This window comes from Bdellovibrionales bacterium, from assembly GCA_018266295.1.
Lineage (GTDB): Bacteria > Bdellovibrionota > Bdellovibrionia > Bdellovibrionales > Bdellovibrionaceae > JACMRP01.
The window spans coordinates 1-57671 of sequence record JAFEAQ010000019.1 but is presented as its reverse complement, the minus strand read 5'-3'; the positions used below and the strand labels follow the sequence as shown (position 1 = coordinate 57671).

The following is a 57671-nucleotide window of genomic DNA, read 5'->3' as shown; positions in this document are numbered from 1 at the left end:
GCAACGTTCAGAATCCAAAACAACTGTTGGACCCAAATCGACCACTTTGTGTTTCTTTTGCTTCTTCTCAGCCATTTCTGGATCGTATTTACCGAATTCCATGTACTGATCTTGAAGACCGCACTCACCGGCTTGGTCACAGATCGGGCAATCGAGAGGATGATTGATCAAGTGGAAATCAAGACCCCACTTGGTCGCATCCTTCACCTTTTGAGAGGTGTTATTGATCTTCATGCCTTCAGTGATTGTCGTGTTACAAGCGATCTGAACACGTGGATTTCCTTCGATCTCCACCATGCAAAGACGGCACACACCCGCGACACTCAGGCCTGGGTGATAGCAATAGTGGGCAATCGAGTCCTTGTTCTTATACATGGCCTCGATAATCGTTGTGCCTTCTTTTACTTCTACTTCTTTACCATTAATGGTGCATTTCGGCATACGTCGTACCCTTTACTTTAGAGCGTCCTTCACGAACATAGAATTCAAATTCGTCACGGAACTTAGAAACAAAGCTCAATACTGGCAAAGCTGCTGCATCTGAAAGAGCGCAGATCGTGCGGCCCTTCATATTGTCAGCAACCTTCTCGAGCAACTCGATGTCTTGCAAACGGCCTTTGCCTTCCAAAATCGAGTGAACGATCTTGTTCAACCAGCCCGTTCCTTCACGGCAAGGAGTGCACTGACCGCAAGATTCGTGGTGATAGAAGTGAGTCAAAACTCCCAACATATCCACCATGCACTGAGAATCGTCGATCACGATCACAGCACCAGAACCCAACATCGTGCCCATGCCCGCGAGGCATTCATAGTCTAGCGTGGCCTTTTCAACTTCAGCCGCTGTCATCACCGGAGCAGAAGATCCGCCCGGGATTACAGCCTTCAATTTACGACCTGGCTTCATGCCGCCGCCTTCTTTGTTGATCAAATCAATCAAAGGATAAGCGAGTGGCACCTCGTAGTTGCCTGGCTTCATCACGTTGCCAGAGAGTGAGAACAATTTAGTACCTGGAGACTTTTCAGTTCCATGTTTACGGTAAGCGGCCGCGCCATCACGGATGATGTACTTCACGGCTGCCAATGTTTCTACGTTGTTCACGATGGTTGGCTTACGGAGGTAACCTTGAACCGCTGGGAATGGAGGCTTCAATTTTGGTTGGCCTTTTGCGCCTTCCAAAGAAGAAATCATGCCAGTCTCTTCACCGCAGATGTATGCGCCGGCACCAGAGTAAACGTCCATATCGTGGTCAAAACCAGAACCAAGGATGTTTTTACCGAGCAAACCAGCATCGTAAGCTTCGCGGATCGCCTTTTCCAAGACTGAGATTGGATAATGGTACTCACCACGAACGTAAATGTAAGACTTCTTAGAACCGATCGCGAAAGCAGAGATGATCATGCCTTCAATAAGTTGGTGCGGAGCGCGCTCCATCATCAAACGGTCTTTGAATGTTCCAGGCTCGCCTTCATCGGCGTTACACAACAAATAACGAGGCTCCCCGTTTTTAGGCAAGAAAGACCATTTCGTACCCGTTGGGAAACCCGCACCACCACGACCGCGAAGACCAGAAGCCTTCACTTCGTCGATGATTTGTTGCGGTTGCATTTTCAAAGCTTTCGCAAGCTCGACGTACCCGCCGTTCTTTTTATAGCCTTCGATGCCACGGAATTCATCAAGATGATAAAATTCTGTCAGTAGTTTAGATTCCATTACTTCATCCCTCTCAACAAATTCATAGCGGATTCGTGAGTCAAATTCTCGTAGTACTTGTCATTCACTTGCATCATCGGAGCTGTCCCGCAAGAACCGAGGCACTCTACTTTAGATACTGTGAAACGACCGTCAGGAGTCACTTCGTCGAACTTGGTCTTCAGTTCGCGGCAGATATGGCTTGCGAGCTCACGGCTGCCGTTCAAAGCGCAAGAAATGTTCGTGCAAACTTGAACGTGGAATTTACCCACCTTCTTTTGATTGAACATTGTATAGAATTTGAAAACTTCATTGATTTTACTAGCAGGGATATCCATCACTTTTGAAAGTGCATGGATCACGTCGTTATTCACCCAGCCGTTGTTCTCTTTTTGAGCGACATACAAGCTTGGAATGATCGCAGACTCTTTCGTTTCATAACGAGAGAGCTCTTGCTTAACCTTCTTAATTCCCTCTTCAGACAAATTAAAAGACATTATCTACTCCGAATTAACGATCTAGTTCGCCGGCAATAAGGTTCATACTTGCAACTGTTGCGATCGCATCCGCAATCATCGCGCCTTTAACAACAGACGGGAATGATTGATAGATCGCGAAGCACGGTGGACGCACTTTCAAACGGTAAGGGTTCGCAGAACCATCACTGATCAAGTAGAAGCCCAACTCCCCGTTGGCTGCTTCTGTTGCGTCGTAAACCTCACCAGCTGGCGGACGAAGACCTTTGATGATCAACATGAAGTGATTCATCAAACCTTCGATGTTTCCGTAAACATCTTTCTTCTCTGGAAGAACGATGCCTTTATCACGGATTGTGTAGTCACCGCTTGGTGGGTTTTTACAGATTTGCTCGATGATACGGATACTTTGTTTCATCTCTTCGATACGAACGAGGTAACGATCATAGATATCACCGCTAGTTCCAACAGGAACGTCGAAGTTCAAAGCATCATATCCATAATAAGGAGTCGCTTTACGCAAATCGAGGTTTACACCCGAAGCGCGGAGCAAAGGACCTGTGTAACCCCATTGAACTGCTTCCGTCGCAGTCACTGGGCAAACACCTTGAGTACGTTTGATGAAGATTTTATTGTCCAACATCAAGCGAGAGATCTCATCAACTTGGCCGCGCATATCTTTACAGAATGCGAGAACGTCGTCGAACCAACCCTCTGGAGTGTCCTGAGCCATACCGCCAACGCGGGTCATAGCCACCGTCAAACGAGAGCCGCAGAGTTTTTCAAACAAGGTATAAACTTTTTCACGGTACGTGAAGAGATGGAAGAACGCAGAAAGCGCACCCAAATCCACGCCACCAGTACCAACCGCAATGATGTGGTCGATAATGCGTGACAACTCCGCCAAAACCACGCGCATTGCTTGAGCTTTTGGCGGGATTTCCACGCCCAAAAGTCTTTCAACCGCTTTACAGTAACCCACGTTATTCATCGGCGCTGAACAGTAGTTCAAACGATCTGTGTACGGGATGACTTGGTTGTACGGATGAGTCTCGGCCATTTTTTCGAAACAACGGTGCAAATAACCGATTTCTGGATTTGCACGCACGATGGTTTCACCATCGAGTTCCACCATCACACGGAGAGTTCCGTGCATTGCTGGATGCGATGGACCGATGTTCAATGGAACGTATCTATCATTGAGAATAGAACCATCAACGCCCGGCTCATTATTGAAATGAATCGGCAATGGCTCTGTACAGTGCTGTTGAGCATCGGCTTCGTAGTCTTTACGAAGTGGATGGCCGACAAACTGATGGTGAGTCAAAATCTTACGGAGATTTGGATGACCGTTAAACTTGATGCCGAACATATCGTAGGCTTCACGTTCAAACCAGTCCGCGCCCACCCAAGTGTTGATCGCGGAATCAATCCAGTCGTTCTCAGCCAGCTGACACTTGATACGCAAGCGAGAACCATCTTTAGAAGAGAACAAGTGGTAAACCACGTCGAAACGTTTTTGGCGTGTCGGATAATCGACACCACAAATGTCCATCAAGAAATCAAAACGCTGAGACGCTTTGAAATGACGGAGCACCGGCAAGATGTCTTCTTTTGGAATTTCCAAAACATCATCGCCAAACGCGTGAACGAATTTGTAGTTAGCAGTGTTAAACTTCGACGCGAGGTCGGTTTTGATATTATCGAGTTTGCTCATACGGCGACTTCCATTGGTCCTTCCAAGGACGTGGTGTGTGTTTCGCGATCATTCTTTGCAATGCCATCACGCCATCCAAAACTGCTTCTGGAGTCGGAGGGCAACCTGGAACGTAAACGTCCACAGGGATGACTTTGTCGCAACCTTGAAGAACGTGGTAAGCGCGGTAGAAACCACCAGAGCTTGCACATGCGCCCATAGAGATCACGTATTTTGGATCGAGCATTTGTTCGTAGATACGCACAAGAACTGGCGCCATTTTCTCAGTGATCGTTCCTGCCACAAGCAACAAGTCTGCTTGACGAGGAGAGAACCGCACAACCTCAGCTCCGAAACGCGCGAGATCGTAACGAGGTCCCATCACCGACATGAGTTCGATACCGCAACAAGCAGTACCATACGGCATTGGCCACAAAGAATTTTTTCTACCCCAAGCAACAAGATCATCCAGACGAGTCGTGAACGCATAAGCGCGTGACATATCGTCGAGTGATTGAGTCGCTAAAGATTGGTCCGGCTTCGCCAGGACTGATCCATCAGCTGAATTCATTTTGACACTCCATTTTCATTTAACTCTCAATTAGTTACAGAAAATAGCGAGACATGACAACTAGATAGATGATTTAGAGAGCGGCTTTCAATTACTTCAACGCATGCGCTCCCTTCGATAGATTTGCATTTGCTTACGACCAGAGCTTGTTTCTAGAATTGGAGATTGAGACCAACGAAGGTCCAGTAACTCAACATGTGAGGGGGAATCCATGTTATTGCACATTATAGCAGCAGCTATGAGTTTGTCTCTGAGCGCACAAGCTGCTCAGAAAGACCACAAACAGGACGTTTTGATCAAGTTAGCTCCAAATGCGGGCTACTCAATGCAGTTTTTTGCACAATTTGAAGGCAATGGCGCTAAAGTTGAGCAATTGAATGACCAATGGATTCGCGTTGAAGGGGGAAAAATCAGCGCGCACGACATGAAGGCTCTTCAATCCAACCCAGCGATTGCTTACATTCAACCGAACTATCCGGTCCACTTGCTGGAAGATTATTCGGTTCAAGATCCTCTTCGCCGCGCGGCGCTTATGAAGTTTGCTGCTCGTGAAAAGGCGATGGCGGGAACAACTGCGAAGGACAAAAAGTACATCGACAACCCGGATATCATTGATGCTCCACAGCAAGCTGTTGGCGCAGATCCATTGTTCAACAACCAATGGGGTATGAAAGATATCGGCGTTCAAGACGCTTGGAAAGTTTCAATGGGCTCGCCAGAAATGATCGTTGCTGTGATCGACACAGGTGTTGATTACACTCACCAAGACTTGGTGGCGAACATGTGGAGAAATAAAAAAGAAATTCCTAACAACGGGATTGATGATGACAACAACGGTTACATCGACGACGTGATCGGTTGGGACTTCGTTTCTAACGACAACAAACCTTACGACTTGGCAGTAGAGCCTTTGCAATTGCTTGCTGGTGGTAATCCAGGTCACGGAACTCACTGTGCTGGTAACGTTGGTGCTCGTGGCGACAACGGTGTTGGTATCGCGGGCGTTGCTCCGAACGTGAAAATCATGGCTTTGCGTTTCATCGGCGATAAAGGCGGCGGTACGACTGCTGATGCTATCAAAGCGATTCGCTATGCCGTTGATAATGGCGCGAAAGTTCTTTCGAACTCTTGGGGCTCTGAGGGCGAAGACCCAGCTGAAGGCACTGAGAATCAGGCACTTCGTGATGCTGTTCAATACGCTATGGATAAAGGCGTTCTCTTCATCGCGGCGGCTGGTAACGGTCACCAAGGTGTTGGCTACAGCAACGATACAGATCCTAAGCCTTCTTACCCTGCAACTTACACTCACGAAAACATCATCTCTGTTGCGGCAGTCGACGTGAACGACAACTTCGGTTCATTCTCGAACTGGGGCGCTAAAACGGTTCACATCGCGGCTCCAGGCGTGAAAGTGTTCTCAACAACTGTTGGCAGCGAATACTCTGATGTTGTTATCGACAAGTATGGCTTCCATGCGACTTGGGATGGCACATCTATGGCTACACCGCATGTTGCGGGAGCAGCTGCATTGTACTGGTCAGCTCACCCAGAGAAAAACTGGAGAGATGTTAAGGCAGCGATCTTGGGTTCTGCGAAAAAGATCCCAGCTGCTAAAGGCAAGCTCGTGACTGAAGGTAAACTCGACGTAAATGCGTTGATGCATTACTAGTTTTCGAACGAAAAAAACGGAACCTAGCAAAAGGGATGGATTTACTCCATCCCTTTTTTTGTCCGTTTACAACGCCCACCCATTTTGAAAAACTGGGGGCATGAGAAAACAGATTTTTATTTTCTTCGTTGTCGGCATTTTTGCCTTTCCAGTTTGGGGTGCAAAAATCACCAGAAAATCCACACAAAAACCCGCAAAAGCAGATCCAGCACCAACCGCCCCCGCTAAGCCTCTGAAACTGGCTGCCGGCAGCGATTGGATTCTGACGAAGGATCTCACTCTGCAAAAGACTGGGCTGACGCCAGAAGAATTTGTACCTTATACCAGTGTCTGGGACTTGAAAAAGAAAACCTTCATGCGCACGAGCTCCTCGTCTTCAGACAGTTGTGAGTTTCGAACAACCATCTCAAAAAACATCTTCAAGGCTCCTTCAGTAAAGGTGAAGAAGGCAGCGGCCTTTCGAGTCACCAACATTCAAGAGACCACGATGTCGATTCTTATCGACGCCACGGCCCGCGATGCGAAGAAGTCTGGCATTGATCAAATTCAAATCACCTGCTCCGCATATGAGCAGGGTTTAGACTCCCCGGATCTCAAAGAGAAGTTCAAAGCGGACATGGGAGCTTCGCTGGCTAGCGTCTTTGCTGGCAAAAACTAAACTTGCGGGGGCTGGCGTTCGGGGCGATATTAAGAGCCTATGTCGGCCAGCTACAGCTCTACTCCAGAAAATACTGCAGAAATCTCAAAACTTTTTAAAAACCCTCTGATTCACTACATCCGCTATCAACCGCGGGCGTTTATCACAGGGATTTTGCTTTTGATCGTCACCAACTCCTTGGACGGTCTTTATCCACTGCTTTTAAAAGTCGGTATTGATCAGATTGAAAAGCATCAGCCGCTCGGAGAGCTCGGTCGTACCAGCTTGATGTTGGTGGCTGCGATCACCTGCCTGGGGATTACTCGCTATGGCTGGCGTCGCAACTTCGGTAAGTTTCATACTTACGCGATGGAAGATATGCGCCTACGCATCTTTAAACATTTCACCAATCTTGGCCCCAGCTTTTTTCAAAAAAGCCAGGTTGGTGAATTGATGAGTGTCGCGACGAATGACGTTTCGTCGTTCCGTCAGGCGATCGGCCCCGGCTTGCTCATCTTTCTCGATGGTTTGATTTATCTCTCAATTATTTTACCGGTGATGTTCACGATGAACTTCACGTGGACATGGCAGACATTGATTCTGCTACCGCTCGTGCCGTTTCTTATTAACAAAGTGATGAAGCTCATTCACATCAACTACAAGATCTCGCAAGACCGTTTCTCAGAGCTTACAGGTGTCACTCAGGAAACCATCGGCGGGATTCGCGTTGTGAAGTCGTTTGCGCAGGAAGATCACCGTACTCAGATGTTCTGCGATTCCAGCCGCAAGCTTGAGAAAGCCAACAACAAAGTCGCCTTCATTGATTCTTTGTTCATGCCGGTGATGGAATTTGGCGTGACGAGTGGTTCTGTGATTTTGTTCTTTATCGCGGCTAATGATCTCTATACCGGCGCTGTGACCATCGGAACCTTCGTGGCATTCCATCGTTATATCCAAAAAATGGTATGGCCAGTAACCGCTCTGGGTTTGGGTTTTTCGTACTATGAAAAAGGCCGCGCCTCTGTCGATCGTATTAAAGAAGTGATGACTCAAACGACGGATATTCCGGATACGGGCTCGATCGAACTGCGAAAGTTTGAATCGCTTGAGTTCCGCAATGTCTCTTTCAAGTATCCGGGCGCTGAAGTTTATGCGCTCAAAGATATTTCATTCAAGATCGGTAAAGGCGAGCATTTTGGATTAATGGGCCAAGTGGGTTCCGGTAAATCGACTTTGGTGAACTTGCTCTTGCGGATGTATCCGGTGCTTGAAGGACAAATATTGGTCAATAATCTGCCGATTGATCAGTACACGCTAAAAAGCCTGCGTGCGAGCATCGTCTTGGTCACACAGGAAGTGTTCTTGTTCAATGAAACGGTTTCTCGCAATGTGAGCTATGGTTTCCACGAAGATCCTGAATTCAGACACGTTGAGCGCATGACCGAAGTCGTGAACATCCGTGGCGAGATCGAAAACCTACCGCAGAAGTTTGATTCCCAGCTCGGTGAGCGCGGTGTGAACCTGTCCGGCGGGCAAAAGCAACGCCTCAGTATTGCGCGCGGTCTTCTTTTGACTTCGCCTTTCTTGATCTTGGATGACTCTTTGAGTGCCGTCGACACGCGCACTGAAAAAATGATTGAAGAAGAACTTTCAAAAGCGAAAGACACGCAGACCCGCTTAACGGTCGCGCATCGTCTCAGCTCTTTGAAGAGCACAGATAAAATTATTGTATTGAAGGACGGTGCGATTGAAGCCCTGGGCGCGGCGTCTGAGCTGATGCAATCAAGCCCCAGCTTTAGAACTATTGTCAGCGTCCAATCCGGATCTGAGGTGAACCATGAATGAAGATACTATTAAGACCACGGTCACCTACCCTGTGATGTTTAAGCGGCTGTGGCCTTACACTCGCCGCCATCCGTGGCTGTTCCTCAGCGTCATTTTAATCATCGTCGTGCTGACCGGGGTTTCGCGTTTGATTCCTTATATTATCGGTTATGCAATTGACCATGGGGTTGTTGCAAAAGACATTTCGTTGTTTAAAACAATTGCCCTGGTTTATTTGGCGTTGGAATTTTCGCGGACGATCTTGAGCTTCTCGCAGACTTATATGTTCCAGGTGCTGGGAAACCGCGTGATTTATTACCTGCGCGAAGACCTCATCCGGCACACGCAGAACCTGCCACTGCAGTATTTCAATAAAACGCCGACCGGCCGTACTGTGACTCGTATCGCGAATGATGTGAGCGCCCTGGGTGACCTATTCACGGATGGCGTGATCAATATCTTTATCAATGCGGTTACAATGATTGCGATCATCATTGCGATGTCTTTGATTTCGGTGAAACTGACACTGATTACGCTGGCAGCAGCGCCGATCTTTATTTATGCAGCGGTGAAGCTGAGCGATCGCATCCGTGATATTTTGCGCGAGCAAAAGAAAAAGCTTTCAAACATCAACTCATTTCTGGCGGAAAACCTGAACGGGATCAAAGTCGTTCAGCTGTATAACCGTGTGCCGAAGAACCTAAAGATCTTCCAAGATCTTTCTGATGATTACCGTAATAGCAATATGGATTCAGTTCACGCCTATGCGGCGATGTTCCCAATCATGAACTGCTTTACGGCGGTGACGATTTCAGCAGCGATGTACTTCGGCGGCTGGTTGTCTTCTGAGAATGCGCTCACGATCGGTGCAGTGGTGGCGTTTATGATGAATGCTCAGGACTTTATCCCACCAATGCGTGATATTCTTGAGAAGTACCAGCAGTTTCAGAACTCACTCACCAGTGCTGAGCGTATTTTCACACTTTTAGATGAGCCGATCGAGGGCGAGCTTAAAAACGCTGAAGAAGTCTCTGGATTACGTGGTGAAATCGCCATGAAAGACCTGAACTTCCGCTATGAAGAGCAATTGCCGCTGGTTTTGAAGAACATCAATATCAACATTAAAGCCGGCGAATCGATTGCTTTGGTCGGACGCACCGGCAGCGGTAAGAGCACGTTTATTTCTTTGCTCCAGCGATTCTACGATGCTCCGGTGAATACGATCACCATTGATGGGAGGCCGCTGGAGTCGATCACCCGTCACGCGATCCGCTCCCACATCGGCGTGGTTCAGCAAGATAATTTTATTTTCCGCGGGACTATTGCCGAAAACGTCAACCTCGGTGATCCGACGATTGATCTTGCAACTGTTGAGCGGGCTCTGGCGCAAACGGGTTACCTGGAATTGCTTCAACGCACGGGCCGCGGCCTGCAATCCCCGGTTGAAGAGAGGGGCGCGAATCTTTCTGTGGGCGAGCGCCAGTTGATCGCCTTTGCGCGGATCTTGGCGTTCAACCCGGATATTTTCATTTTGGATGAAGCCACTGCGAATATCGACTCTGAAAGTGAATTGATTTTGCAAAAAGCGACTCACGAAGTGATGAAAAGCCGAACGAGCATCATTATAGCTCACCGTTTGTCGACGGTGCGCGAATGCGATCGCATTGTGGTCTTGAAAGATGGCGAGATCATCGAAGTTGGCCCGCATGCGGAACTCATGCAGCGCCGAGGAGTTTACTATCAACTCGCAAGCACCGGTCTTGGCGAAGCCACAAAACCGGAAGCTGAGGCCGCTAAAGCCGGAGAAGCCCATGAATAAAGAGCAGCTCTATAAGAAGCTCACGAATGATATTCCACTGACCCAGCACTTGGGGTTTGAGATCCTTGAAGCAAACCCCGAGAAAGTCCACCTACGCGCCCGCCTAAAGGAAAACATCAATCACAAGAGCACGGCTTTTGGCGGCAGTATTTATACTCTGTCCGTGCTGGCGGCTTATAGTTTGGTTTATTTGGGGCTCGATAAAGAAAAGATTCAGACCAACAATATCGTGATCCAAAAGGGCGAGATCAAGTATCTGCATCCTGTGACCGAGGATTTCGATGTGATTTGTGAGTTTAAAAATCCGGAACTCTATCAGAAGTTCTTCTATTGCCTGAGCCGTTGGAAAAAAGTCCGCGAGCTGATGAAGGTTCAAGTGATCTGCAAGGGCAAAGTCTGCGCCCAACTCGACGGCGTCTTCGTCGTACACGTTTAGCTGCGAACAAAAAAAGGGGGAGAGCTCGTCGCCCTCCCCACAACTACAGGATGTCCCCAAAAACTAGTAGCAAAGAGATGCGCCCGTTGCCGGTGCACAGCCATTCCAACTAGTGGATTTGCAATACATGTTTTGTGGAGTTTTCCAACGACCTTTAGCCATGCAAGACTGCCAGTAGTTGCTGTCCACATTAGATGCCTGAGCATCAAAGTTTTGGATCAATTCTTTGATGAGGTCGCGGGCTTGCGCTTGTGACATATCAAGTTTGCCGGCAACTGCTTTTAAAGAATCAGTGTCTGGCATTTCGCGTTTCGCGATGTCTTTCAAGTCAGCCTTTTTCAAACCGATAGATTCGAAAGAAGCAAGGCCTTGAGTTTCCACATTTGCGAAGGCAGTTTCGATTTTTGCAGCAGCGGCGTCAGAGATTCCGTACTTGCTTGCAAAATCAACGGTCTGAGAATTCGCACCGACCGCAGTGTCAAAAACTTCTGAAGAGGCCAAAGTGACATCAGCAGAATAGCCTCTGTGTGGGCGGCCTGGGCCCGGACCGTAACCAGGTCCGCGTCCATATCCTGGGCGTCCGTATCCTGGGCGTCCGTAATCTGGGCCTGGGTAACGATCTGGGGGTCTACGATCATGATCGTGATCATGGTGGCCACCGCCTGCGCCGACAGCAATGCCAACACCGATAGCAGCACCGATAACACCGGCTGCAACTTCATCATCCGTACAAGCCGTGTTGAAGAACAATGAACTTGCGAGCAACGCAATTAACAATTTTTTCATAGTGGTTCCTTTCTATGGCTGTGGCAAAATGCCACTGAATTTTTCGAGCAAAACTCTAGTGAGCAACGCTCGTGCCAGAAAAAAACGACACCACTAGTGAACGTTCACCTTTGTGGAATAGCATCCACAGTGTGTTCCCAAAACTTCTAAAGAATTTTCTTGCTTGCTCTCGAGATACGCCAAGAAAGAAGTGCAGCGAAAAGACAGATCGATCAAAGTATCCAGATCCATCACATACTTCTCGCCGCCCAAATTCAAACTCAACCACTCGTCACCGACTTCATCAAAATCTATCGCTTCAGTTTCGAGAAGTTTCGCAGATTTATCAGCCATAACTAACCTCGCAATGAGTAGTAACCGATTACAAGCCCTGGATCGAATGGAAATGGAACTGCTTGCAGCTTTGGTTCGTCAATCAAGCGGCCCGCTTCAACCCCATTGACCTCTTCTTTTGCAAGGAAGTCTGCGAGCTCCAAGCGTGGCGCTTGCTTGGCTTCAAGATAAACTTGGTTTTCGTAGGCTTTTGGTTTGAGTGTCACAACGTCGCCGACTTTAATCATCGCTGAAGAAATATCGAGCTTCTTGCCATTCACCAAAACTTTGCCATGGGAAATCAACTGACGGGCCGCCCGAATGCTCGGTGCAAATGCCAGACGGAAAACTACATTATCCAGGCGCTTTTCCAGCATGCTGACAAGAGCTTCAAGCCAGTTGGTTGCTTGAGAGGCTTTGGCTTTCTTCACGAGATTACGGAATTGTTCTTCACGCACACCATAGTGGAAGCGAAGCTTTTGTTTTTCTTCGAGCTGGAGCGCAAAGACCGAGTACTTACGGCGTTGCTGACCGTGCTGGCCCGGCGGATAAGGGCGTCTTTCGAGCGCGCCGGATTTACCCATGCCTGGAAGCTCCACCAAGAGGCGGCGTTGTCTTTTAAATCGTGGTGTTTTCATAACCGAATCCTTTTATTAGAAAGGACCTGGTTTTAAATTCTTCGCTCGTGATTGAATAGTAAAACTTCATCCATGCGTTCCACTGAAATCCTAGTGAAAGCGCGGTGAACTTTAACTGAGAATGAAAACGAATTGATTCTTCCTTGGCCGAAAAATCCACATCCATTCCCTCGAATTAAAGTTCATTTGCTTATGATGAAAACTCGTAGTTCAGACCACGATTTCGAGCTGCTTGAAGATTATGAGTTCTACATAAAACACGAAGGTTCTCCAGATCGTTGCCTCCACCGAAAGCCACGGGTTGAATATGATCAATTTGCAGTTGATATTTAGAACCGCATCTTTTGCCGTTTTTTGGGTCTTTAAATTCGCAGCAATTGCCGGCTTTACGCAGCAACTGACGTCTGATTCCCAAAGAGATAGATTTTCTTTTGACAGAAGGCTTCTCCCCCGCAGCGAGTACACATTGCGTTGGATTTTCTAGCAAGCTTGCAAGCGTAGATACTTTTTTAGAGTTCTCTCCGATTTCAGAATGGCCCAGCAGTTTTTGTTGATTAAACTCCTTCGCCAGCTTTGCGATGATATCAGACCAAGAGCCATCTGGATAAATATGAGACAGCAAGCTCTTCGCTTGTTCAAGGTCATCAAACTGCTCCTTCGTGAGCGTCAGCTCCATACGAATGGACTCATCTGCTTGAGGTTTTATTTTCTCTGTAGTTTGAACCGGCAAATTCAATTCGAAGGTCAGTGTCTTTTGTGTTTCAAAAGAATTTTTATTTTCGAGCTTCTCTAGGACTTTTAAAGTCTCCTCAGAAGAAAGAGTATTTTCTTTAACACATTTTTGGACCTCTGTGAGTTGTGTAAGATTCAATCTGCCATCTTCGATTTTTTTTGCCACCTCCGGAACTTGTTTTAATAGGCGTGACGACTGCAGCCGGCGGTAAGCACTACCTTCTGAATAGCCAAGACCTTTAGTCAAATAAGAATACATGCCATCAAAACCAAGATCGGCATAGATCTTCCGAGATTCGATTTCAGCAATGTGAAGCAACACCAAGTGAGTGACTTTCCTTTCCGTGCGAACGAGCTTTTCCATTCGTAGGATTAACTCAGCATTTGAAACTCTCGTTAACTCTATAGGGTTGAGAGGGCCGGTGTGCTTTGGTTCAGTCATGATGTCCTCTGCTTTGTGTTTTCGAACTCAAGAGAAAATACTTTCGTAGACTTATATACCACGAGATTTTTGATTGTAATTTTGAGCTTTTCAGGAATGGAAAACAATTTGAAAGATGCGACTAGAGCATGGGCCTATTCGCTCACAAATGCCCAATAATAAATCGCACTGCCTTCGTGTGTGACCTGCCTCATTCAAGAAGCTAAGAGACTTTATATGGAATCCTCAACAGCACAAAAACTGCCGCAAGTGAATTTTTTAGAAAAATGAAATTCAATGCAAAGCGTACTCGGAGCGAGGCTAATGATAGTTCCGTAATGGGTTTTGATTTATCCTCGTCTTCGTCCGGGGCAGACACTCCTCTTAATCTGCGTAAGAAAGACTTCTAAGAGTACTCTCTTAGAAGTAATCAACGAGCCACCGGCCATCGATAAAGGGAAAGACTCACTCGAGGCGGTATGCGCTCGGCGCGCCTACTATCGGGGCGACGAGATGACTAACCGTTCTCAGTCGGCGTGAAGTCGACGCGGATGTCGGCATCTGCCGGCGGAATCGCATTGCCATGGAAGCGAATGATGTACTTGCCGTTTTCTTCTACGTAAGTCCATCCGTTGTTAGCATCTTCTTGAACCAAAGATCCATTCACCGCGATTTTCAAAGTCGTCTTGATGGGTTTGGTTTTCAAATAGAAATCCGTCAAGATTTGCACGATGCGCGCTTTGATGTTTGTCACAGCCGAAGCCAAGCTATTAGAGCACAAAGACTCTTTATTGCCGCCGGAGAGATCCGCCAGCTGCATTTGGATGGTGCCCACTTCAGAGTAATCATTGAATGTTCGGCAAGCGCTGGAGTTCTCTAGCACGCCGATGAAATTGAAAATCCAGGATTTGCGGCCTTCTGTATCGGCCGGTTTGAGCTTATCGAGGAACGAAGCATAGTAGCTTGCGGTCTTGCCGCTCTTGTCGTTTTCATCACTCAGCGCAATCACAGCAAGAAGAGCATCATCGCGCAAGAAGCCTTGGCCGTCTGTCGTCAGATAAGACGGAGACAGAACTGTTTCCATTGAGTAAAGACCACGCTCATTGTTTGAGCCAGTATCACCCAAGGCAATTCGCTGTTGTAAGAGAGCCTGTAAATTAGGAGTCGTTGGAGTCAGAACTTTTGGTGAGCCCAAGAACTGCCCGCCGTTGCCATCCAAGCCCATGCTGGTCGAGATAGAAACGATATGGTAATCCATCTTCAAGCCTTGAAGAACAGAAACCAGTGTTGGGATTTGGGAATTCAAACGATCTTGATGTTGAGCCATCGAAGTCGAGTTATCGACGATGAAGACGATATCGACTTTATTGTTATAGAGGATTTTCTGTCCGAAATTCTGCCCGGTTGAATCGAGGTCGTATCTGGTGGCTGCCCCGTTTCCACAGCCTACTTGAACCAATGTCGCCGCAAGAACTAAACCGATTGCAAAAGAACGAATCATAAAATCCTCCATGACAAAAGCTGCCGACGAAAAGCCGCAGATTAAGCGGCTTTTTGTGTGAACTGACGGATTGATTCACGCACAGATTGGCTGATGCTTGTGAATTTCACACCGTACTTCACTGAATCAAGGGCACTCTTTGTGTCCTTAACCATTTGCTTGCTTACAACAGTGCAAACCGCGTTGAAAGGAGGTACGCCGTCGCCCGGTTGGAAGTGCAAAAACAAGTTCTGGCCCGGTTGAAGATTTGGATTGTCAATCATGATACCCGCACCACCAGAGCTGATCTCCATGCTGCGGCCTTTGAAAACTGTCTTGTTGTTATGAACAATCAAAGAACAGCCATAAGAAGCACGTGCATGGCGACGGCGGAAGAAGACCTCAGCAATCTCAGAAAGACCTGATTCCTTCATCGCACGGATAGACTCAGGAGAATACTCCTCAAGCTCCGCAACGCGTTTCCACGCATTCAACTTTGAATGCCATACGTAATCATATTCAAACATCGTTTTTTCTTGAAGCATCTGTACTAATTCTAGCTTTGAGAAAGGACCGTAGTTATTGCCCTCTTTCAAGATGTACCATGCCTTTTCTTTATATTTATCATCATGCTTCGGAGTTGCAGCGCTAATAACAGTATGCTCTTCTTTGGCTGCAGGTACTTTTGCATTAGATGATTGGAATTTATCAGCAAAGCTTGGATGTTCCATCGCTACAACCCAGTCTGCTTTTGCCTCACAATAGACATAGTCTGTCCATACGTGCTCACCGGCTTCGATTTTCTGAACAATAGTCTCTACGGAATAGGGTCCTACGTGGCCGCCATTCAATGAGACATAAAAAAGTGTTTGCATACTGCACCTCTTATCTTTACCAAAACTCTATCGGCCGCTGCCGGACCCGACTTAAGGGATTAAAAAGAAAGCGTATTTCAGAGTTAGAATTTCCAATAAAGCGCTCAGCTTTTTTACAGGACCTAAGATTAATGTTTTTGATGTCGAAAATATTTTGAACAAAACTCTGATCCCCGGCTTTCACGACAAGAGACGTTTTCTCATCGTGAGACAGTGAGTTTTCACTCTACCAATGCAGAAATATTAAGTAACAAATGTTCGGATTGTCGAAGCTAACAGCGTGTGAAAAAAACCTGGGCACTCAACTGCGGTGTGCGGCCAGAAGAGACGGCCCCGATATTGCTCTGTTTGTATTTTCGTATGAGAATAAATTTTCGGAGAACGCTGTTCCCACTTATTACAAGTATGATACTCGTTCCGCAGGCACAGGCGGGACGAGAGGGCCTTTGCCAGCCTTCAGTGGCAACAACCAGCACCTACTTCGTCCCCTCGGTTGAAGAGGTTTGCAATTCTTCAAAGCCTTGCAGTGAATTCAAGAAGCAAGTAAAGCTGCAAGGCTCTGGAACTCTTCCAGGCAACAAGCTCATGACCTACCAGGGTAAGATCATAGATATGGGTGATTGCGAAACCGCCAAGGGAGCCAGCGGCAACTGCTTAATCCCCTATGTGTCGGTTGCGGCGGATCCGGCATACTACCAAATGGGTGACATTATCGAGATGCCATCAATGAAGGGCAAAGAAATCACTCTTCCGAGCGGCCGCAAGATGAAACATCCAGGTTACTTCATTGTTGAAGACACCGGTGGCGCTATTCGTGGCAGAAACCGCTTTGACTTCTTTACCGGTGGCCATGATATGCACAACAAGCACAATGCATTTGGCAGCCAAGCTCCCGAAAATACACAGATGATCAGTCAGGATGATTGCTCTTCCCGCAAGTCCTTTACGGTGATTCGCCGGGGCTCTAGTAAATACAGACAATCACAAGTAGCCATTGACCATTCTCTTCATTCCGCGGGAGAAGAGACGGTGTTCGCCTCAAATATTTCAGCACCATCTTATAACGGCTCTTCAGATAATTTCGGAGTTAGATAATGAAAATACTCTGGCTGGTATTGGCACTTCTCCTGACAATGACTTCCGTGCGGGCGGCGGAGCCTGCTGGTTTAGATATGTCGGAGCCGCCGTTCTGGCTCTCTTCTTACGATGAGTTCAAAGATCTCAGCAAAGAACAAAAAGCTTTCTACATAGGGAAGCTGGGGCCAGCCTTGGAACAAATCCCATCCCTAAAAAGCATGAAGAAAGATCAATTGCTTGGAGCTTCAAAAAACGAAGAAGCTTGGAGTGAACTCCGTAAAAAAGTCTATGCTTCCTGTAAGGACAAATCCGTCATAAAAACTTGCGAAAATTTTTCGGCAATCCGTGTGCAAGCCCTTGAGTTGGGGTCCCCTAGAAAGAAATAGTTTTGCAACCCGACACTAGACCTAGGTCTGCCTTTTGCCTTACGACACGGGACGCGTCGACCTTTGCAGCCACCACGAGCTGGGAGTAAGATAGCGCCATGTCTGAATCAAATGCATTCCCTTACCTTCATGGCTTTTCCGAAGAAGAACAACAACGTCTGCGCAAACAAGCTCACTTCGGTGAGTACACTGTTTACCAGAACATCAATCTTTCCAACGTCACTGATTTGCTGGAAGTCGGCTGTGGCGTCGGCGCGCAGAGTGAAATCATTCTTCGTCGCTTTCCGGATCTGACTCTGACAGGCATTGACCGAAGCACAAAACAATTGGCGGTCGCTCAGCACAACCTTGCAAAAACTCCGTATGCCCAAGGGCGTTTTGATCTGCGCGAGATGGATGCCACCGCAATGGAGTTTGATGCGAACTCATTTGATGGCGCGTTCCTTTGCTGGATACTGGAACATGTGCCGGATCCTATCCGTGTACTGTCGGAAGTCCGCCGCGTTCTGCGCCCGGGCTCGGTGATCTATATTACTGAAGTCATGAACTCATCGTTCTTCTTGGGCCCCTACTCTCCGAATGTGTGGAAGTACTGGATGGCCTTCAATGAATATCAACTTGCCCAAAAGGGGGATCCTTTCGTGGGCGCGAAGCTCGGAAACTTCCTGATGCAACTGGGGTATCAAGACATCCATACAGAGATCAAAACCTGGTTCCTCGACAATCGCTATCCGCAAGCCCGTAAGGACTGTGTGGAGTATTGGACGGAATTACTTCTCAGCGCCAGCGATCAATTGATCCAAGCGGGCTGTGTTTCTAAGGATGTGGTCGAAGGAATGAAAGTGGAAATGTCGAAAGTCGCCGGCGATCCGAACGCCGTCTTCTTTTATTCTTTCGTTCAAGCCCGCGCACGAACTTAGACAGCTGTCATCCGCGCTGACAGCTGTTCTTGGGGCTAACAGGGTCGTGATCCCAGTTTGAGAAAGAAATTTTCGCCTCTGGAAATACGCGTCTTTTCCCTGCTATCGTTGAATTATATGGAAATCAACCTTATGCCTTCCATCGAATTCAATGGCCGAAGCGGACTTTCACGATCGCTGGGAACTCGCTTCTCTGAAACCTCTTTCCTCTATACATTTATGGCTCTCGCTCTCTGCTCAGGCTTCTTTGTATTGATGGATGTTTTGTTGCCGCTGATGAAGCTGCAATTTAGAGCCGTCCTTCACTGGAGCTGCCTGTTTGAGGTTTTGTTTTTTTCAATCACAGGTTACATCGCCTGGGTGATGCACGAGACTTCAAGTCTGCGCGTGCATCTGCATGGCGAGCGCGTGATCTATGAAATCAAAGAGGCCGGAGGCGTCAGTTTTAATTTCACCGATGTTCAAGCCATTCGCTTCGGTCACAGCCAAGGTGTTTATGGTTTCTATATGGTTTTGCATAACGGAGTGTCTTACCACTTTCCGATTCATCTCGAACGGCTGGACTACATTCTCGATACTTTACACTTTCACCGTTCGGATCTGACCCAGTCCAAAGAGTTCATGAAATTCCGTACTCGGGCCCTGGCGCTCGATCACGTCCTTGCTCATAATCGCAGTTATTTGCCGCGCGCCCACGTGAAAGCAATTTCCTTCTATTTCCTTTACCCGTTTTATTTCCGCCACTCCTTGGAGCGCATTAAAGCGGATCCGCGCCAAGTCAGCCGCGACAAGAATTACGAACAAAAACTCGAGACTCTGTGCCACAAAGTGAATATCGGTCTGAGCCTCGCGACGCTGGCACTCGTTGCCCTTGTGAAGTTCCGAATTTGAAAATTTCGTCATATATAAATTTACTGACGGATTAGGTAAATTAATTTATCCTCCTGTTTGCACGAAGCGAACCGGAGGACCATCTATGAAAATCTTAATGTTTGCGGCTTCTTTCCGCAGAGATTCCCTGAATAAAAAATTGATTCGTAACGCTCACAAAATGCTGCCGGCCGGCCATGAGGTGGAGCTCAAAGAATTCAACGATTACATAATGCCGCTTTATCATGGCGATCTTGAAACCGACTCCGGCATCCCTGATGCTGCTCAGAAATTTATTAAAGACATCGCCGCGGCTGATGCCATCATCATTGCAAGTCCCGAATACAACTCCGGCATTCCCGGTACTTTGAAAAATGCCATCGACTGGAGCTCCCGTGTGAACCCGGTTCCATGGGCTGGTAAGCAAGTTCTGATCATGGGTGCATCCCCAGGCATGGTGGGGACGAATCGTGGAATGTGGCAAGTGCGCCAGCCGCTCGAGTACCTCGGCGCTTTCGTTTATCCAGAAATGCTTGGTGTGGCTCAAGCAAATAAAGCCTTTGACGAACATGATGAGCTCAAAGATGAACGCATGCATGGCACTCTCGAAAAGCTTGTGAAAAAGTTCGTCGAGTATGCGGACTATGTTAGTCACCGACCACAACCAGAGGCAAAACCTCAGGTGCCGTCTGCGACAGCAACGACGACTCAGACAGCTTCTCAGAAACCGGGGTAGCTGGCTCTCGCGGCTTATTACAGTCAGTAAAACTCATCGTCATAGTGACCAAAATGATAAGGACTTTCATGGGTGTATTTTATCCTGGTAAAGATCCCATCTTTATTGCGGCACCATGACGAAATCCCCATCTCAAAACGAGATTTAGATGTGGAAACACACAGGCTCCAGTAGAATCTAAGAATGGGGCTGAGACGTCGACGTTTCCGTATTTTTGAGTTCGCATTCCTCGGGGCACTCCTGTTTGTGCTTTTCCAGAATTGCAGCGGGACGGGCTTTCAGCTTCAAGATGCGACCCAAGCTCTTTCACAGACGGATCTTGGTTCACAAACTCCAGACTCCCCTTCAAATCCAGGTACGACTTCGCCATTACTTAAAACTCGCTTCTATTACGGTCGTAGCCGTGGCGTTGATATCCTCGAACTTGATCACAAGACCGGTGTGATGACTCAAATGGCTTCGACAGACTTTGCTGGCACAACCATCGGCTGGCTGAGTTACCACCAACCTGTTAATACTGTTTTTGCCGCTGACGCCGATGGAGCTGTTCTGCAGCTCTTTGATTATAGTACGGCAAACGGTTCTATCACTTCGAAAACTATTTTCCCAAGTTTCTCTTCACAGATTGTTCACCTGACGGTGCAACCACGCACGCAAGGCGGCTTCAGTCTTTTCGGAGCAAGCTATAATCGCGGCAGCTTGGATCATGTGCTACTGAATGACAACATGGCTCAACTCACTCCGAGTCAGTCTGTCGCTTTCGGTGCAAACGCCAAAACCCACTCTTCAAGCTATGACAGCGTAAGAAAACTTTTGTATGTCGCCAATCTTGGCAATAACAAGATCGACGTTTACAGTTTTAGCGAGATCAGCGGTCTCACCGCTCTCACTAGCATTATGGTGACCGCGCCCCGCACGGTTGTTTACGATAGCACTTACGATAAAGTCTTTGTCGCCACAGAGGCCTCGACTGGCAACAGCTATATTCGCATTTTCTCGGTGACTCCTTCTGGTGCTTCGTTCATCTATACCGATGTCGGATCGCTGGCGATGCCGCTGACCGGTGGTGATTTAAAAGTGAATCATGCTTATCGCTATGTGATGGCAACGGCTCGCGAGGCCGGCAAAGAAGCCATCTATGGCCTCCCGATCACAACCACAGGCGTTGTCGATACAATCCGCCAGTCCTTCAGTATTCCGGTCACACAAAGCCTGCCGCGCGCCTTGGAAATTACCGAGGACGGCCTTTACGCCGTTGTCGGTATGAATTCTTCAACTGCCGAAAATGTCGTAGCTTACAAAATGACTTTCAACGCCCAGCTCGGGTACGTTTCAAGCCAAAAGATTTTCGAGAAGAAGATCGATAATACCGGCGGCTATCTCTGCGGTCTCGCGATCCCTGTGCGCTAGTTATTCTAAAATTGGAAACTGGCCGTAGACTTGTTCTTTCGGCAAAGCATTGAAGTGCCACCATTCATGTTCCAAAACTTTAAATCCTTGAGATTCTAAAAGCCTTCGCAGAAGCAACCGGTTCTGATATTGCGCCTCTGTCAGTTCGCCCGAGGCAAGGAACTGCTTTTCAAGCTTCGGCTGAGCCAAATCACGGAAGTCATCAAAACCCGTTCCCATATCCAGCAACTCGCCATCGCGAGTCTGCAATGTCAGATCAATCGCCATTCCGAAATTATGCAGTGACCCCGGCTGCGGTGCCGCCACGTAATTCTGAAACGGAGTGCCTTTAAGATGATCATAGAATTGCGCCTGAATACTGCGCGGGCGAAGCGTGTCCCAGATATGAAACTGCAAATCCGGATGCTTGGCGTTTAGCTCCTCACACGCCTTGAGCAGCATCTTTGCCGCCACCGGCGCCATAAAGCAGCGATGGAAACCGCCATAAACATCGGCGTTCATGAAGTTATCGGTTGTCGAATACTTCATATCCAAAACAATTTCAGAATTGTTTTTAAGTTCAGTAAAATTCTGTTCAATCCATTCAATTTGGCGCAGGAAGGAGTTCATGGAAAACATCCTACCTGTGCCATTTGAAAGGTCAACTAAGGAAGACTCTATGGATCTCACTAAAATCGTTTTTCAACGAATGCCATTTGCTGGATCCAGGCTTGAGCTCAGAATGATTGTTGGCACCTCAAAACAAAAAACTTTAATGCTCTGAATTTTGGCTTCACCCTATTTCAAACACGACCACAAACTACCTTACCTTAATGAAGGAGCTCCTATGGCTACTAAGAAAACTCCTGGCAAGAGCGAAAAAAGGCCTAACATCCTCGTGATTTGGGGTGATGATATCGGAATTTCCAACTTGAGTTGTTACAGTGATGGACTCATGGGATATAAAACACCCAACATTGATCGCATCGCTAAAGAAGGCATGAGATTTACAGACTCTTACGGAGAGCAGAGCTGCACTGCCGGCCGCGCTTCGTTTATTACTGGCCAAAGCGGTATTCGCACAGGTCTTACGAAAGTGGGCGTGCCGGGAGCCACTGCCGGCCTGCAAGCCGGAGATCCAACCATTGCCGATCTTCTCAAAGAACAAGGTTATGCTACTGGCCAATTTGGCAAAAACCACTTAGGCGATCGCAATGAGTATTTGCCAACAGTCCATGGCTTTGATGAGTTCTACGGTAATCTCTATCACTTGAATGCCGAAGAAGATCCCGAAAGTCCAAACTGGCCGAGCCAAGAAGACTTTCCAGAATTCAATCGTCGCTTCCGCCCGCGTGGTGTGCTCCACTGCTATGCCACGGAAGAAGACGATGCCACCGAAGATCCACGCTTTGGCCGCGTCGGCAAACAAAAGATCGAAGACACAGGACCTTTAACAAAAAAACGTATGGAAACCTGCGATGATGATTTCGTGCAAAACGCATGCGATTGGATCAAGCGCCAAACCGATGCCGGTAAGCCTTGGTTCTGCTGGGTGAACACAACGCACATGCATTTACGCACTCACACAAAGCCGGAAAGCATTGGTCAAGCGGGACGATGGCAATCTCCTTATCACGACACGATGATTGATCATGATAAAAACGTCGGTCAGCTGCTCAATCTTCTCGACGAATGGGGTTTAACCGAAGACACCTTTGTGATGTATTCCACTGACAATGGCCCACATATGAACACTTGGCCAGATGGCGCTATGACGCCTTTTAGGAGTGAGAAAAACACCAACTGGGAAGGCGCCTTCCGCGTACCAATGGTGATTCGCTGGCCAGGAAAAATTGCCGCCGGGTCTATCTCAAATGAAATTATTCAGCACCATGATTGGCTACCAACATTCTTAGCCATGGCAGGAGATGACCAGATCGTCGAAAAACTTAAAAAAGGGCACCATGCCAATGGCAAAGACTTTAAGGTCCACATCGATGGTCTCAATTTCTTGCCGTATCTCACTGGCAAAGAAGAAAAAGGTCCCCGCAAAGGGTTTATCTACTTTGATGATGACGGACAAGTTGTAGCTCTGCGTTTCGACAATTGGAAAGTGTGCTTCTTAGTTCAGAGAATGCAAGGAACTCTTGGTGTGTGGGCGGAACCTTTTGTGCCTCTGCGGGTTCCAATGATTTATAATCTTCGTACCGATCCTTATGAGCGCGCGGATATTACATCAAATACCTACTATGATTGGTTCTTAGAAAACGACTACATTGCCCTGGCTGCGCAATCGATCATGGCTGAATTTGCCAAGAGCTTAAAAGAATTTCCGCCAAAACAAAAACCGGCAAGCTTTACCATCGATCAAGCCATGGTCAAACTAGAGGAGTCCGCTAGTGGCGCGCATCACTGAGTCCGATCCCACACATGTCTCTACAGAAACGGGGTCTAAAGCCCCGTTTCCAAATATGGTTTGGATTCCCGGTGGAACTTTCGTTATGGGCTCCAATAACCACTATGCAGAAGAAGCCCCCGCCCATCGCGTTCACGTCGATGGCTTTTGGATGGACGCCGCACTGGTGACGAATCGTGAATTTGAAAAGTTTGTCGCCGAGACCGGCCACATCACATTTTGCGAAAGACCCGTGGATCCAAAAAAGTATCCCGGCGCAAAACCCGAAATGCTGGTTCCTTCTTCTGTTGTGTTTGTGAAGCCTCACGGTCCTGTGGATCTTCGCAACCCTTATCAGTGGTGGCACTTCATTCCGGGAGCCAACTGGCGTTATCCTCAAGGGCCCGGTAGCACTATCGAAGACCACATGGATCACCCAGTTGTTCATGTGGCATGGAGTGATGTTCAAGCTTATGCAAAGTGGGCCGGCAAAAGAATTCCCACCGAGGCGGAATGGGAATTCGCCGCTCGCGGAGGCAAAGAGGGCCTTGAGTTCGCATGGGGCGATGAATTGATCCCCGCAGGAAAGCATTTGGCAAATACGTGGCAAGGAGAATTTCCCTGGCAAAATACCTCGGAGGATGGCTTTGATGGCACTTCTCCCATCGGCGCCTTTCCGGCAAATGACTACGGTCTTTACGACATGATTGGCAATGTGTGGGAATGGACCATCGATTGGTACTCTCCCCGACATCCTGATGAAAAGCAAAAGGCTTGCTGTATCCCGAAAAATCCACGCGGCCCCGAACAAGATCAAAGCTATGATCCAAGACAGGCGAACTTAAAAATTCCACGGAAGGTGATGAAAGGCGGATCGCACTTATGCGCGCCGAACTATTGCCGTCGCTATCGTCCATCGGCGCGAATGGCACAGCCGACGGATACTTCGACGTCTCACTTGGGCTTCCGCTGTATCGTCCGAGGAGAGAAAAGTTCTTAGGAGTTTTCCGTGCACGAGAATTTCAAAAGCCTCACAGAAATGATCGCTCTCGGTCTCGAGGTGATCGCCGCTCTGTTGATTGCCTATGGCGGTCTCGTGACTTTATTTTTGCTCGTCAAGCTGAGCCTCCCTAAATACGCCAAGCCCAACGCGCGCAAGATAGCCTGGCGGGATTTCGCAGCGTGGTTGCTATTAGGTCTTGAGTTCACTTTGGGTGCCGATATTGTTCGCACGGCGATCGCACCCACTTGGGATTCCATCGGGCAACTCGCCGCCATTGCAGTCATCAGAACATTCTTGGGATTCTTTCTTGAAAGAGATTTCGAAATTGCATCGGAAAAGGAGCCTCAGTAATGGATATCGACAAAGAGCCACAGAAACCAGATTCCGCCCTCTCGCAAACCGAGCTTTCACAAAAGCGCACCGGCCTCTCAGAGCATAGAACCTCCCTTTCCGAACAAAGAACGAAGCTGTCAGACGTGCGCTCACATCTTTCGAATGAAAGAACACATTTATCTTATCTTCGCACCGGCATTTCGCTCATTAGCTTCGGCGTAACACTGAATCGATTCAGCCTATTCCTTATTCAAAGCAATGAGATGCCCCGCTTTAAAGGCCGGTCATTATTGTATGATACGACTAATATCGGCATCGGCATGGTCGTCATCGGCTGCATTATGCTCCTTTGGTCCATTTTTCATTTCGTAAAGACGGCGAATGCTATCGATAATCTCAATTTTAAACCCTCCAAGTGGAGTATCCTCATCTTTTCAGGAGTCATCGTCGTCATAGGTACGTTCGCCACCGCATGGATGATCACGGGGTAGTTATGGAAACACCCTATCTCATCAGTTCAACCCAGATTTTAACCCTCTTCTTTATAATGCTGGGACCAATGCGACTGCTTGGTCCGTTTCTGCAAGAATCAAAATCTCTGACGAAATCGCAAATTCATGACATTGCTTGGAGGGCTGCGCTGATTTCAGCCGTGGCACTGATGATTTGTGGTTATATCGGTAAAATCCTTCTGGATAACTGGAGTATTCCCATTCCGATCTTGAATCTTACAAGCGGTCTTATTTTTTTCATCGTCGCCATGACTCTGATCATAAAGCCAAAAGCGCCACCGCCGCCATCCGCCCAAGCTTCGGAGCCCGCCCCGACGGGTCTCAGCACGGCGCTCAAAATGGTCATTACTCCCTATGGAGCCGCCATTCTGATTGGCCTACTCGCTTTAAGCAAAGAGCCCGCAAGAGACCAGATCATTCTCATCAATCTCGTTATCGTAATGTTCTTGAACTACTTAGCGATGTTTTTCATCCGGCAGATCATGGGCAAGGTCGGCATGCTGATCATGCAACTCCTCGGAGTTGTGCTTGGAGTCCTGCAGGCAGCACTCGCTCTGAACATGATCTATCTCAGCATCAAAATGCTTACTTCTTAATTTTTGGGAGGCCTCTAATGAAAAAATACTATTTCTTCTTTGTGCTGATTCTCATCTTAGGTTGCTCAAAAGACCGTGCGGTGGACCCATTGCCTTCATGGAACGAAAGCGTCACCAAAAAGGCCATTATAGAGTTTGTTAAGAACTCGACCGAAGAAGGCAGCAAGGGTTTCATCCAGCCAGAAGATCGCATCGCCACCTTTGATAATGACGGTACGTTGTGGAGTGAAGTTCCGACAGTTGAAGTCTCATTCATTAACAGCCAGCTGAAGCAAGCTCTTGCCAGAAATCCAGCCCTGATGAAGAAAGAGCCGTTTCGTACTGTCACTCGCTATGGTGAAAAAGCCCTGACGAAACTTAAAATGAAAGACATCATCATAATCATGACAACGGCCCTGTCGGGAATGACCGAAGATGAATTCGCAAGCCAAACGCGCACGTTCTTGCAGACCGCTCAGCATCCCAAGTACCGAGTCCCTTATCAAAATCTGACCTACAAGCCGATGACAGAACTCGTGAGCTACCTTCAGCAAAGAGGCTTCAAAGTTTACATCTGCTCAGGCGGCGATGTGGCCTTCATGCGCGTGATTGCTCCAGAAATCTACAACATTCCACCAGAAAATGTGATTGGAGCCTATTTCGCAGATAAAGCCGTCGACCGAGCCGGCAAGCTCGTCATCATGCGCACACCGAAACTGATCACCACAAACGATCAAGCCGAAAAGCCGGTGAATATCCTTCAGCGCATCGGTCGACGTCCTGTCTTCGCCGCCGGTAACGTCCGTAGCGGCGGCGATATAGAACATCTCAGATATTCGAGTGAAGGTTCGTTACCATCCTTGCAGTTGATGATTAACCACGACGATGCCGACAGGGAAGCAGCTTACTCCGAACCCAACAATGCCTCTCTGATTGCCGCAAAGAAGTTCAATTGGCACGTCGTCAGCATGAAAGAAGACTGGAAGCAAATATTCAACAATCTCGACACGACGAACTTAACAAGAGTCTCGAAGAAAGAAGAATCAAAAAAGCTCAGAGCCCACTTGCTACCGAGACGCCTATCTGCAAAAAGCGAGGCCAGCAGATAAACAATAATCTAGTAAATATCATCTTTTTCACTTCACGCCGTTTTCACTAGAAGCACGCAAACTCCAACATATGGAGTCAGTCTAGCCTTCGTAACCGACTGCTTTTTTCCATTCAGGAGTGGGCTCGATCATCTTACGAGCTTTCAGATCAAACAATCCAAACACGAAGATTGCCTCAGAGGCCACAGTGCCGTCTGGCTTGATCATTTGCTGTTTGAGACGGCCGACTTTGCCGGGATAATCAACGAGCTCCGTTGTGATGGTGATTTCCTCACGGAGGCGGAGCTCTTTCATGAATTTCAGATTTACTTCGAGGATCACAGGACCTTGTCCTGATTCGTGAACTTTCTTAAAGCCATAACCACGATCTGTGACGAGCTGCCAACGGGCCTCTTCGTACATGTCGAGGTAACGAGCGTTGTTCACATGGCCGTAAGTGTCTAGCAGCGATTCGCGGATGAGAATTTTGTACGAACCTTTTTCAGCCATGTTTTTTTACCTCTTACTTGAGTGCCTCACGGATCACCGCGGAAGCTTGGTCCATCGCCCATACGACGATGGCGATCACAAGGATGATACAACCCACTTCAGGCCACATCGCCTGACCTTGATACTGAATCAACATTGTACCGATACCACCACCGCCGACAAGACCGATGATCGTCGCCATGCGCACGTTGATATCCCAACGATAAACAGTGAATGAAATATAAGGAAGGATCACTTGAGGAACGATGGCAAACCACACTGTTTGCAATTTTGTCGCGCCTGTTGATTGAATGCCTTCGATCGGGCCTTCGCTCACGGTCTCAACCATCTCAGAGTATTGTTTCGCCAAAGACGCTACAGAGTGGATCATCAACGCGAGCATACCTGCGAATGGACCGATACCCACCCATACCGAGAAGATAATTGCCCAGATCAAAGCTTCGATCGCGCGAGTAAAATTGAGGAACGTACGGAGGATCATATAAACAGTGTAAGCGCCTGGGCTCTTCATGATGTTCTTCGCACAGAAGAAGCTCAATACGAAAGCCACCGGGATTGCCAAAGTCGTCGCCATGAACGCCATGAAGATGGTCTCGATGATGTTCAAGACTGCCTTCGGCAAGATTTCAAAGTTCGGATTAAAGAGACCTTTGAAAAGACGAACGGCTCCGTTGAAACCGTCTTCATTCAAAAGTTCGTTGATTGAAAACTTCGTCGTGTTCAAACCCACGATGAAAGTCACCACCAAGAAAACTACCAACTGCCAGCCAGAGAATGTCTTGTACCAAGAAGTCTCGGCCTTCGCGGCTTTCTTATAAGGGGGCTCAAACAGAGCTTCACCCATGGTGTGCATGCGGTGGTTTTTAGAACGGTTGAGACCTGCACTCAAAGCCGCACCGATGGCCATCGCGATCAGGAACATCACGAAGTTTTGGCCAAGGTTCAGCATTTGTTCCGGAGTCGGCTGAGCCGCTACGATCAAAAGCACCATGCCGAGGTAAGCGAAGATAAAGGCATCAAAGAAAGTTCTGCGGAAAATATAACTCTTCATCGTCGTCGTCCTTAGTTGATGTGAACTTCTTTGGCGCCTTGGCCGTAGATTTTTTCGAACCACTCTTCAGTGATATCGCTTGGGCTGCCTTCGTAAACGATCTCGCCGCCTTTAAGCGCGATCACGCGAGTTGCGTACTGACGAACGAGACTCAAGAAGTGAAGGTTGCAAATCACAGTGATGCCGAGCTCTGTGTTTACCTTTTTGAGGTAATCCATCACAGTATGGCAAGTCGCTGGATCCAAGCTGGCGACGGGTTCGTCAGCGAGCAAGATGTCAGGACCTTGAGTGAGTGCGCGAGCAATCGCCACGCGTTGTTGCTGACCGCCGGAAAGCTGATCCGCACGGATCTTAGCTTTATCGCCGATACCAACAAGCTTAAGGTACTTCATCGCTTTTTCTTTATCTTCATCAGAGAAGAAACCGAAGATGCTCTTGATAGAACCCATGACGCCCAGGCGGCCCATCAAAACGTTGCTGACAACGCTGTGACGCGGGATCAAGTTGAAGTGCTGGAAGATCATGCCGATGTGTTTGCGCAAAGAGCGGATTTCTTCGCCCTGAACTTGCGCCACGTCTTTACCGTTGAAAACGATTTGGCCTGAGCTTGGATCGTGCAAACGGTTGATGCAACGAAGAAGAGTCGACTTACCGGAGCCGCTCAACCCGATCACCACGAGGAATTCACCTTTTTTAACGTCAAAGCTGACACCCTTCAGAGCTTGCACTCCATTCGGGTAAGTTTTGACCAGATTCTTGATCGAGAGAATAGGCTGAGACATTCAGTGCTCCTATGTAAATTACTTCTTCATCAAATCAGCTGCGTTTTTACCAAGGTCATTGAGCATTTTACGAACTGGTTCGTAATCAGCATCAGTTGCTTTTTTGAACTCAGTCACGCCATAGATTTTGTTGAAGGCTTCTTTACCTTCTGGAGTTGCAACGAACGCGAAGATCGCATCAGTGATTTTTTGCTTCATTTCTTCAGGCATGTCTTTTCTGAAGATGATTGGATCATTCGGGATTGGCTCAGAAAGCTCGATGATTTTGATTTTCTTTTCAACGTCTGGGTACTGAGTCAAAACAAGGCGACGAGCGTCTTCGAGTTTCTCTTTGCCTTTTTCGTCTTTAGACGGCGGAGAGTAGAAAGTCGCGCCCGCATCCACTTGACCTTGATAGATCATAGAAACAACAGAGTCGTGCTTCATGGCGAACACAGTCTCTTTAGGTTCAATTTTTTTCTCTTTGAGAGTTTTCAATGGAAGGAGATAGCCAGAAGTTGATGATGGATCTACGAAAGCGACTTTTTTACCAGCAAGGTCCGCGATGGATTTGATTGGGCCGTCTGCTTTAGCGATGAACTGAGATTGGTAAGTTGGAAGACCGTGACGGATCACTGTCAAACGAGCTTCAGCGCCGTATTTATCATGAGCAAGCACGTAACCGAAAGTGTTGATTGCGGCAACGTCAGCACGCTTAGTCCCGAAAGCCTCAACAACCGCTACGAAAGATTGTGGGATTGAAACTTCGTATTTGTACGGAGTGTTTTTCTCCATGAATTCTTTGAAGATTTTAGAGTTGTCTTCGATCACTTTCGCATCGACAGATGGTACGAAGTGAACTTTGATTGGGTTCTCGGCAGTACCGAGTTCGGCTTTTTTACCGGTACAAGCAACAAGCGCGGAAATAGCGGCGATCGCAACCGCAAATCTAGACATGATTTTCTTCATCATCAAACTCCTTATTTTTCAGTCGCGAGAACGTAACAAAAATTCGCCATTCGGCCAAGAAAAGTCTTTGCCTTTAGAGAACTTCCAAGGGTAGATTTTGCCATATGACGCAATCCCGCCATCTGCTTCGTCAGATTCTTGTTAAGATTGAGGAATTTCAAAATAAAGGCCTCAAAAGTTTGGCCGTTTTTGACATCGACTCAACCCTGTTTGACGTCTCCCCGCGGGTGGAGCGAATCATTCTCGATTTTGCTGACGAGCCCGAATTCCAAAAGCGCTTTCCAAAGCAAATTCAGATACTTAAGAATATACGCACGCACCGTAAGGACTGGGGCTTTAAGAATGCTCTGGAGCGTGCGGGGTTAGACGGTCATCATTCTGAGCTGCAAGAGGCTCTGCATGATTATTGGGCAAAACGCTTTTTCTCAAACGACTACCTCCAGTACGACCTCCCCTACGATGGGGCGGTGGAATATGTGAATGCCATCGCCAATCATGGGGCTGAAGTTGTTTACCTTACTGGCCGCGATGTGGCGCGAATGGGAGCAGGATCGGCCCTGGTTTTAAAACAGGCCGGCTTCCCGCTCGATGACCAACAAACCCGTTTGGTGCTGAAACCCCATCGCAGTATGGATGACGCCGAATTTAAAACCGACTGGTTTGGTTGCCTCAAGCAGGGCCATTACGCCGATATTTGGTTCTTTGAAAATGAGCCAGTGAATATTCATCACCTGCGCGCCCGTCAGCCACAAGTGAATGTGGTGTTCTTTGAAAGCACTCACGCCGGCAAGGCTCCGGCTCCGGAAGACATTCCAAAAATCATGCACTATCTGCTTGATGAGGTTGAAGACTAAATGTTGTACGTCGTCGCCACTCCGATCGGAGATACCAGCGAAATTTCATTGCGCGCACTCGAAGTTTTGAAAGCGGCTGACGTGATTATTTGCGAAAGCACTAAAGAGGCCAGCAAGCTTTTGCGCGCTCATGGCATCACCGGCAAAACCTATGAATTACTCAATGAGCACACCACACCCGATGAAGTAAAAGCCCTCGGCGAAATCTGTGCTGACAAAAATGTGGCGCTGGTTTCAGACTGCGGCACTCCGGGCTTCTGTGATCCCGGGGCCCATCTTGTAAAACTCTGCCGTCAAAAAAAGATTTTAGTGAAATCAGTCCTCGGCGCTTCCGCGCTGATGGGTTTGCTGTCTTTGAGTGGCGAACGCATTGATCAATTTATTTTTCGTGGTTTTTTGCCGGCGGAAACAGAAGCTCGTCGCAAGGCTCTTCAAGAAATTCAGAGGGAAAAACGCCCGATGGTCTTGATGGATACGCCTTATCGTTTGAAAAAAACTTTGGGTGATTTGCAAGAGTTCTTCCCGCGCCGCCGTGCTTTGCTGGCACTCAATCTTTCACAGGAAGAAGAAAAGATCCTCGAAGGAACCGGCGAGCAGCTGTTAAAACAGCTGCCTTTTGATAAAGCCGAGTTCATGATTCTGCTTTACGGCGACTGAGATGCATGGGCGGTCTCGTAACTTGCTGATTCGGTCATTCCGGGCTAGGCTTTTTGAAAAGTGTCAATCGGAAGGACTCAAATATGCGTCACGTTTTAATCACCGGAACCTCAACGGGTATTGGTTATCATCTGACAGAAACTCTCCTCGAAAAGGGCTTTACGGTTTGGGCAGGATTGCGTTCCCCTCAGGCCATGAATCCCCTCAAAGAGAAATATCCGCAAAAACTCCACGTGCTTCAACTGGACGTGACTTCCAGTCAAGATATCGACCAAGCCTTTCGCAGAATTTCCAGCGATCCCTCGATTGAAGAATTTAGTTTGATTAACAATGCCGGGGTCGCGATCGGCGGACCGGTTGAAGCCCTTTCAATGAATGAATGGCATAAGCTTTTCAATGTGAATGTTTTTGGCTTGATCGAGATGACACAAAAGTTTTTACCGTTGCTGCGTAAAACCCGTGGCTGTGTGGTGAATATTGGCTCGATCAGCGGGCGCGTAGCCGCTCCGTTCTTGGGTCCCTACTGTGCTTCGAAATTTGCGGTGCGTGCGGTGACGGATTCACTTCGTCGCGAGATGATGACTCTGGGAGTGCGTGTGGCTTTGATCGAGCCCGGCCCGATCGATACGCCGATTTGGGATAAGTCTCTACAAAAAAGTCAGCAAGTCGGCCAAGCACTTTCTCCGGAAATGCGTCAGATCTATGGCGAGTCTTTGCAAGCGCTCGAATCCGGCGTTGAAGCCACAGCGGCGACGGCAGTGCCGGCGTCCCACGTTGCGAAGAACGTACTGAAAGCGCTGAACAGCAAAAATCCTAAAGCTTATTACCTCGTAGGAAAAAGTATTCGCCTCACGGCCTTTATGGTAAAGTACTTGCCAACCGGACTCTTGGATCGCCTGATTGTGAAAGGCTTCCGCGGGCAGTCCCATAACTAGAAACAGCCGATGTCAGATTTTCTTGCGCTTCCCATAGATGACTTCCTGGAGGACGCTCTGAAGTCTATTCAGAGCCACGGAAACCTCGTGGTCACGGCGGCACCCGGTGCCGGTAAAACCACGCGCCTACCCGCCTACTTCGCAAAGCATGCTCAAGGAAAAGTCTTGGTGCTCGAACCGCGCCGAATGGCCGCCATCGCGGCTGCTTACCGCGTAGCCGAAGAGCAGAACTGGAATCTCGGTGACGAGGTCGGTTATCAAGTGCGTTTTGCCAATAAAACTTCGGATAAAACCAAGTTGGTCTTTTTAACCGAAGCTTTGCTTTCACGAAAGCTCGCGCAGGATCCTGAACTTGCCGGCGTGGAGTATGTGATTCTCGATGAGTTCCATGAACGCTCGCTGCACGTCGATCTGGCCTTGGGACTTTTGCGTGAACTGCAAGAACTCGGCAGCGGGATTAAACTGGTTGTGATGTCAGCAACATTGGATTCGCCGAAAATTTCGCAATACCTGGGCGGCGCGCCTGTGCTGGATGTTCCCGGGAAGCTTTTCCCTCTAGAAATCAAGTATCAGAAAAACTCACAGCTGCTGCAAACCAATCCGCAGTTTTATGAAAATCTCGTTGCCACGGTGAAAGAAGCCGAGCGCACGACTCCCCATGATATTCTGGTTTTCTTACCCGGCGTTGGTGAAATCGACCGAGCTTCACAGAACTTAGAGACCTGGGCCGCCGAAAAAAATATTGAACTGGTGCCTTTGCACGGCAGCCTGCCGCTCGAGGCACAGCGCAAAGCTTTACAAAAATCTTCGCGCCGTAAAATTCTGCTGTCGACGAATATCGCCGAGTCCTCTGTGACCGTTGATGGTGTCGCCTGCGTGATTGATTCGGGCCTAGCGAAGAATATGAAATTCGATCTGCGCACGGGATTTTCTCGTTTGGAAATGAACCGCATCAGCCGCGCTTCGGCTCAGCAGCGTGCCGGCCGCTCGGCCCGTCAGTTTCCAGGAGTGAGCTTTCGTATGTGGAATAAACTCGATGAGGGCTCGATGCCCGGTCACGATATTCCCGAGATCTTGCGGGCCGAGCTCAGCGAAAGTTTATTATTCCTAAGCGCTCAAGGTGTGACGGATTTTAATTCGTTCTCGTGGTTTGAAAAGCCGGCACCATTGCCTCTGAAAAAAGCGATTGAGAATTTGCAGGGCTTGGGTGCGATTGATGCTAAAAATCAAATCACTGAGCTTGGTCGTAAAATTCTACAATGGCCGCTGCCACCGCGATTGGCAAAACTGATGTTGACGGCGGTGGAGTTGAAAATTCCACGCCTGGGTGCTGATGTCGCAGCCATTTTGCAAGAACGCGATTTCATGCTGAAACAAAGCTCTGAAAATTACCTCGCCGATAAATTTGAGAGTGATATTCTGCTTCGCCTCGAGGTGCTCGAGCAATCCCGCTCAGGGCGCGCTCCTCGCAATACCCACCGCATGGGTTTACAGACCGTTGATCAAGCGGCAAAGCAGATTCTATCCTATACGAAAGGCGCGGCTGACATTTCGGATAAAGCCGATGTGGGACTGACTCTGCAGAAGCTCTTGCTGTCGTCGTTTGCCGATCGCCTTTGCCGACGTCGTAGCGGCGGCAGCGACAAAGCCCTGATGGTCGGCGGACGTGGCGTGAAGCTTTCCTCTGAAAGTGTGGTGCGCGACAGTGAGTTCTTCTTAGCTCTCGACGGAGTTGAAACCTCGCAGGGTTCAGAAACCATGGTCAGCCTTGCTGCGGGACTTACGAAAGATTTCCTATTTAAAGAAATCGGCCCGCAAATTGAAAAGAAAAAAGATCTCAGCTTTGATAAAGACAAAGGCCAGTTCTATGCGCGCGAAGGCAAGCACTTCCGCGATTTGCCGCTCGAAGAAGGCAGCATTGCGATTGCTTCAGCGACAGATGTGGCCGAGCATCTGCCCGAGGTTCTCACTCAAGAATGGGAGCTTGTGCTGAAAGAAAATGAAGCCCTTGCGGATTGGTTCGACCGCTTGGGATTCTTAATCCGCGCCCGCGAAAAAATCACTCAAGACAGAATTCGCGAAGAGCTTGAACGCCTTGATGATAAAATGCCCATCTCGGACGAGCAAAAGCGCGAAGCCTTTGCCATGGCCGCCAGCGGAGAGCGTGATTTTAAAACCGTCGCCCATAAGGATCTGATTTATTTCTTTGAAACACTCCTCGCCTCCGAGATCGTGAATTTTCTGAAATCCGAAGTGCCGGCAAAACTGAAAGTGCCGAGTGGAAATTCGCTCCGGGTTCATTATCCCGTGGACCGCGATCCTTACATGGAAGTGCGCATTCAAGAGGTCTTTGGCTGGACAGAAACGCCAAAATTGCTGGGAGGAGCGCAGGCTTTGACATTGCAACTCCTCGGACCGAATTACCGTCCGATGCAAGTCACTAGCGATCTCGAAAGTTTTTGGCAGAATGGCTATCCTGAAGTCCGCAAAGAGCTGCGAACGCGCTATCCGAAGCACTCCTGGCCAGAAGACCCTCTCACCGCCCAAGCCGTATCAAAGGGCCGCCCTGTTAAATAGGTGCCAGGCCCTGTTTCTTGTCGCGCCGAGTCCGGAAAGAGGACCTGGCACTTTTTAAATATCGAGGCTGATGCCGAGGGCGGCGCTGTTTTCGACGATTTTGTCGTCGGTGCCGTTGTATTTGCCTTTCCAGTTTGTCTGACCGTAATCCAAGAAGATTTTTGATTTCTCAGAGGTGCGGTAGTTCACTCCGACAACAACGTGAGTATAACCTGTGTCCGGCGCATCCACGCCGTTGATCTTCATGTCCGTACCTTGTGCATAGCTGATACGGTAGTTGAGCTTTTCTTGGAATGTGTAGTTCAAAGTTGCAGAGTATTCAGTTCCTTGAATCTCGTACGTGCCCGCTGAAAGATCCACTCCTGTTTGCGCTTTGTAAGCGGCCGAGTTGTAAGCAAAGTTTGTCGTATAACCTTTGACGGTCTGATAGCCGAACGCCACCATGAAGATCTGCTGATCGAAAGCAATCTCAGCGCGGTGCCAAACATCGGCGTCTTTACCGCTATTGGTGTTGTTCTTCAGATAGTAACTGTAGCCAACAAAATAAGTCGCGTCCTTATACATCAAAGCCGCGTTCACCGTGTCTTGTGCTTTACCGCTTGCATCTTTCTTTTCATCCGGAGAATAGAGCACCACAAGTTTTGTTCCGAAATAGCCAGGAGTTTCGTATTTGACCGCATTGTTGAGACGATTGTCCAAACGAGAAAACTCCGACAAACCATTCACGCTTTTGCCGTCATACTCCCAAGGATCCACGTACTCCATGTCACTCTTAGGCAAGAGGGAAATACGTCCCAGCTTGAGGGACCCAAAATTCCCCTGAATGCCAAGCCAGCTGTCTTTATTGACCAAGGTGTTCTTGTCAGTAACAAAGCCGCTATTATCCATCGTAATATATTGTTCAATCTGCCAATCAAAATGCAGATGATCATCAATGGCCTCGTGGCCTCGGAAGCCGATAAAACTGCCATAGTCTTCAATCAGCGTCGCGTTCTGCAGTTGTCCATTCGTCAGCAAAACCGTGCCCTGATTGAAACTTTGACCGTTTTCAACACCGACAAGAATCGAAGCATATGGTGTAAACTCCGCATGGGCCGCAAAAGACATCAAACACAATGTTGTTGAAATTATTAACTTTTTCAAAAGACTCCCCTTTTAGATCTGCTTTTAGTGTTTGGATTTTCAAGCGCCTTGAGTAGAGAAATCCTCTGTTAAAGACCTAATCTGGACGATCTTCCAATGGAGCATCCCAGGTCCTAGACGACGGGGTTCCGCGCCCTGCGACAGATTCGTCATCAAAAGGTTGAAAGAAATAAAACTTACCTGTATTTATATTATAAACAAGGATGATTTATAATGATGACGGGGACGGAGTTGAGCTCCTTAAAAAATTCCAAAGTTCTTATTTTGCATGGAAAAAGACAGAAACTGAGCGACTTCTGCCAGCTTCTGCGGGAGCATGTTGCGCAGATCTTTACGGCAATAAGCTTTACTGACATCTCCGAATCCGACTATGACTTAATCCTCGTCGACTATTCTGTCACAGATATGAGCGGTATCTTAGTTTACAAGCAGATGACGCAAAACCCGAGTTATGCGCTGATTCCCTCGGTGTTCATCGCAGATACAAAGTCTTACGATCATCGCCTGAACGCTTTTGAAATTGGTGCTGCGGACTTCCTGACCCGCCCCGTGGACAACCAGGACCTTTTGCAGAAGTGTCAGATGCATATTCAAAACCGTCGTCGCATTTTACCGGATCTCAGCATTCATATTGGAAACTTAAGCCTCTATCCTGGCTCAGAGAGTGCGATCGTCAATGGCAAGTCCGTTCCACTGACACAGCTTGAGTATAAAATATTACATTTTTTGCTAAGCACTCCCCGCCAAGTGGTGGCGCGCTCTGAGATCTATGAACATGTTTGGGGACCAGATCTGGCAAGTTCCGGCCGCCTCGATACGCAGCTCTATAATTTAAAGAAAAAACTCGCTGAGTTTAACGGCAAAATTAAGTCGGTGAATAAAGTGGGAATGAGAATTCTGATTGCGGAATCTACTTTTTCTCAAGAACAGAAGAAGTCGGGCCAACAATCACAGTCCCCGGGGCCACGTCTTTAAAGACCACCGCATTGGCGCCGATACGGCAGCCCTCTCCGAGAGTAATAGGACCTAAAATCTTTGCGCCAGTTCCGATAAGCACTTTGTTGCCGACAGTCGGATGGCGTTTGACTGGATCAAACTTCACTCCTCCCAACGTTACACCATGAAAGATGATGCAATCGTCACCAACGATGGCTGTTTCACCGATCACAACGCCCATGCCGTGATCAATGACCAAACGGCGGCCGATGGTGGCTCCTGGATGAATTTCAATCCCCGTCACGAAACGGCCGATTTCGGCCATTAAACGAGCAATGAAGAAAAGTTTCAGATCATAAAACAGATGGGCAATACGATGGAAGAAAAGGGCACGCGGGCCTGGATACAACAAGGCGATCTCCAGCAACGATTTCGCCGCCGGATCATATGTCTTGTAGGTTTTGAGAAGTTCCAGAACTCTGCCCACGGGATGTCCTTCTTAGAAACGCTCTTTCAAATTATCCAACATAAAGTAACGATCAAAGAGCTCGTGATAACGTGACCACTTATCCCCTAGATTGCGTTCAGATTCAATAAATGTCTGGATGGTATTCATTTTACTATCAAGGTCGTCCACCATCGCCACAAGCATGGCCTCCATAAACTTAGGACGCTTCGGAGAACCGTATTCCAGTTTACCGTGATGACTTAAAATAATGTGCTTGCACATATCTTTGAGGTCGTCCGGAAATCCTAAGATGCGCGCAGCTTTTTTATCGACGAGTTCACAGGCGAGTTGCATATGCCCAAGCAAGCGGCCTTTGTCGGTATAGCCGAGCGAGCCCTCGTAAGAAAGTTCCCATACTTTGCCGATGTCATGAAAGATCGCGCCAAAAATCAGCAAATCTCTGTTGAGGAAATCATAGTGAGTCGCCAAGAACTCCATGATTTTTGAAATCGATAGGATGTGTTCCAACAAACCGCCGCGCCAAGCATGATGGATCGTTTTTGCAGCCGGCGCTTGCATGAAGAGCGGCTTGATCTCAGGATCTTCGATCACATCCAACGTGAGCTGGCGCAGATGCTCATTCTTCATGGAGCGCACAATGGTGAGAAGCTCCATGAACATGTCGTCGGCGTTTTTTCCTGAGTTCGGAATATAGTCTGCGACTTGAATCGTGCTTTGATCCGGCTTTTCCACACGATGAACGATGAGCTGCTTACGCCCTTGGAAAATTTGAATAAGTCCCTTCACGCGAACAACATCGCCGGCTTCAAACTCGCGGTTGAGCTCTTCAACGCGGTCCCAAACACGCCCATCGATCGATCCTGTCTGATCGCCGATCACGATACTCATGAAAGGACGGCCGTTTTTTCCCATGCCGAGGTTCTTCTCTTTTACCAAGAAAAGACTGTCGACGTTGTCTTTGTCTTTTAAGTCGCGGACGTTCTGCTTATCCATTACTGAGCCTCGCAAAGTAAGTTCTTGTACCGGCTGTCTGTCAGGGTGACTTGAGTAATATAAATGCGATTGTCTTTCATCGCAGAGAAAATATAATGACCGGCCAGCACCGTGACATGACGCTGTCGAGTGGTGTTGGCTTTGATGCCCTCACCTTTCATCATCTGCAAAAACTTCGGAGTAATATCAAAATACTGGCTGCAGCCTGCGCCGAAAACGCGTTCATCCAATTTGCGCTTACGGGCATCACTGATATAGATGGCTTTAAAATTAGTTCCTGCAGTGATTTCTTCCGGAAGCTCAAATCCGACATAGAAACTGCCTTGATCACCACTCAGATACTTCGCCAAATCGATACTGCCACCGCCCCGAGGGAGCTCAATTTCATAAGCAGGGCTACGCAAAATACCTGGATTCTTTTCTGTCAAAAAGACTTTGGCTGTCGAATAGAAAATACCGGCGTTGCTTGCTTCAGCAGTTGCCTTGGCATCAGGGGACTTTTCAACGATATCCCAGATCGCCGCAGGCATTTTAAAGTCTGAAGGCAGATCTTCGATCTTTACCTGCTCAGCATTCTCTGTGCGGAAGCTCGTTGGCTTTGTACAAGCGGCGGCAAGAACTGCTAAAGAGAGGACCGCCCATTTCATGGCGACTCCATTTGATCACGGAGTTCGATGAGTGGCGCGAAATTGCTTTCGGCCTCGAAGCCCGCTTTGACCTCTGCTTGCATGCGGATTTTATCTTTACGGATATCGGCAATCTGAGCGAGTCCGTAGTGGGCAAGAACATCCCCGAAATCACGCTCTGCCAGAATCTTATACGCGGCTTCTGCACACGCTAAGTCTTTGGATTTCAAACATGCCTCACCTTGAACATAAAGTGCTAAGCGGTCTTGTTTGAATTCGGTGTTTTGGAACAATAACTGAGCTTCGTTCAAACGGCCCAGTTTCGATAAATACTGAGCTTGGGCCTGCAAGCTTGTTAGCTGCTTCGGTCCCTGCGCCAAGGACTCATCCAAGAACTTCACGGCTTCCATGTCACGGTTGCTTTCAATCAAGCAGACGGCACGAACCGCTTTCATACTTGCAGGGCCTTTGCCCGAGCTATAGAGCTCAGAGCAATAGCGCTCAAGGTAATCCCACTCGCTATTGCGCCAATCAACGCCCAGGTCACGCGTGTACAACCGGCTTAAGGCGTGCGGCTCTTCGAGGAAGACATTCACAGCTTCCACCATGCCATTGGCATCTTGTAAAAGCTGATTAAGGTAAATCATCATCAGCGACAGTTCTTTTCTCAGGAAGTGAGATTTACCGCTGTAAGTTTTAATCGCCGTAATTGTTTTTTGAATTGCATCTTGGTCCGGTTGGGTTTTTGAAACTTCCACCAAGGCCATGGCTTTGCACAGAAGGATCAACGGATAATTTGCGGTATCCGGCTTGGCCAAAGCTTCAAACGCTTTGAGCGCCTGAGCGTAGTTGCCCTTTTTAAGAAGAATCACCGCTTGATTAATCTTAGCCGTTTCATTATTTGGATCATAACCAAGAGTTTTTTGCAGATACTCTTCAGCCTGGCGAAGGTCACCTTCCATCATATAAGACAGAGCCATGCCCAGATGCGCATCAATAATCTCGTTACGAGTGCGGCCTTCTTTCAAGAGCGCGCGCTCGATCACACGGCGGCCGTTCAAACTTTGGCGGTCTTCGTTGATCAACAAAAACACCATGCGGAACTGGCTTTCAAGATCCGGCTCGTGAATACTGGCGGCTTTTTTATAGTTCTGCAAAGCCAGCTGATACAAGCCCATCTCTTTATAACGAAGAGCTGAGCTAATAAGCTGGTCATAATTCAAATCAGATTTCTTTTCTTTGCGCAAATATGTGAAACCAACAAACACGATCGCGACCACGGCGATCGCGAAAAGGATTCCGCGCAAGACCACATTTTGTTTTTGAATCTTGCTTTGAACCCTTTGATCAGACAACGTGCCGTAGCTTTTTGTCGCGGCACCCGCGTGCTGTCGTGGAGTTGCTGCATCGTCACCGGCCAATGGCGTCACATCTTTAAGTGCAGGTTTCTGTGGACGCTGAGGCGGAGCTTTTGCCGGAGTCACCGGTGTCGGTGTAAATTCGTCCGGCACTGTCGGAGCTTCGGTCTTCGTAATCGAGTTCGTCCCGATGGTCGCCGTGCTAGTCATTGTGTCTTCGCGTGAATGGTCCTGTTCGTAGCGCAAAGATTTTACGACTTCTTTAAAGAAGCGGTTGTCGCGGATGTAATTCCAGCGGCCTTCAGGCTGACGGACTTCATCGATAATAGTAATTTGACGGCGGGTCAAAAGAACCATCACCTCTTCACGAGTGAAGGGGCCAAGGATCTTAGTAGAAGACTTCACCAGCCAGTTTCTGGTCAGGTGATTGTTTTCAGGACCAGCCATTCATTTCCTCTATAGCGGCGACTTCGAAGATAAGAGCAGTTTTAAGTCGTCGTTGGTGATAAAAATACCCGCCCCCAAGTAACCGGAGCGAGTGTCAGATTTATTCAACATATCTTGCATACCACCCAAGACGTAAACGCCATGGATCAGGTTGTACTGCACTTGGGCTCTTAGATTTGTTTCACCAAAGTTAAAGGCCTCAAGCGACATGCGCAACTTGCGGCGGAAGAAATAATAGTCGACGCCGAAACCACCTTGGTTTTCGATCATACCGGCTCTGAGGGTCAGGTCGTAAAAGTTCTTTGCGAACAACAAAGTAAATTTGGTTTTATTATAATAAGTTTTAGTTTGTGAGCTCTCGGTAACAACGCCGTTGACCGTTGATGTGGCTTTTTCACGTTCAACCACACCGGCTGGGTCATCAATAATACCTAAGTAGTAGTAACGATCCAGACCCGGCTGAATACGGATACCCACCGTTGATTTAGTTGCCTTCACATCACCTAAGTATTCCGCATGGAAGTCGAAACCTGTCTGGATCTTGTTAGCACTTTCAAGCATGCCGCTGATGCCTTCGATCGTGCTATTAAGGTTATCAACCGTCGTTTCGTCGTTAACGAGTTTACCGATCGTCCCTTCACCGCGATTGATCTTGCCTGAGATCTCATCCACGTTCTTCATGACAGAATCAAGTCTTTGTAAAGAAGCCACCGCTTTCTTCCAGGACTTTTTGAAACCGTCTTCGCCTTCGTCGTTCACAAGATCACTGAGGGTCGTCGTGACATCATGAACTTGGTCCACGATCTCGCCGATCTTTTCTTTGTTATCACCCGTCATCTGAGCGATATCGCCGGTGAGTTTTTCGATATTTGAAACAATACGGCCCATGATGTGCTTACGGGTTCCGTCTTCCGTGATGGATTCTTTCAAAGCCTCAGACACCGATTTCAAAGACGACGAAATCTCGGAGACTTCGCCCACGAGATTATCCAAAGAACCTTTGTCTTTGACGTTCAGGATTTGCGCACCATCCGGAAGTGGCGGGTCGGTTGGAATACCAGGATTGATTTCGATATGCTTATCACCCAAGATCCCTTGAGCTTGAACTTCGACCATCGCAGAAACGGTCAAGTGCACATCCGACTTCACAGTGATATCAACGCGAGCTTGGCCATTTTGCAGAGTAATATCAGAAATAGTCCCGATAGGAATACCCGCCGTGCGGATCGCAGAATTCTTAACAAGGCCGCCGGCATTTTTGAGAAGGAACCAGGCTTTCTTAGAGCGACCCAAATAGCTTGGATCTTCGCTGACTTGCATAGACATAAAAGCAATGAGCGAGCCCACGACGACGACAAGAAGTCCCACTTTGAATTCTGGTGATTTTACCCAGCTCATGAATGCTTCATTCCTTTAGATACAAATCTCTTAACCAACTCAATATCACTCTTAAAGAAATCCTCAGCCGTGCCACTCAAAAGAACTTTTCCTGCATCCAACATCGCAATGTGATCGGCAATACGAAACGCCGCAGCCAAATCATGCGATACCATGATAGAAGTCAGTCCTTTCCGGGACTTATGAGTATCCAATATAAGATTATCTACCATTTCGGTAAGAATGGGATCTAATCCAGTAGTCGGCTCATCGTAAATTAATATTTCTGGATCTAGGGCGAGAGCTCTCGCTAGACCGGTCCGCTTCTGCATACCGCCCGAGATCTGGCTCGGGAGTTTGTTATAGTGCTTTTTGTCTAGCCCGACCTGGACAAGACGCTCTTCTGCAATCGCCAACGCTTGAGAATGTCTCAACTCGCGACGATGTTCATAGAGAGGAAAACAAACATTTTCCAGCACGGTCATGTCATCAAAAAGCGCCGCTGATTGAAAAAGCACTCCAAATTTTTGGCGAAACTTTGTCAGCTCATTCGGTTCCATTTTACCGATATCTTGACCAAGCACTTCGATTTTTCCTGAGGTGGGCTGATACAAACCGAGAATGTGTTTAAGCACCACACTCTTACCCGTTCCAGAGAAACCAATGATCGCCGTCAAACTCCCGCGAGGAATTTCCAATGAAAGACCTTTCAGAACGTATTCAACTCCGTCAAAAGTCTTTTTAACATCCTGAAGTGAAACGGCCGACGATGTTTGCATTAATTCATCCCCGTTGCGAGATAGAATAAGCGAATCAAGTTTCCGGCGAAATAGTCCAAAATAATAATCATCACCATGCTCTGAACGACACCTTGATTGGTGGCATCCCCGACGCCTCGAGCGCCGCCTGTAGTATTAAAGCCGCGGTAGGTACAAACAATTGAAAACACCAATCCAAAGATCGCGGCCTTAAAGAGGCCTTCATTAATATGCCGAACTTCAATCATGTCACGGATTTTTTGCCAGAACACCGCTTCGTCGATCTGCACTAGTTTTACACAAAGTAAATAACTACCAAGCATAGAGATGAAATCAAAAACTGCAGTTAAAAGTGGCATACAAACGACTGCTGCAAAAATTCTCGGCGCAATCAAATATTGTTTTGTATTTACGCCCATCACATCAAGGGCATCGATTTGTTCATTCACGCGCATGGTCCCTAAACGCGCTGCCATCGCACCACCCGCTCGAGCGGCCACAATCAAACCTGTCAACACCGGGCCCAATTCGCGCGTGATACCCAGAGCGACAACCGGTCCCACCATATTAACCGCGTTGAACATTTTAAAGCCCAGATAAATTTGCAAAGACAACGCAAGACCCGTGAACAAACCCGTCAAACAAATAATGCCAATCGATTGATTACCGACGAACTCCATATGCTTGACCATCTCGTTGTAACGATTTGGCTTAGTGAACATCAACCGAATGCTGGCCACTGCAAAAAGTGCGATCGAACCGATTTCATCGATGAAACCCACGATTTTGTCGCGAATATAACCTAAGATAACGTCAACGAAACGGGCCAAACTCTGAACCATAGCTAACCGACTCCAAGTTTCTTGGCCCATTCGCCAGTAAATACGCGCGGCACACGTTCGCCCACGCTGGTGAGGATTTCCCAAGTAATCGTTTGTGCATGCTTCGCGAGTTCTTCCGCAGAGAGATTGCGGCCATCGTCGCCTTGACCGAATAAGATAATTTCTTGGTCCTTGAGCTCTTCCAGGTTTTTACCCTGCACCGCCTCTGTCACATCCACCATCAAGAAGTCCATGCAGATGTTACCGACAACGGGAACTCTTTGGCCCGAAAATAAGACATGCGCTTTATTCGAGAGAATACGGTGATACCCATCGGCATAGCCAATCGGCACAACCGCGATAACGGATTTCTTCTGAGCCGTCCAAGTGCCGCCGTAAGAAACAATTTCTCCCGCCGCGAGCTCGCGATAGGTTGAAGCTACCGACTTCAAAGTCATCGCCGGTTTCAGAGGTAACAATGTTTGATCCGGAAGCGGATTAAAACCATAAATCATCAAACCGGGACGCAGCCCCCAGTTCACACGATTGAGCGGATGCTTGGCATCTTTACCTCGCACCGAAAGTGCATTCAAAATCCCCGCAGAGGCTAGGCTATGCGCAATGGGATTGAGCGGCTTAAAGATGTCCATCACATGTTCAATACCAGCGAGTTGCTCAGCACTATCGCCAACAACATCAAAAGCATCTTCACCGTTATACAAGTGAGTCAAAATCCCCTGCACGCGGACTTTTGAGTTTTGCCAGCAGATATCAAACAGTTTTTGCGCGTCTTGCGGATGAAATCCCAGACGGTTCATACCGGTATTAAATTTTAAATGAATGCCAACGGCTTTCGTCGCGACCTCTTGCACAGCTTCGAGCTGTTCCCAGGTCGCTACAACCGGAGTGAGATTATGCTGAAGCATTTTTTCAGCGCCTTCACGATCAAAACCACGGAAAACCAGAATCTCTGCCTTCACTCCGCCACGGCGAAGAAGCAGGCCTTCTTCGATGAGACAGACGCCCAAATGCTTTGCCCCGGCTTTTTCCAAGCACAAAGCAACGCCCACGTCACCGTGGCCGTAAGCATTGGCTTTCACCATTGGGCAGATAAATGGTGCTTGCGGAAAAGCTTTCTTCAGCGCTTCAAAATTGTGCGCAATGTGATCCAGATTAATTTCCGCAAACGTGCGTCGATACATTTCCACTAAAAGCACTCCTAATCGACTACGACTTCAAATTCCGGCGTAAAATTTCCCGGCGGCTTGTAAAGACAAATACGATTCCCGCCTTTTTCCATGATATGCGTTAATGCTTTCGTTGCAGTTTCGTCAAGTGCCTGGACATTCTCCGCTAAAGACGGATACTCGCTGACGCCGACACTAATAGAAACTTTGACGCCGCTGTCTACGATCGAGCTGCTCTCGACAATGCGACGGAGACGCTCTCCGAGCAATGCTGCGCCTTTTTTATGCGCATGAGGCAAAATCACGGCAATTTCATTTGTCTGTGTACGGCACGCAAAATCATTTGTGCGAATCGTGCGTTTTACAAAGTCACCGACAGTTTTCAAAATTTCATCGCGGACATTCGCACCGAGCGTCTGCTCGATCTCGAAGAAATCATCGATAGAAATTTTCAAAACAGAAACCGGCTGACGCAAACGGCGCGAACGCTCAAGTTCGTCATGAAGTTTCTCGGTATAAAATTTCTGATTGTACAACTCCGTCAGGAAATCCTGGACATCCAATGCATCCACGCGTTTTTCCAGACAGAAATAAGAATAACAAAGGGCAAACAGACTGAACTCTTCACCAATGCGAAGAGTATCGGCCTTTCCGGAGTCACCGGAATAAACCACGACACCCTCGAGCTGATTTTGCACAAACAGCGGCAAGACGCGCGAAGTATTGATATGGAAAATCTGCTGAAGCATTTCATTCACGATGGGTGGCAAAAGGCCGACCGAAAGCTGTGTGTTCAGACTTTCGAGGTCTTCTGCCGGCAACTGGCAACCGACGCCTTGAATTTGCTGAGAAGTGTACCCTGAGGCATGAGTGGCGACAAATGAACGAACCGAGCTTAAAAATTTAAAATAAACCGCCGGAACTTTTTCGAGACGCTCAAAGTATTTCTGCAAGACTTCTTCTTTACTTTGAGCCGAGCGATAGTCTGCCACGCGATTTGAAACCAACATTTGTGATGCTTCGGCTTGAACCGCTTTTTGATCGTTGATCTGCTGCTGTAACTCGTCTTTCTTTTTCTGCGCTTCTTTCCAATCGGCGAAGAGCTGTTCATTTTGATAAGTCAGATACAGCGTCTCGCACACTTGGTCCACGGACCACAGCGCGCGGCCATCGAGACTCGGACCTTCCAGGGAAACAATATCCACCAACCCCAGTGTGTTGTACTGAGAAAGAGCTTCAAACTGCTGAGGCTCCGCCATCGCAATCAACTTGATTTCAGGACTGACCTCCAAGACGCCATTGACGAAATCGCTGAGCGCGCCTTGCACGGCCATTGTGGAAAATACCACCAAGTGCGGCGTCATTTCCTTAATGCGTGACTGGAAAGCATCCAACTCCTGAAAGAAGTAGGCATCATAACCGGCCTGGGAGAGGGCCACCTTCACGGCAGCGCCCTGATCCACGTCAGCGCTATAGACAAAGATGCTAAACTGCGAGCTATGCTCTCGAATATTCAATTAAGTCCTCTTTCCAGGCCGACGAACTTCGACCTTGTAAGAATCTAATTCTGTTTTACGCGCCATCATCGGCGGCGCTGCAGGCTTATCAATCACTAAATTCGGCGCTGCCGCTGGCGTCTGCATTCCTTCCGACATTTCCATCGAAGATTCGATACGAGTAGCTTCTAACGAAGCTTCTTCACCTGTTTCAGGCATCGAAATAGCTACTGTTGCTTCATTCGCTTCGTGCTCCATCTCATCCTCCGGAGGTACAAACGCAGGTGGCGCCATCGTTGGCGGTGGTGCTGACGGCATCGACACCACCATCGGCGGCGGCATTGAAGGCGGCGCAATCACCGGCGGAGCCACTGCAGGCTTTGTCGGGCGCGGTGTTGCTTCTTTCGGAAGTGGAATCGACGGACCTGGTTCATCATCAAAGCCTTGGCCATCAAGGAACCGCAAAGGCGCATCGCCATCAAGTTCCAGCAAGCTATCCACATTCACGTCGGTCAGCTTTTCTTTTGGTACTTCAGCTTGCTTCATCACTTCGACAACTTCATCGTGACTTGCCGAGGCCTTCGGCAAATCCGCTGGGAGCTCCGGCGCCTTCATCGGTGGCGGAGCCTTCGGCAATGAAGAAACCGATTTTGCAATCGCGTTTGGCGCAAAGATCATTTCAACCGTTGTGCCCTTGCCGCGCTGAGATTGCATTTGCACGCTGCCATTGTGCTCTTTCAAAATCCCGACAACAACCGGAAGTCCTAATCCCACATGATGCGCAAATGATCTGGTCGTAAAGAACGGATCAAAAACCTTGCCGACGTTTTCGATATCGATGCCTTCACCGGTATCTGAAACCGTCACATGCAAGCCATCGCCGGCTTCCCAAGTTTTGATCTTCATGACTTTCTCGGGCATTCTTTCCATCGCTTCGATGGCATTCATGAAAATATTTTCGAAAGCTTTGACCAATTCAGCCGAAGCCATTGGCCATGGCGAAGTTTCTTTGAACTCTTTTTCGACCTTCACGCCTTTTTGTGTGATTTTGCCGTCGATGTTTTTCAAAGCCTGCATGATCGGGCCTTCAATTTTAGATTCGTTCTTCTCAGTGCTGTGTTCACCGGTAAAGGTCACCAACTTCTCAAGCACATCACGCGAAGAACGAGCTTCACGCAAGATGGATTCCACGGCCTGCACCACGTCCGGATCCTGAGTCTTCGACAAAACCATTTGTGAGAATCCCAAGATCGAGGCCAGTGGTGAGCGCATCTCTTGTCCGAGCGCTGTTGCCACTTGGCGGAAGGCTTCGGTTTTCTCGGCTTGCAATTCTTGCGGCGTGATCGTACCGCCCTTATTTTTGGGTGGAGGCGCCGCTGTCGGCACATCATGCGGCGAGAGCATCGCAGGATCCATGGATCCCGCCGGAGTACGAGGCGCCACTGGTGCCGTCAAGACTTCGTTTGAAGTCACGACCGACGGCGCATGCGATGGAGTCGGAGCTGTCGCCGCAACTGGCGGAGGTGGTGCCGGAACTGAAGGCGCCACCGGCTGACGTTGTGCCGTCGGTTTCACGGTCGGCGCCGCCGGAGCCATCGCGGGTGCTCCCGGCAAAGAAGCTGCGCGCTTTTCTTGCCAGAAATAAATTGCAGCACCAATCAAGCAAAGACCGACTGCCATAAACACGAACTGCCACGCTAGCGACAGACGGCCTTTCATCAGCTCTTCAATCGGCACTGTCGAAATGATGTAAGAATTCGTCCCGGGAATTTGCGAATACATGCCGAAGATCTGCGTCTTGCCTTGCATGTATTGTCCCAACCCCTGAGCAGATCCCGCCGTGCGGATCTCTTTCAACATGGTGCTGTCGCTCATCACGTTACCGACATAATCCGGAGTTGCGTGACTGATCATCAAACCGTCGCTGGCGATAATTGAAATCTGACTGATGGAACCTTTTTGCGACTCGATCATTGACTGGAAGTTTTCACCACTGCCAATCAAGATGTACGCATTTCCGCCGCCGGCAAAGATCACGGCGACGTGATGGTTTTTTTGTGGATCTTTGAAAGATCTCAGTAAAACAGTGCCACGGCTCTCGAGCTCTTTCCCCATGAAACCGATGTATTGACCTAACTCATTGGCCGTCCAATTGGCGGCAGGAGAATCCGCTTTCGAAACCATGCGAGAAATCGCAAGGGCTCCGTCTTTCGACGTCATCAGCGCTAAAGCATAATACGGCTGGAAAGCTTTCCAGTTGGCAGTTTCACGTTTGAAGGTATCATTGCTGACAGTCGCGAGCATGCGACGAGCCGATTGAATTTCGACATTCGTAGCTTGGGTGAGCGAAGAAATCTGCGAGCGCGCTTGAGCTTCGGCCCAAGCCATGCGGTCTCCGTAGACAAAACGATCCACGCGCCACAAGACCACTGACAAAAGAGCGGCCGCCACCAGGATCGAAATCAGGAGTTTAAACTTCATATTTGCTTTGCTTTCCTTGCAAATTAAAACGTGCACTCAAGCCACGCGCTGCCATGCACATAGGCTATTGAATCTATTGTAGATTTAGAAACCGCCAAGAATCAAGCAAGAGTCCTTTGCCAAAGGCAATAAAGAGCATTAAAAGCTCTGCATGAATACTCGACGTTGTGATGTTTTGATTATCGGTTCTGGCTTAGCTGGACTTGCTCTGGCGCTGAAGATGGCTTCGCAGGTCTCTGCTGAGGGAAAAGTCGTGATCCTCTCGAAAGAAAAGGCTCCTGACAGCAACACCGATATGGCCCAAGGCGGGATTGCCGCCGTGATGTCGGGTGAAGATAGTTTCGAAAGCCACATTCAAGACACACTGACTGCGGGTGCAGGTCTCTGCAAGCCAGAAGTCGTGGAAAATTTTGTTCATCAAGCCCCTGATCGCATTCAGGATTTGCTAAACTGGGGAGTTCACTTCGACGTTCGTCGAGGTGTTGACAACGAGGAAAACTCCATCGATTTGACGCGCGAAGGCGGACACTCTTTCCGTCGCATTTTGCACTTCGAAGATCAGACCGGTCACGAGGTTCATCGCACACTTCTTAAGCAAGTTCGCGCCAATCCCAAGATTGAACTTTTGGAACGTCATTTCGCCATCGACCTCATCATCAACAAACAGGTCGACACCTACGACATGAGCCCGACTCGTTGTGTGGGCACTTACTCTTTGAACAAAGAAACCGGCGAGGTCGAGGCTTTCTTGGCAAAAACAACTGTCTTAGCCACGGGTGGTGCCGGCAAAGTTTATCTCTACACCTCCAACTGGAGTGGCGCGACCGGCGACGGCATCGCGATGGCTTACCGAGCCGGCGCACGCATTGCGAACTTGGAGTTCATGCAATTCCATCCAACTTGCCTTTACCATCCGGACGCGCGCAACTTCTTGATTTCCGAAGCTCTGCGCGGCGAAGGTGGCGAGCTCATCAACGCTCACGGCGAAGCTTTCATGCGCAAGTATCACACGCTGGGATCATTAGCTCCGCGTGATATCGTGGCTCGTTCTATCGATGCGGAGATGAAAAAATCCGGTGCGGCTTGTGTGTATTTGGACATGACAAAGCTCGATGCGGAGTTCTTGCGCAAGCGTTTCCCGGCAATCCATCACAAATGCCTTGAGTACGGCATCGACATGACAAAAATGCCGATTCCAGTGGTTCCTGCCGCTCACTATCTGTGCGGCGGAGTCCTCACGGACGTGAATGGTCAGACCGATATTCCAGGTTTGTTCGTCATCGGCGAAACTGCTTGTACCGGGCTTCACGGGGCGAATCGCTTGGCTTCCAATTCATTGCTCGAGTGTCTTTGCATGGCCCACAATGCAAGCGAAGTTTTGAAAAAACAATGGTCCACTTTGGAAGTCTGCAAACACGATCCGAAAGAGTGGGATTACCCTGAAGAATCCAACGACGATGAAATGATTGTGATCTCCCACATGTGGGAAGAAATCCGCCGCTTGATGTGGAATTATGTGGGGATTGTGCGCTCAAACAAACGCTTAGAACGTGCGCAACACCGTTTGAAAAACATTTTGAGCGAGGTTCGCGAGTACTATTCTCACTTCAAAATTCATAGTGATATCTTGGAACTTCGTAACATTGCGATTGTGGCGGACTTATCTGTGTCATGCGCTCTCCGCCGCAAGGAGTCCCGCGGCATTCATTACAACTTGGACTATCCTTTTGTCCCTCAAGTCAAAGTCCTCGAAGGACCGAGAAGAGCAGATCCGAAAGCGAAAGACACAATTTTGTTGCGCGGCCTGAGATAAATTCTCAGAATAGATCCAGGCAGGTATCTATGACATCGCAAAACACCTACAAGGTCTCTGAAGGTCACTTCAAAGGCATTAAAAACGCAGACCTTTATTTTCAAAACTGGGAAAACCCACGCGCGCGCGGAACGATCATCATTACTCATGGTCATGGTGAACATTCCGATTGCTATTTGCGCGTTGTGAATGCCCTCAAAGACGAAGCGTGGAGTATCTATGCTTGGGACATGCGCGGTCATGGAAAGTCCGAAGGGGCCCGTGGCTATGCCGAGAGCTTCGATGACTACTGCGGTGACTACGTTGAGTTTTTAAAATTGGTCCTTGCTAAACCTGAAGTTAAAAAAGGCCCGGTGGTTTTCTTGGCGCACTCGATGGGTGGCCTTGTTCAAACGAAAACACTGCTACAGCACCCGGAAATCAAACCAGATGCAATGATCTTAAGCTCACCGCTCTTTGGTATCGGTGTGGAAGTTCCCGCGTTTAAAAAAATCGGCGCGCAATGGCTGGCAAAACTCGCACCGCGCATAACTCTATGGAATGAAATCACAAACGAACACGTGACTCGCGATCCAGAAATTATTCGCGAGTTAGAAAATGATCCTTATCGCCACGCGCGTGTTTGTGCTCCGGTGTATTTGGGCTTCCTCGAGAGTTTCAAATTTGTGTTTGAACACGCTCGCGAGCTCAAAGTAAAAGCTTTGTTCCAAATTTCTGATAAAGACCCGGTGATCAGCTCGTCGGAAGCCATTCGCTTCTTTGAACAGCTTGGCAGTCCCGAAAAAGAGATTAAGATCTATAAAGATGCCCGCCACGAAATCTATAACGATATTATTCGCGAGCAAGCATATGAAGACATGCGAAAGTTTCTTGCAGGAGTAAGTAAATGATGAAATATCTCGGAATTCTCGTCGCAGCCTTGATTTTATCCGCTTGCGCCTCTCAGACCGTTACCCGTAGTGGTATCACCATCATGAGTGAAGACGCTTATGACTCTACCATCGATAAATGGTCCGATCATGTTGAAGACTATAACGGCCTCAATAATACAGTGACCATCATGGCAACGCTGTTAGTTCCTGAAGCAGTTCTGGCCCAAGTCGACCAAAATGCGCGCTTGTTTCAATGGGACCAAATCGGTTACGACAATGAAAAGAAAAAAGCCGAGAACGCCATGGCCACAAAGACCGAAGCGTTTGTCAGCTTCTTCTCGCCTGAAAGAAAATGGGATGATCTCTATAAGAGCAAAACTCTTTGGAAGGTCTTCTTGGACGTGAATGGCCAACGCTATGAAGGCACAGTGACCAAGGTCAAACTGCTTCCCCGTGAAATCCAAAAGCTTTATTCCTATCACACAACATTTGCGACGCCTTATATGATTAGCTTTCCGGTGGCGGCCACATCTGTCGGAAACGGCCCTGCCCGTTTGATTTTCACGGGCGCAGTTGGCTCTATCACACTGAAATTCGGGTCACAAAAGTAAGCCCACAGGATAGGGCGTATTCCTAAGCCCAGCTGATAGTTTGAAAAAACCGCAATTGAAAGACTGAATTTGAAATTAAAAAAGGCCTGCTCTTTTCAAGCAGGCCTTTTTATTTGCTATCTAATTTGGGGAATCATCTAGCACATTTTTTTATCTTCATTTATCTACAGCTTCGGCGCGAAACCGTCTCGCTGTTTTGATTGCAGTTTGTCACTCGGCAGTTTTGATAGCGATAGTAGTAGCATGCTCTCATCGCTTCATCTTCAGCTTGGTAACGGCTGTCAGCACGGCCTTCGCTCACGTAAGTTCTGCCGTTACGATCGATGCCTTGCGCTTGGCAAACATAGTAACTGCGTGAACAAGTCTCGATACAATCGCCGTGTTTTCGGAGACACTCGCCGCAACTGCCGTGTCCGCCCCAGTGTTCTTCCCAACCTTTATCAGTGGCCGTGCACTGAACGTTGCCGTAACCGCCTCGGCCTGGATCTGGATATCGTCCTGGAGCTCCTGGTCGGCCAGGACGAATGAAACCGCCGTCATATTGTGCGTGAGCAAAAACAGCAGATAAAGATAGAACCAAAATCATCAAAATATTTTTCATAAAACTTCCTCCGTGAATAGTTACACGAAGTACTTATTACAAAATAAGTGCCAACAATTTCAGAGACAAAATGACTCCGAACTTGAACAATTATGTTACAAGAGAATTGATTTTCGAGGGATCTGAGTCACGAAGGACCCACTAGTTGCATTTTTGAAGTTTGTAGAGGGTGGCGACTTCCGCCGCAGAAAGAGCGACGTTCCAAATCATGAACTCATCCATTTTACCAGAAAAAGCGGTAGAAACCGGATTCGTAGTACCCGTGCCGCCAAAAAGGATAAAGTTATTGCCTGCATCGGAAGTCCAACTGCCCGAGCCGGCAATGCGGCTGGTGTACCCACCGTTTGTAGCATAGTTGGCGCAGCCAGGAGCATTCGCTAATCGCGCATCAGCAACACCCGTAGAAATTAACTCCGTACCATCCATGTAAATTTTAAGATCTGTGGCAGCGCTGGTACCTGCCCAAGTTCCTACGATGTGATGCCAAGAGTTGTTAAAAGTTCCTGAGGCCAAGGGACATGTCTGAATTTTTAAATTAGTTGAAGGATACACTTTATGAAACTCAATCTCGCCCGTTGTTCTGATGATCATCCACCAACCCGAGCTGGAATTATTATTACTCTTGTAAAAAAGCTTGATATGATTGGTCGCTGGTATCGAGGTATTTACCCAAAAACTCCAGGTGCCGGCAGTCAAACCATCCAGCGAAGTCCCCGTGTGCTGAAGGATATCTCCCGTATTGCCGGTCGCGGTCACCGCCTGGCGAAAGTTCGCAATGGTCGAATCAGCGTACGAAAGTGTTGAACTGGCAATGGTCGCCGTTAAGGTAGGGCCGGTTGAAAAATCCGAAGGGATTGTGGCACTATTCGCAATGTTGCCCACAGGCCCATCTAAATGCCAAAGGCCCACGATGTTATTTGCTTTTGGCATCCAGGCTGTGCGCGAAGGACTTCTGCAGACGTTTTGATTCCCAAACCCCGATGACAAACCCGTTGGAGTTGTAAAAGCCCGGGCCTGATGACTGTTCAAGCTGAAAAGGAACAATAACACTGCGGCTCCATAGCGCATCAACATTATTGGAACCCCGTTGACCAAGTGATATAGCAATCATAGCTAGAGCCATTGTAGATCGTGAGGATATTGTAAACCGACGGCGTACCACCGATCGTCGCCTGATTCGCCGGTGAGAACTTCGAGCTGTTACAGCCCGTAAATGTATAGGTACGTGAAGTCGTATCTGTGATCACCAACGTGTAGTTGCCGCCATTTACCATATTTTGGAGCGTGATTGCAGAGCCACCGACAGAAGCCAACACCGTCGTGTTACCCTGCGCAAGATTCACGGTTGCACCAGACGCAACAGATCTGCCAACGCTGACGATGGCACCGCTGACCTCGAGTTTTGCATTTCCAGAAGGAACTGTATTGATACCGACGTTACCGCCTGAAGTGATTCTCATGCGCTCCGTAGAATCCGTACCACCGGCTTGAGTTGTTGCAAACACCAGATTTGCCGGAACCGAGTTTGTGGCTACGGTGTCATCCACAGTCGATGAAATATAAGCCGAACGCTGCTGAGATGAACCGTCACTACCGTAGTAAGAGAAGAAACCAAGATTATCATTCAACTGAACCGCAGCATAGTTGCGGCTTTTCCAGAAACTGAAGTTCGCGGCCGCGGTTGAAGCAGTGTTATTTTCAAATGCGGCAGATCCGACGACATCCAAAGTGGCGGCAGGAGACGAAGTACCAATACCGACGTTGCCAGTAGATCCGTTCACTCTGATTCTTTCCTGATAAGAATTTGAACCATTTTGTAAACCCAAAACAAAATCTGGCGAGTAATTGGCAGCTCCAGACACGGAGACAAAGCCCATATAACCTTCCTGATAAAGGGCACTGGAGTTTTTAACGGTCCCATCTATCAGAGCTGTATTTCCGTTCTGATTGTAGCTATTCGCCAGTCTCATGACATAAGACGGTGCCGTACTAGAAGCTGAACTGGTGTAGCTACTTGTTTTATCATTATTGATAGAGATCGCACCATTCTGACCACCCGTGGTCGCAATCACAACTGTACCGCCCGGCCAACCGGAAGTTCCATCACCAGGGGTCAGATAGATGCTTCCACCGACGGCTCCGCCGGATCCGCCATTTTGTGCTTTTAATGTGATAGGAACGCCCGTCACACTAGCTGCAGCTGTTCCACCTTGCACTTCCAGAGTACCAGATGGAGTTGCAGTTCCAATACCGAGTCTGCCAGCAGCCGTCAGAGTCATTTGCGTTGTATTGTTGGTTTTGAATCCCAACGTATACGCATCGTTTAAGCCAATCGTCGCATTGCCGGCAAATGTATTACCGCCGTTGATGAACCCTGTTGCTGAAGTCAGAGCGGTAACCCAAGACAGATTACCAGAAGCATCTGACTGCATCACTTGGTTCGCTGTTGGAGTTGTTGCAGGCAGTTTTAATGAGTAGTTCGCAGTTGTCGTAGCCGCTTGCAGGGTCACGGCGCCAGAAGTAGCACCTTTCACGCCGACACCATAGACGTTCGCAACACCGGAACCATCAAGAGATAAGATCGTGCTACTAGCGCCCGTCGTTGTTTTGTTAACGACTACGGAGCCTGAGTTAGATACCGAAGACACATCACCAGATAATGCAAAGGCCTGCGCAACGCCCGAAGCATTACCAACCCACATCTGGCCTGCTGCCAAAGTATTGGATTGTTTTGCCATCATCGAAGTGTAATCCGCATTACTGAGTAAACCTGCTGTGACAGACGCTGCCGAAGCCATTGGGATATTTAACGTATGGGTTGAGGTCGCTGAAGCAAATGCAGGAGAATTGCCTGAGGTGCCAATTGCAAATGATTGAACATTCGCAGTTAAGCCATTCAAGCTTGTAATACCAGAACCTGCAATACCGAGAGATTTTGTCGAAGTCCCATCGAAGTACTTAATAACTCCAGAATCATACCACATCTGACCAGCAACGGTTCCTGCAGTAGAGCCAGCACCAAGCCCCAGGTACTTGCCAGCAGCGATGTTTATGTTTTGTGTGCTGAGATCACCAGACATTGTGTCGCCGGCTTTATTTACCGGAGTGTAACCCAACGAAGCAGCCACAGTAACCCAAGCAGAACCATTATTATATTCAACCGTGTTGCTTGTCGTGTTAAAACGAATAAGACCTTTTGTATTTGCCGGCTGCTGACCTGCCGTCCCTTGTGGTAAACGGATCGCATCAGTGCGTGAGCCCATATCCAAAGTAAAGGCTGGGTTTGTACCGATACCGACATTTCCGTTCACATCTAAAGTCATGACAATGGCACCTGAAGTACCCAAGATCAAATGACTTGAAGGACCCGAGTCGCCGTTAATAAACGAATAAGCCGATTGCCCCCACATCATGCTATAACCAGCATCGAGGGTAATATCACCACTTGCGATCGCAAGAGCTGTGTTCGGAGTCGCAGTCCCGATACCGAGCTTACCGTCGCTAGTGAGAGTCATTTTAGTCGTGTTATTAGTTTTAAAACCTAAATTGTAGTTATCATTAAGACCAATCGTCGCATTACCGGCAAATGTATTGCCACCATTTACGTAAGCCGTGCTTGAGCTTAAAGCCGTCGTCCAAGAGAGATTTCCTGAAGCATCTGACTGCATCACTTGGTTTGCAGCTGGAGTGGTTGCAGGCAACTTCAAAGAGTAGTTCGCAGTTGTCGCAGCCGCTTGCAAAGTCACAGTGCCAGAAGTTGCACCCTTCACACCAACGCCGTAAGCATTGGCAACGCCGGCACCGTCGAGAGATAAGATCGTGTTACTAGCACCTGTTGTAGTTTTATTAACTACTACGGAGCCTGTATTTGAAACCGAAGACACATCACCAGATAATGCAAAGGCCTGCGCAACACCTGATGCGTTACCAACCCACATTTGGCCTGCCGCCAAAGTATTGGATTGTTTTGCCATCATCGAAGCATAATCGGCGTTGCTGATAAGACCGGCAGTCACAGAGCC

At 48.3% G+C, this 57671-nt stretch carries 55 protein-coding genes (1 of these 55 running past the window's edge); 25 read left to right on the top strand and 30 right to left on the bottom strand.

Translation table 11 applies throughout. The annotated features are described in order from the left end of the window. The 5 genes in view from JSU04_17495 to JSU04_17475 are tightly spaced (at most 13 nt apart) and all read right to left on the bottom strand, a layout consistent with a single transcriptional unit that may run on beyond the window. Positions 1 to 441, bottom strand: the 5' end (the start) of a protein-coding gene (locus tag JSU04_17495; protein ID MBS1972109.1) for a (2Fe-2S)-binding protein. Its footprint begins 1146 nt before the window's first position; only the first 441 of its 1587 coding nucleotides appear in the window; the start codon lies at positions 439 to 441; the stop codon falls past the left edge of the window. Then, positions 422 to 1711, bottom strand: coding sequence for an NADH-quinone oxidoreductase subunit NuoF (nuoF, locus tag JSU04_17490; GenBank protein ID MBS1972108.1), 1290 nt, complete (start codon positions 1709 to 1711; stop codon positions 422 to 424). The genes JSU04_17495 and nuoF overlap by 20 nt, the downstream gene beginning before the upstream one ends. Continuing rightward, the gene (locus tag JSU04_17485; GenBank protein MBS1972107.1) at positions 1711 to 2187 is read right to left on the bottom strand and encodes an NAD(P)H-dependent oxidoreductase subunit E; all 477 of its coding nucleotides are present in this window, start codon (positions 2185 to 2187) and stop codon (positions 1711 to 1713) included. The genes nuoF and JSU04_17485 overlap by 1 nt, the downstream gene beginning before the upstream one ends. A 13-nt stretch (positions 2188 to 2200) precedes the next feature. Then, positions 2201 to 3883 carry an NADH dehydrogenase (quinone) subunit D gene (gene nuoD, locus JSU04_17480; protein ID MBS1972106.1) on the bottom strand — a complete coding sequence of 561 codons (1683 nt, stop codon included), beginning with the start codon at positions 3881 to 3883 and terminating at the stop codon, positions 2201 to 2203. Then, positions 3867 to 4433, bottom strand: a complete 567-nt coding sequence (locus tag JSU04_17475) for an NADH-quinone oxidoreductase subunit B (GenBank protein MBS1972105.1) — start codon at positions 4431 to 4433, stop codon at positions 3867 to 3869. The genes nuoD and JSU04_17475 overlap by 17 nt, the downstream gene beginning before the upstream one ends. A 211-nt stretch (positions 4434 to 4644) precedes the next feature. On the opposite strand from JSU04_17475, the gene JSU04_17470 reads away from it, so the two are divergent. From JSU04_17470 to JSU04_17450, 5 genes are all read left to right on the top strand, one after another. Next, positions 4645 to 6102 carry a S8 family serine peptidase gene (locus JSU04_17470; GenBank protein MBS1972104.1) on the top strand — a complete coding sequence of 486 codons (1458 nt, stop codon included), beginning with the start codon at positions 4645 to 4647 and terminating at the stop codon, positions 6100 to 6102. 100 nt (positions 6103 to 6202) lie between these two features. Then, positions 6203 to 6760 (top strand): hypothetical protein, encoded by a 558-nt coding sequence (locus JSU04_17465; protein MBS1972103.1) that lies wholly within the window; start codon positions 6203 to 6205, stop codon positions 6758 to 6760. A 39-nt stretch (positions 6761 to 6799) separates the two neighbouring features. Continuing rightward, positions 6800 to 8584, top strand: a complete 1785-nt coding sequence (locus tag JSU04_17460) for an ABC transporter ATP-binding protein (GenBank protein ID MBS1972102.1) — start codon at positions 6800 to 6802, stop codon at positions 8582 to 8584. After that, the gene (locus JSU04_17455) at positions 8577 to 10382 is read left to right on the top strand and encodes an ABC transporter ATP-binding protein (GenBank protein ID MBS1972101.1); all 1806 of its coding nucleotides are present in this window, start codon (positions 8577 to 8579) and stop codon (positions 10380 to 10382) included. Before JSU04_17460 ends, JSU04_17455 begins: the two co-directional genes overlap by 8 nt. Continuing rightward, complete coding sequence (locus tag JSU04_17450; GenBank protein MBS1972100.1) at positions 10375 to 10818, top strand: YiiD C-terminal domain-containing protein; 444 nt, start codon at positions 10375 to 10377, stop codon at positions 10816 to 10818. Before JSU04_17455 ends, JSU04_17450 begins: the two co-directional genes overlap by 8 nt. Before the next feature lie 63 nt (positions 10819 to 10881). Here the strand turns inward: JSU04_17450 and JSU04_17445 are convergent, their stop codons facing one another. From JSU04_17445 to JSU04_17420, 6 genes are all read right to left on the bottom strand, one after another. Then, on the bottom strand, positions 10882 to 11604 hold the full coding sequence (locus tag JSU04_17445) for a hypothetical protein (protein ID MBS1972099.1): 723 nt from the start codon (positions 11602 to 11604) through the stop codon (positions 10882 to 10884). A gap of 93 nt (positions 11605 to 11697) precedes the next feature. Next, on the bottom strand, positions 11698 to 11937 hold the full coding sequence (locus JSU04_17440) for a hypothetical protein (GenBank protein MBS1972098.1): 240 nt from the start codon (positions 11935 to 11937) through the stop codon (positions 11698 to 11700). 2 nt (positions 11938 to 11939) lie between these two features. After that, a complete protein-coding gene (gene rpsD, locus JSU04_17435) occupies positions 11940 to 12554 on the bottom strand; it encodes a 30S ribosomal protein S4 (protein ID MBS1972097.1) in 615 nt (204 codons plus the stop codon). A gap of 190 nt (positions 12555 to 12744) precedes the next feature. Then, complete coding sequence (locus JSU04_17430) at positions 12745 to 13728, bottom strand: HNH endonuclease (protein ID MBS1972096.1); 984 nt, start codon at positions 13726 to 13728, stop codon at positions 12745 to 12747. A gap of 496 nt (positions 13729 to 14224) precedes the next feature. Next, the gene (locus JSU04_17425; GenBank protein ID MBS1972095.1) at positions 14225 to 15208 is read right to left on the bottom strand and encodes a hypothetical protein; all 984 of its coding nucleotides are present in this window, start codon (positions 15206 to 15208) and stop codon (positions 14225 to 14227) included. Between the two features lie 41 nt (positions 15209 to 15249). Further along, positions 15250 to 16062 (bottom strand): DUF4339 domain-containing protein, encoded by an 813-nt coding sequence (locus JSU04_17420; GenBank protein MBS1972094.1) that lies wholly within the window; start codon positions 16060 to 16062, stop codon positions 15250 to 15252. Positions 16063 to 16467: 405 nt separating this feature from the next. Between JSU04_17420 and JSU04_17415 the strand changes: the two genes are divergently transcribed. The 6 genes from JSU04_17415 (at position 16468) to JSU04_17390 (ending at position 21461) form a co-directional block, all read left to right on the top strand. Beyond that, positions 16468 to 17157: a hypothetical protein gene (locus tag JSU04_17415; protein MBS1972093.1), complete on the top strand. Its 690-nt coding sequence runs from the start codon at positions 16468 to 16470 to the stop codon at positions 17155 to 17157. Further along, entirely contained in the window at positions 17157 to 17525 is a 369-nt protein-coding gene (locus tag JSU04_17410; GenBank protein ID MBS1972092.1) for a hypothetical protein, read from the top strand. The genes JSU04_17415 and JSU04_17410 overlap by 1 nt, the downstream gene beginning before the upstream one ends. Positions 17526 to 17623: 98 nt before the next feature. Beyond that, positions 17624 to 18445 carry a methyltransferase domain-containing protein gene (locus JSU04_17405; protein ID MBS1972091.1) on the top strand — a complete coding sequence of 274 codons (822 nt, stop codon included), beginning with the start codon at positions 17624 to 17626 and terminating at the stop codon, positions 18443 to 18445. Between the two features lie 117 nt (positions 18446 to 18562). Continuing rightward, entirely contained in the window at positions 18563 to 19336 is a 774-nt protein-coding gene (locus tag JSU04_17400) for a hypothetical protein (protein ID MBS1972090.1), read from the top strand. 85 nt (positions 19337 to 19421) lie between these two features. After that, positions 19422 to 20051 (top strand): NAD(P)H-dependent oxidoreductase, encoded by a 630-nt coding sequence (locus JSU04_17395; protein ID MBS1972089.1) that lies wholly within the window; start codon positions 19422 to 19424, stop codon positions 20049 to 20051. A 183-nt stretch (positions 20052 to 20234) separates the two neighbouring features. Continuing rightward, positions 20235 to 21461, top strand: a complete 1227-nt coding sequence (locus JSU04_17390) for a beta-propeller fold lactonase family protein (protein ID MBS1972088.1) — start codon at positions 20235 to 20237, stop codon at positions 21459 to 21461. Here the strand turns inward: JSU04_17390 and JSU04_17385 are convergent, their stop codons facing one another. Beyond that, positions 21462 to 22070, bottom strand: a complete 609-nt coding sequence (locus JSU04_17385; protein MBS1972087.1) for a M15 family metallopeptidase — start codon at positions 22068 to 22070, stop codon at positions 21462 to 21464. It abuts the gene before it with no gap. Positions 22071 to 22287: 217 nt separating this feature from the next. Here JSU04_17385 and JSU04_17380 point away from each other — a divergent pair, with 217 nt between their 5' ends. The 6 genes from JSU04_17380 to JSU04_17355 are packed head-to-tail and all read left to right on the top strand — an operon-like array spanning position 22288 to position 27367. Then, a complete protein-coding gene (locus tag JSU04_17380; GenBank protein ID MBS1972086.1) occupies positions 22288 to 23856 on the top strand; it encodes a sulfatase-like hydrolase/transferase in 1569 nt (522 codons plus the stop codon). Between the two features lie 55 nt (positions 23857 to 23911). Then, positions 23912 to 24835, top strand: coding sequence for a formylglycine-generating enzyme family protein (locus JSU04_17375; protein ID MBS1972085.1), 924 nt, complete (start codon positions 23912 to 23914; stop codon positions 24833 to 24835). Positions 24836 to 24844: 9 nt separating this feature from the next. Further along, positions 24845 to 25189, top strand: a complete 345-nt coding sequence (locus JSU04_17370; protein MBS1972084.1) for a DUF1622 domain-containing protein — start codon at positions 24845 to 24847, stop codon at positions 25187 to 25189. After that, complete coding sequence (locus JSU04_17365; GenBank protein ID MBS1972083.1) at positions 25189 to 25662, top strand: DUF202 domain-containing protein; 474 nt, start codon at positions 25189 to 25191, stop codon at positions 25660 to 25662. Before JSU04_17370 ends, JSU04_17365 begins: the two co-directional genes overlap by 1 nt. A 2-nt stretch (positions 25663 to 25664) precedes the next feature. Then, positions 25665 to 26279 carry a hypothetical protein gene (locus tag JSU04_17360; GenBank protein ID MBS1972082.1) on the top strand — a complete coding sequence of 205 codons (615 nt, stop codon included), beginning with the start codon at positions 25665 to 25667 and terminating at the stop codon, positions 26277 to 26279. Positions 26280 to 26296: 17 nt separating this feature from the next. Next, positions 26297 to 27367 (top strand): haloacid dehalogenase-like hydrolase, encoded by a 1071-nt coding sequence (locus JSU04_17355; protein ID MBS1972081.1) that lies wholly within the window; start codon positions 26297 to 26299, stop codon positions 27365 to 27367. A gap of 81 nt (positions 27368 to 27448) precedes the next feature. On the opposite strand, the gene JSU04_17350 is transcribed toward JSU04_17355, so the two are convergent. From JSU04_17350 to JSU04_17335, 4 genes are all read right to left on the bottom strand, one after another. Next, positions 27449 to 27856 carry an acyl-CoA thioesterase gene (locus tag JSU04_17350; GenBank protein ID MBS1972080.1) on the bottom strand — a complete coding sequence of 136 codons (408 nt, stop codon included), beginning with the start codon at positions 27854 to 27856 and terminating at the stop codon, positions 27449 to 27451. A 13-nt stretch (positions 27857 to 27869) separates the two neighbouring features. Beyond that, positions 27870 to 28847: a phosphonate ABC transporter, permease protein PhnE gene (gene phnE / locus JSU04_17345; GenBank protein MBS1972079.1), complete on the bottom strand. Its 978-nt coding sequence runs from the start codon at positions 28845 to 28847 to the stop codon at positions 27870 to 27872. Positions 28848 to 28918: 71 nt separating this feature from the next. After that, entirely contained in the window at positions 28919 to 29689 is a 771-nt protein-coding gene (gene phnC, locus JSU04_17340; protein MBS1972078.1) for a phosphonate ABC transporter ATP-binding protein, read from the bottom strand. Positions 29690 to 29707: 18 nt separating this feature from the next. Then, positions 29708 to 30625: a phosphate/phosphite/phosphonate ABC transporter substrate-binding protein gene (locus JSU04_17335; protein MBS1972077.1), complete on the bottom strand. Its 918-nt coding sequence runs from the start codon at positions 30623 to 30625 to the stop codon at positions 29708 to 29710. 134 nt (positions 30626 to 30759) lie between these two features. Here JSU04_17335 and JSU04_17330 point away from each other — a divergent pair, with 134 nt between their 5' ends. The 4 genes from JSU04_17330 to hrpB all read left to right on the top strand — a co-directional run bounded on the left by JSU04_17330 (position 30760) and on the right by hrpB (position 35660). Then, positions 30760 to 31491 (top strand): HAD family hydrolase, encoded by a 732-nt coding sequence (locus JSU04_17330; protein ID MBS1972076.1) that lies wholly within the window; start codon positions 30760 to 30762, stop codon positions 31489 to 31491. Next, the gene (gene rsmI / locus JSU04_17325; GenBank protein ID MBS1972075.1) at positions 31492 to 32148 is read left to right on the top strand and encodes a 16S rRNA (cytidine(1402)-2'-O)-methyltransferase; all 657 of its coding nucleotides are present in this window, start codon (positions 31492 to 31494) and stop codon (positions 32146 to 32148) included. It begins immediately after the preceding gene. 83 nt (positions 32149 to 32231) lie between these two features. Continuing rightward, entirely contained in the window at positions 32232 to 33083 is an 852-nt protein-coding gene (locus JSU04_17320; protein MBS1972074.1) for an SDR family oxidoreductase, read from the top strand. Positions 33084 to 33092: 9 nt separating this feature from the next. Beyond that, positions 33093 to 35660: an ATP-dependent helicase HrpB gene (gene hrpB, locus JSU04_17315; protein MBS1972073.1), complete on the top strand. Its 2568-nt coding sequence runs from the start codon at positions 33093 to 33095 to the stop codon at positions 35658 to 35660. A gap of 54 nt (positions 35661 to 35714) precedes the next feature. Here the strand turns inward: hrpB and JSU04_17310 are convergent, their stop codons facing one another. Next, the gene (locus tag JSU04_17310) at positions 35715 to 36803 is read right to left on the bottom strand and encodes a porin (protein MBS1972072.1); all 1089 of its coding nucleotides are present in this window, start codon (positions 36801 to 36803) and stop codon (positions 35715 to 35717) included. Positions 36804 to 37016: 213 nt separating this feature from the next. On the opposite strand from JSU04_17310, the gene JSU04_17305 reads away from it, so the two are divergent. Continuing rightward, positions 37017 to 37778 (top strand): response regulator transcription factor, encoded by a 762-nt coding sequence (locus JSU04_17305; protein MBS1972071.1) that lies wholly within the window; start codon positions 37017 to 37019, stop codon positions 37776 to 37778. Here the strand turns inward: JSU04_17305 and cysE are convergent. From cysE to JSU04_17255, 10 genes are read right to left on the bottom strand one after another with little or no spacing between them, the layout of a single operon-like run. Beyond that, positions 37714 to 38226 (bottom strand): serine O-acetyltransferase, encoded by a 513-nt coding sequence (gene cysE / locus JSU04_17300; protein MBS1972070.1) that lies wholly within the window; start codon positions 38224 to 38226, stop codon positions 37714 to 37716. The two genes, JSU04_17305 and cysE, sit on opposite strands and share 65 nt — an antisense overlap. A 12-nt stretch (positions 38227 to 38238) precedes the next feature. Then, positions 38239 to 39201 carry an HD domain-containing protein gene (locus JSU04_17295; GenBank protein ID MBS1972069.1) on the bottom strand — a complete coding sequence of 321 codons (963 nt, stop codon included), beginning with the start codon at positions 39199 to 39201 and terminating at the stop codon, positions 38239 to 38241. Further along, complete coding sequence (locus tag JSU04_17290; GenBank protein MBS1972068.1) at positions 39201 to 39848, bottom strand: hypothetical protein; 648 nt, start codon at positions 39846 to 39848, stop codon at positions 39201 to 39203. Before JSU04_17290 ends, JSU04_17295 begins: the two co-directional genes overlap by 1 nt. Beyond that, positions 39845 to 41632, bottom strand: coding sequence for a tetratricopeptide repeat protein (locus JSU04_17285; protein ID MBS1972067.1), 1788 nt, complete (start codon positions 41630 to 41632; stop codon positions 39845 to 39847). Before JSU04_17285 ends, JSU04_17290 begins: the two co-directional genes overlap by 4 nt. Before the next feature lie 9 nt (positions 41633 to 41641). Beyond that, complete coding sequence (locus JSU04_17280; protein MBS1972066.1) at positions 41642 to 43030, bottom strand: MCE family protein; 1389 nt, start codon at positions 43028 to 43030, stop codon at positions 41642 to 41644. Beyond that, positions 43027 to 43788: an ATP-binding cassette domain-containing protein gene (locus tag JSU04_17275; GenBank protein ID MBS1972065.1), complete on the bottom strand. Its 762-nt coding sequence runs from the start codon at positions 43786 to 43788 to the stop codon at positions 43027 to 43029. The genes JSU04_17280 and JSU04_17275 overlap by 4 nt, the downstream gene beginning before the upstream one ends. Next, positions 43788 to 44609 carry an ABC transporter permease gene (locus JSU04_17270; GenBank protein ID MBS1972064.1) on the bottom strand — a complete coding sequence of 274 codons (822 nt, stop codon included), beginning with the start codon at positions 44607 to 44609 and terminating at the stop codon, positions 43788 to 43790. Before JSU04_17270 ends, JSU04_17275 begins: the two co-directional genes overlap by 1 nt. A gap of 2 nt (positions 44610 to 44611) precedes the next feature. Then, positions 44612 to 45796: an alanine racemase gene (alr, locus tag JSU04_17265; GenBank protein ID MBS1972063.1), complete on the bottom strand. Its 1185-nt coding sequence runs from the start codon at positions 45794 to 45796 to the stop codon at positions 44612 to 44614. A gap of 11 nt (positions 45797 to 45807) precedes the next feature. Next, positions 45808 to 47292 (bottom strand): GGDEF domain-containing protein, encoded by a 1485-nt coding sequence (locus tag JSU04_17260; protein MBS1972062.1) that lies wholly within the window; start codon positions 47290 to 47292, stop codon positions 45808 to 45810. After that, on the bottom strand, positions 47293 to 49752 hold the full coding sequence (locus JSU04_17255; protein MBS1972061.1) for a GHKL domain-containing protein: 2460 nt from the start codon (positions 49750 to 49752) through the stop codon (positions 47293 to 47295). Positions 49753 to 49903: 151 nt separating this feature from the next. Here JSU04_17255 and nadB point away from each other — a divergent pair, with 151 nt between their 5' ends. The 3 genes from nadB to JSU04_17240 are packed head-to-tail and all read left to right on the top strand — an operon-like array spanning position 49904 to position 53048. Beyond that, positions 49904 to 51565, top strand: coding sequence for an L-aspartate oxidase (gene nadB, locus JSU04_17250; protein MBS1972060.1), 1662 nt, complete (start codon positions 49904 to 49906; stop codon positions 51563 to 51565). 29 nt (positions 51566 to 51594) lie between these two features. After that, the gene (locus JSU04_17245) at positions 51595 to 52455 is read left to right on the top strand and encodes a lysophospholipase (GenBank protein MBS1972059.1); all 861 of its coding nucleotides are present in this window, start codon (positions 51595 to 51597) and stop codon (positions 52453 to 52455) included. Further along, positions 52452 to 53048, top strand: coding sequence for a hypothetical protein (locus JSU04_17240; GenBank protein MBS1972058.1), 597 nt, complete (start codon positions 52452 to 52454; stop codon positions 53046 to 53048). The genes JSU04_17245 and JSU04_17240 overlap by 4 nt, the downstream gene beginning before the upstream one ends. A gap of 160 nt (positions 53049 to 53208) precedes the next feature. Here the strand turns inward: JSU04_17240 and JSU04_17235 are convergent, their stop codons facing one another. The 3 genes from JSU04_17235 to JSU04_17225 all read right to left on the bottom strand — a co-directional run. Beyond that, complete coding sequence (locus JSU04_17235; protein ID MBS1972057.1) at positions 53209 to 53649, bottom strand: hypothetical protein; 441 nt, start codon at positions 53647 to 53649, stop codon at positions 53209 to 53211. Between the two features lie 141 nt (positions 53650 to 53790). After that, positions 53791 to 54723, bottom strand: coding sequence for a LamG domain-containing protein (locus JSU04_17230; protein MBS1972056.1), 933 nt, complete (start codon positions 54721 to 54723; stop codon positions 53791 to 53793). Beyond that, positions 54723 to 57671, bottom strand: a 2949-nt coding sequence (locus tag JSU04_17225) for a hypothetical protein (GenBank protein MBS1972055.1), incomplete at its 5' end; no start/stop codon positions are given. The genes JSU04_17230 and JSU04_17225, both read right to left, overlap by 1 nt.

Coding starts and splice junctions, on each gene's coding strand:
- nuoF (MBS1972108.1), bottom strand. CDS start 1,711: ATGGAATCTAAACTACTGACAGAATTTTATCATCTTGATGAATTCCGT.
- JSU04_17485 (MBS1972107.1), bottom strand. CDS start 2,187: ATGTCTTTTAATTTGTCTGAAGAGGGAATTAAGAAGGTTAAGCAAGAG.
- nuoD (MBS1972106.1), bottom strand. CDS start 3,883: ATGAGCAAACTCGATAATATCAAAACCGACCTCGCGTCGAAGTTTAAC.
- JSU04_17475 (MBS1972105.1), bottom strand. CDS start 4,433: ATGAATTCAGCTGATGGATCAGTCCTGGCGAAGCCGGACCAATCTTTA.
- JSU04_17470 (MBS1972104.1), top strand. CDS start 4,645: ATGTTATTGCACATTATAGCAGCAGCTATGAGTTTGTCTCTGAGCGCA.
- JSU04_17465 (MBS1972103.1), top strand. CDS start 6,203: ATGAGAAAACAGATTTTTATTTTCTTCGTTGTCGGCATTTTTGCCTTT.
- JSU04_17460 (MBS1972102.1), top strand. CDS start 6,800: ATGTCGGCCAGCTACAGCTCTACTCCAGAAAATACTGCAGAAATCTCA.
- JSU04_17455 (MBS1972101.1), top strand. CDS start 8,577: ATGAATGAAGATACTATTAAGACCACGGTCACCTACCCTGTGATGTTT.
- JSU04_17450 (MBS1972100.1), top strand. CDS start 10,375: ATGAATAAAGAGCAGCTCTATAAGAAGCTCACGAATGATATTCCACTG.
- JSU04_17445 (MBS1972099.1), bottom strand. CDS start 11,604: ATGAAAAAATTGTTAATTGCGTTGCTCGCAAGTTCATTGTTCTTCAAC.
- JSU04_17440 (MBS1972098.1), bottom strand. CDS start 11,937: ATGGCTGATAAATCTGCGAAACTTCTCGAAACTGAAGCGATAGATTTT.
- rpsD (MBS1972097.1), bottom strand. CDS start 12,554: ATGAAAACACCACGATTTAAAAGACAACGCCGCCTCTTGGTGGAGCTT.
- JSU04_17430 (MBS1972096.1), bottom strand. CDS start 13,728: ATGACTGAACCAAAGCACACCGGCCCTCTCAACCCTATAGAGTTAACG.
- JSU04_17425 (MBS1972095.1), bottom strand. CDS start 15,208: ATGATTCGTTCTTTTGCAATCGGTTTAGTTCTTGCGGCGACATTGGTT.
- JSU04_17420 (MBS1972094.1), bottom strand. CDS start 16,062: ATGCAAACACTTTTTTATGTCTCATTGAATGGCGGCCACGTAGGACCC.
- JSU04_17415 (MBS1972093.1), top strand. CDS start 16,468: ATGATACTCGTTCCGCAGGCACAGGCGGGACGAGAGGGCCTTTGCCAG.
- JSU04_17410 (MBS1972092.1), top strand. CDS start 17,157: ATGAAAATACTCTGGCTGGTATTGGCACTTCTCCTGACAATGACTTCC.
- JSU04_17405 (MBS1972091.1), top strand. CDS start 17,624: ATGTCTGAATCAAATGCATTCCCTTACCTTCATGGCTTTTCCGAAGAA.
- JSU04_17400 (MBS1972090.1), top strand. CDS start 18,563: ATGGAAATCAACCTTATGCCTTCCATCGAATTCAATGGCCGAAGCGGA.
- JSU04_17395 (MBS1972089.1), top strand. CDS start 19,422: ATGAAAATCTTAATGTTTGCGGCTTCTTTCCGCAGAGATTCCCTGAAT.
- JSU04_17390 (MBS1972088.1), top strand. CDS start 20,235: ATGGGGCTGAGACGTCGACGTTTCCGTATTTTTGAGTTCGCATTCCTC.
- JSU04_17385 (MBS1972087.1), bottom strand. CDS start 22,070: ATGAACTCCTTCCTGCGCCAAATTGAATGGATTGAACAGAATTTTACT.
- JSU04_17380 (MBS1972086.1), top strand. CDS start 22,288: ATGGCTACTAAGAAAACTCCTGGCAAGAGCGAAAAAAGGCCTAACATC.
- JSU04_17375 (MBS1972085.1), top strand. CDS start 23,912: ATGGTTTGGATTCCCGGTGGAACTTTCGTTATGGGCTCCAATAACCAC.
- JSU04_17365 (MBS1972083.1), top strand. CDS start 25,189: ATGGATATCGACAAAGAGCCACAGAAACCAGATTCCGCCCTCTCGCAA.
- JSU04_17360 (MBS1972082.1), top strand. CDS start 25,665: ATGGAAACACCCTATCTCATCAGTTCAACCCAGATTTTAACCCTCTTC.
- JSU04_17355 (MBS1972081.1), top strand. CDS start 26,297: ATGAAAAAATACTATTTCTTCTTTGTGCTGATTCTCATCTTAGGTTGC.
- JSU04_17350 (MBS1972080.1), bottom strand. CDS start 27,856: ATGGCTGAAAAAGGTTCGTACAAAATTCTCATCCGCGAATCGCTGCTA.
- phnE (MBS1972079.1), bottom strand. CDS start 28,847: ATGGTGCTTTTGATCGTAGCGGCTCAGCCGACTCCGGAACAAATGCTG.
- phnC (MBS1972078.1), bottom strand. CDS start 29,689: ATGTCTCAGCCTATTCTCTCGATCAAGAATCTGGTCAAAACTTACCCG.
- JSU04_17335 (MBS1972077.1), bottom strand. CDS start 30,625: ATGTCTAGATTTGCGGTTGCGATCGCCGCTATTTCCGCGCTTGTTGCT.
- rsmI (MBS1972075.1), top strand. CDS start 31,492: ATGTTGTACGTCGTCGCCACTCCGATCGGAGATACCAGCGAAATTTCA.
- JSU04_17320 (MBS1972074.1), top strand. CDS start 32,232: ATGCGTCACGTTTTAATCACCGGAACCTCAACGGGTATTGGTTATCAT.
- hrpB (MBS1972073.1), top strand. CDS start 33,093: ATGTCAGATTTTCTTGCGCTTCCCATAGATGACTTCCTGGAGGACGCT.
- JSU04_17305 (MBS1972071.1), top strand. CDS start 37,017: ATGATGACGGGGACGGAGTTGAGCTCCTTAAAAAATTCCAAAGTTCTT.
- JSU04_17295 (MBS1972069.1), bottom strand. CDS start 39,201: ATGGATAAGCAGAACGTCCGCGACTTAAAAGACAAAGACAACGTCGAC.
- JSU04_17290 (MBS1972068.1), bottom strand. CDS start 39,848: ATGAAATGGGCGGTCCTCTCTTTAGCAGTTCTTGCCGCCGCTTGTACA.
- JSU04_17285 (MBS1972067.1), bottom strand. CDS start 41,632: ATGGCTGGTCCTGAAAACAATCACCTGACCAGAAACTGGCTGGTGAAG.
- JSU04_17280 (MBS1972066.1), bottom strand. CDS start 43,030: ATGAGCTGGGTAAAATCACCAGAATTCAAAGTGGGACTTCTTGTCGTC.
- JSU04_17275 (MBS1972065.1), bottom strand. CDS start 43,788: ATGCAAACATCGTCGGCCGTTTCACTTCAGGATGTTAAAAAGACTTTT.
- JSU04_17270 (MBS1972064.1), bottom strand. CDS start 44,609: ATGGTTCAGAGTTTGGCCCGTTTCGTTGACGTTATCTTAGGTTATATT.
- JSU04_17255 (MBS1972061.1), bottom strand. CDS start 49,752: ATGAAGTTTAAACTCCTGATTTCGATCCTGGTGGCGGCCGCTCTTTTG.
- nadB (MBS1972060.1), top strand. CDS start 49,904: ATGAATACTCGACGTTGTGATGTTTTGATTATCGGTTCTGGCTTAGCT.
- JSU04_17245 (MBS1972059.1), top strand. CDS start 51,595: ATGACATCGCAAAACACCTACAAGGTCTCTGAAGGTCACTTCAAAGGC.
- JSU04_17240 (MBS1972058.1), top strand. CDS start 52,452: ATGATGAAATATCTCGGAATTCTCGTCGCAGCCTTGATTTTATCCGCT.
- JSU04_17235 (MBS1972057.1), bottom strand. CDS start 53,649: ATGAAAAATATTTTGATGATTTTGGTTCTATCTTTATCTGCTGTTTTT.
- JSU04_17230 (MBS1972056.1), bottom strand. CDS start 54,723: ATGTTGATGCGCTATGGAGCCGCAGTGTTATTGTTCCTTTTCAGCTTG.